The organism is Planktothrix pseudagardhii (assembly GCF_904830925.1).
Lineage (GTDB): Bacteria > Cyanobacteriota > Cyanobacteriia > Cyanobacteriales > Microcoleaceae > Planktothrix > Planktothrix tepida.
The window spans coordinates 3,460,286-3,517,956 of the sequence record NZ_LR882967.1 but is presented as its reverse complement, the minus strand read 5'-3'; the positions used below and the strand labels follow the sequence as shown (position 1 = coordinate 3,517,956).

The following is a 57,671-nucleotide window of genomic DNA, read 5'->3' as shown; positions in this document are numbered from 1 at the left end:
GGATGTTTGACAAGTGCCACCCCGTCCAGGGCCATCACAAGGGAAGGTAAAACCGAAGTCTTTTTTATCAGGCATCAGTTTAGTACCACGAGCATCTAACGCACCTTTCACACAAATTAATGTGGTGGTATGCAGACCCAGGGCGATGGCATGGTGAACGAGGAAATCACCAGGGCCAATGGTTAAAAACAATGAATTCTTACCGGAATTAATCGCTGCTAACCAACCCGGCAACCAAACGTTCCCATTATTCGGCCAAGCGGTATGGGCAATACTGTCAGGGTTCGCCAGTAACACATCCATTGCATAGAGGGCTTTACCGTGAGCCGCTTGAATGAACTGAGCAAATACAGGTTCAATCAAGATTTGCTTTTCCGGTGTCCCAAAGGCGACAACCACATCATTGTGAACGTATATACCCAGGGTATGGAATCCCAAAAACAGAGACACCCAACTTAAATGAGAAATAATCGCTTCTTTGTGATTCAAAACCCGATCTAAAACGTTGCCTTTGTTTTGGTCGGGGTCATAGTCCCGTACCCAGAAGATGGCAGCATGGGCAAAGGCTCCGACCATGAGGAACCCAGCAATATATTGATGATGGGTATACAGCGCCGCTTGGGTTGTATAATCCCTGGCGATAAACGCATAGGGTGGCATCGAATACATATGCTGCGCCACCAGCGATGTCACCACACCCAACGCAGCCAGGTGAATTCCTAACTGGAAGTGCAGGGAGTTGTTGTAGGTATCATACAAACCTTGGTGGGGTAAGTTGAACTGTCCTTCGGTGGGAACCCCAAACAACGGATCTTTCGAGTTCAACATCTCTTTAATACTGTGGCCAATACCGAAGTTGGTTCGGTACATATGACCCGCAATAATAAAGATGACTGCGATCGCTAAATGGTGATGGGCAATATCCGTCAACCATAACGATTCAGTTTGGGGATGAAACCCACCCAAAAACGTTAAAATCGCCGTTCCTGCCCCGTCCGATGAGCCAAAAACGTGCCGTGCTGTATCAGGATTTTGGGCATAAACCCCCCAATTTGCAGTAAAGAAGGGTTTGAGTCCGGCTGGATGGGGTAACGTGGTCAAGAAGTTATCCCATCCGACGTGCTGGCCACGGGATTCAGGGATGGCAACATGAACTAAATGGCCTGTCCACGCTAGACAACTGACCCCAAATAAACCCGCTAAGTGGTGGTTTAAGCGAGACTCCGCATTCTTAAACCAAGACAAACTCGGACGATACTTGGGTTGAAGGTGTAACCAGCCCGCAAACAAAAACAATGCCGCCAAAAGCAGGAGGAACACAGCGCCTTGATAAAGCTCGGCGTTAGTTCTCATCCCAATGGTATACCACCAATGATAAACGCCCGAATAGGCAATATTAACGGGGTTTATAGCTCCGGCTTGGGAGAAGGCTTCCACCGCCGGTTTGCCAAATTGAGGATCCCAAATGGCATGGGCAATGGGACGAATGTGCAGGGGATCTCGAATCCACTGTTCAAAATTTCCTTGCCAAGCGACATGGAACAGGTTGCCGGATGTCCATAAAAAGATAATTGCCAAATGACCAAAATGGGAGGCAAAAATCTTTTGATAGAGATTTTCCTCGTTCATGCCATCATGGCTTTCAAAATCATGGGCCGTGGCAATCCCGTACCAAATTCGGCGAGTGGTTGGGTCTTGAGCCAGACCTTGATCAAATTTTGGGAATTTCGCTGCCATGTATTTACTGACTCCATCAGAGCGAATCCAAGTTGCTAAAGATGAGCCAGTGCATCCGGGTTAATATTAAAAAAAACCCATTCATTAATCACAGAAAGGGATAGAAAAAAATCAAACCCGACTGCACTAGCAACACCCAACTTTGGAGAAATTGTGTTTCAGCGTTGAAACGAAACGCTACAATTCATCACCAACTTTATCGATAAAGATGGCAATCTCAACCCTCAAAAGAGGACATTTTTTACTTAAAAATCCCATTAAATAATCCAAAAAGGAGTTAAGGGATATTTAGCAATATGAATCCAGAAAATTTCAATTCCCAAGCTTAACTTCATAGAGAAGTAATCAATACTTTACCGATTTCTGATCAATTCATTTTCTAACTTAAGGTAGAGATTTTGTTAATTTCGCTTGTAATCAATGATGAGACTTCTTCAATGGATGAGTTTTATCGCTTAATTTACAAACCGAATTCACAAACAGATCATGCTGAAGTTAGATGAGGGGAAACAGTCATCCCTTCAGAATAGATGAGTATTAGCTTTAGCTTACCTCTTTGTTATTCCTAACTGCCATGTCTCAAATTTTATATATTTTTAATCAAGTTTCACCGATGCTATTGCAGATTGTTTGCTTTAGTGTTGCTTGGTTATTCGTTTTTTCGTTAATCTGGAGTACCTATAGAACACTGACACAAGGAATAACCAGCGTTAAAGAATTACATAAAATTCCTTGTTCAACCTGTAAATTTTTTACCGGAAATTATCAATTAAAGTGTACCATTAATCCCAAAATTGCGTTAACGGAACAAGCCATTAACTGTTCAGATTTTTCGGATTATCAAACTTTAACTTCTTACCTGGGTGAACAAGGTAGAAGTTAGCTTCTCAATCCCAGTTGAGTTAGACGTTAAAACTGAATCCCAGAACAAATAATATGCCTAATAGCGTTACACTGAAAATGAACAAACGTTGGTTTGTGCGTTGGTTTTGATGCCAAATTTCTTGATAACTGAGTTGATAATCTTGAATCATCAAAAATGCAGGAGGGCTGAAAAAGAAAGGCAAAAACCGATTCAGAAGCAGTCCGATTAAAAAGTTGATATCCCATAACTTTCGACGGAACCAATTTTGGTTATATTGCCAAGGAAATGTTGTTTGAGCTAAATGAATTAACGCTTCAATATCTCCAGAACGTCGAGCTTCATATAGGGGTAAAGCCAATAACAGATCATCCTGGGTTTCTTCGAGAACTTGCTGTAAAATATAAACATCTTCTAACGCTGAGTTGACCCCTTGACCAATATCGGGGGGAAAACAATGGACTGCATCTCCTAATAAGAGGATGGCAGAGAAAGTTTGATCAGATTTCAATAAAAAGTGTAATCCCGAACAAAATTGAGGAACAGGAAAAACACCGCCTTGACTGTTGACAAATCGTGTAATTTCAGACTCGGAAATAATATCACGAATGGATAATTGAGGGAAAGATTGTTCTAAAAAACGATATAATTCTTCATTGGTTTTAAAAGTCCAAATTTTATGATTAGGATAAGTAATAATATTAGCGGTTCGAGGTTCATCGGGATTTTTCATCGGTAATAAACCCAAAGAAATCTTTTTCTGACCTTCTACAGCTTTACCCCGAATTGCATAAGCCATTGTACAGACAGATTGATCATCTAGCTGGTTTGAAAGCGGAAATTGAGGCGGTAAGGTTAATACTTGATAGCGCAGTCCTGAACTAGGCGAGGGAAAATATTGCATTTCAAAGCGATGATTATCAGGTTTTTCCCAGTCGTGTAGGGTTTGACGAACAATAGAATTTAAACCATCACAACCAACTACAAAAGCAGGTGTAAAACTCCTTAATTTGCCATTTCTTGATTCAACAATTACCTCTAATTGTTCCTGTTTATGATTTAGTTCAATACATTTAGTTTCAAATAAAACGGTAATTTGCTGTTGGCAATTGCGTTCAATTTCTTCATAGAGTAGAGAGACAAAAGCTCTTCGAGGCAACCAATAAGCTGTTTTTCGATTAGGATTAATAAAGGGTAATTTTATCGTTTTTCGCTTTCCATTAAGTTGAATTACCGTTAAGTAAAATTCTTGGCTGGAAACACTCATTCCTGCTAAGTTTGGGGTTAATCCCAGCCAATCCAATATTTTTTGACCTCGACCATCAATTTGATAGTTAAACGCTTTATCCGGTTCGTAATAGTCAGCCGTTTTTCTTTTTTCTAAAACAGTAATTTCTGTCCAGCCACGTTTTGCTAACATTAAAGCGATCGCCAGTCCCGATGGGCCGCCTCCAACAATCACAACATTTCGACATCCAGATTTATTAGTTAACATCGGTAGAACTTGAATTCAATTGTTGTTATAATAATCATCCATTATCGTTGGAGACTCCGAGGATCAAGGGCATCTCTTAACCCATCTCCTAATAAATTAAAAGCTAAGACCGTTAAAATAATTAAAATAGCGGGCGGCCAAATTAACCAAGGTTGTAACACTAAAATTGAGGCGTTTGTTGCTGAAGAGAGTAAATTTCCCCAAGAGGGATCGGGTTGTTGAATGCCTAAGCCAATCAAACTTAAAACCGATTCTGCAATAATAAAACCGGGAATTGATAATGTTGCTGAAATAATCAGATAGGTTGCGGTTTGGGGTAGAACATGACGAGCAATAATATATAAAGAATTAGCTCCAATAGCCCGTGAAGCTTGAACAAATTGTTGTTCTTTAATGGATAAAACTTGTCCTCGAATCACTCGTGCTAACCCAGCCCAACTAATAAAAGAAATAATCACCACAATCAATAGAAAACGCTGGCTACTGGTTATTTGTGGGGGTAATACGGCGGCTAAAGCTACTAATAAATATAATCCTGGAATCGTCATTAATACTTCAACAATTCGCATGGTAAAAGTATCTAACCATCCGCCAAAATAACCGGAAATTCCTCCAATAATCATTCCTAACGGGAACGAAATTAGAATTCCCACTAATCCAATACTGAGACTAATTCGACCTCCAAAAACAATCCGGCTAAATTGATCTCTGGCTTGTTCATCGGTTCCCAGTAAATTAATTTGTCCGGCTCCGATTGTTCCAAATAAATGACGATCAAACGGGATAATTCCTAATATTTTATAGGGTTCTCCCTGAACGAAAAATCGGACAGGACTTGGCTGAGTTTTATCAACATTAAGTTTACGAATTCCAGTTTCAATATCCACCGGGCCTTGAGTTGTGGGGTAAACATGGGGGCCAATCCATTGCCCTTTTTGGTTATACCAATAAATTTGAGTCGGTGGCAATAATGAAGCGTTCAGTTGCGATTCATAAGGACTATAAGGCGCAACAAAATCTGCTGCAATGACGATCACATAAAATAACAATAAAATTCCGGCTCCAAATTGAGCTAAAGGATTAGTTTTAAGTCGTTGCCACCATTTCATAAGTCAGATTTTGCACTCAAAGAATTGTTGAAAAACTTGTAGAATTGTGTCTCTATTTTTTTATTTTACACCTTCAAGCGTTCCTGTTCAGCTAGAGATAAAGTTTCCGTTGGCGTTAAGTCAATTTTTGAATCTAAAGGATTATAAAAGAAGGAACCGGTTTGAGGAGGTAAAGTGGGATCAACAACCACTTCAATAATACTTTTAATCACCCCTGCCATGGGAATCGCCAGAATAAATCCTAATAATCCTCCTATTTTTCCCCCTAATAATAAAGCACTAAAAATAATCACAGGGCTTAATCCGGTTAAATCTCCCATAATTCGAGGAGCAACAATATTATCCTTAACTTGTTGAATTGCAACGGCAACGGCTAACACTTGTAATGCCAGCCACCAATCAATAAAAGCCACAATAATAGTGACAGTTCCAATCCCTAATGTGGCTCCCACAAAGGGGATAATTTCCAATAATCCAATCACAACGGCAAATAATAGGAAATAGGGAACTTTTAACATTAAAAAGGCAACGGTTAAGGTGACAGCCATAAAAATTCCCTGCAAGGTTTGTCCTAAGACAAATTTTTTCAAATTCCGCTCTAAGGAAAAGGTTAAAACCTCTCGAATTTGGGGGGATAAAATAGTGATCAGGAGGTTCCACAACCGTTCCCCATCTAATAACATATAAAAGGCAATGACCAAAATAAAAATTAAGTCAAAAAACCAATTAAAGGTTCCTAGCACTAAACCTAAACTTCCGGTGAGAATCGGTTCAATGGTTCCTTGAATTCGAGACAAAAGTTGCTGTTGTAAAATTCCGACATCAAAGGGTAAATTTCGGTCAGCACTCCAAACTTGAAATTCCGCTAACTGTTGCCGTCCTGATTCTATTAATTCGGGTAATCGAGTAATTAATTGTCGTCCTTGATTAAAGACAGGCGGGACAAGAGTTAAGGCAATAATTACAAAGGTTACAATCGCAATTAAATACACTAAAGCGGCGGCAATTCCTCGCGGAATAAAGCGTTCTAATTTTGCCACAGCGTAGTTCAGAAGAAAGGCAATTAATCCAGAGGTAACTAATATACTGATTAATTCGCCAACATAACCTAAAAATTGAAAGCTTAACCAACTCACGACTAAAATCAGTAAACCCGTGAGTAAACGACTTTGTAAAGGCGAAAAAACAGAATTCGTCATGGAACTCATAGAAAATTTAAAATATAAAGTAGTTTACCCTATTTTGGGATAGATGACCTGATGGAACATTAAAATTTTATCCTTCAACGATTAAACAGATTAAACCATGACGACCTCCTTGATGGTTTCCTCATGTTCAACCAGGAAGACATTGGCGTGCAGGTTAGCAATAATTTGTTGGCCTTGCTGAGTTAAAGATAAGTACCGTAGACTATCTTTAATATAGGGATACACTTTATGCCAATAAAATTGAGGGTAATTTCTTCGCAACTCTCCGGCATTATGATAGCCTGCTTTTTGATTAAATCCTGTTTCTTCAAACTCATAAAATAAGGCACTAATTTTTTGAAGATATCGAGGATCACTCAATTGACCAATTAAATCCGCCGCCCGCACTAAACCGGGATAATGTATTGTATCTTGATGATCGGATTTTTGAGGAACCGGAAATCGTGTCAGTTCAATATTAGATTGAATCACATCTGACTTAATTAAAGGATGTCCCCCAAATCGTTCTCGAATAAACAATTTAGCTCGATCAACATGATAAGGCATTAAACTCGCATCTGTACATCCAAAGGGCAAAAGTACCCTGTTTTCATCACATCCTGTAGCATAATATCCCTCTCGATCTTGGCGACAAACCCCTTTAACATAACCAATATCATGACAAACTAGAGAGAGCATAAAATGTAGCCAATCTTCGCTAGAAACCCCACCTTCGCGGATATGTTTTCCGCGTAAAATTTCTTGACCGACTAATGTAACGATAATTGTATGTTCAACATCATGATAGAGGGCATCGCTATTGGCAATATTTTCTAAAGCCATCCCTCCAGCCCAAGCGACAATATCCCCATAATGGGCATTAAATCCCCCATAGGTATGATGATATCCTGAGCGAAGTTGTTCAACAAAGTTATCAATTAAAAGTTGAGTTGCATTGAAAAACATAGGACATTTCCTGGCACAAATCGAGGTTTTGAGTTACAGAGAAAGCAGTGGTCAGCTTTTTCTTCTCTTGTTCATTTTTCTAGCATAGTTTATCGGAATCTGCCATTTTTCTTAAGAATTTCAATTTTGCCTGATCCTTGGTAGAATTTCTCTAATTGTAAATTAAAGTTGATTTTTAATTGAATTGTAAATAAAGGCGTGAAAGAACAACCCATGAATTCTCAGAAGGTGCTAACTCAACTTTTTGCTAAATCACAAGATTTTTTAACTAAAATTGCCAATGTTTGTCAATCTAATGGGATTATTTTTGCCTTAACAATGGGGATACTGAGTCGCAGCATTATTCTGTTGACGTTTTTTGCAATTGCTTTCTTTTCTCCTGTTTCTTCTCAGTGGGGTTGGGAGGTTTTTTCAGCTTGGGATAGTCCCCTCTACCAAATTATTGCCACCTCTGGATATGAAGTCATTAATCAGACAGAACCGGGCGGAAATGTGGCATTTTTTCCATTATTTCCGTTATTAATTCGAGGATTAATGAATTTAGGTTTATCCTTTGAAGTAGCAGGCATTTTAATTAATAATTTAGCTTTTTTGGGAGCTTTAATTTTACTGTATCAATGGGTGGAAATCACCAATAATTCTCAGGCTGCCCGTTGGGCAACGGCTATATTAGCTTGGTGTCCTTTATCGATTTTTGGCACTGTTATTTATACGGAAGGTTTATTTTTATTTTTGAGTATTGCTGCCTTAAAAGCCTTTGATTTAGAAAAATATCCTCAAGTGATTTTATGGGGGAGTTTAGCCACAGCAACGCGCATTACTGGAATCGCTTTAATTCCAGCTTTTCTAATTACAGCTTGGCAAAAACGAAAACCTGTGATCGCTTATTTGTCGGGTTTATTAAGTGGCTGTGGTTTATTATTTTATAGCCTCTATTGTTGGCTAAAATTTAATAATCCCATTGCCTTTATTACTGTTCAACACACCCAATGGCAACGCCAAACCGGATTTGATAGTCAAGGCTGGTTGAAAATGGTGATGCAAATTTTAATCGGTTCTCAAAATTGGAAAAAAGGTGCAATTGTTGATCCTTGGCATCCACTTTTAGTTATAATTATTGCTATAATAGGTTATTTACTTTGGCGATATCGTGATCAATTAGGAGAGGTAAAATTTGATTATAGTTTCTGTTTTTTACTGTTTATTTTATGGTTAATTGCAGGTGATCCCTTACTCAATACATCGATTATTTTAGGGGGTGGTTATTTACTGTGGTATTTACGCCATGAACTTAGTTTATTAGCAGTGAACTATGGTTTTTGTGCCTTGGGTTTATTATTAGCGTCTGGCGGTACAATTTCCCTCAGTCGTTTAGCTTATGGGATTGTTTCTGTTAGTTTAGCTTTAGGAGTAATGCTATCCCATCATCGCCGTTGGGGTTATGTGACCTTGGGATTTTTCACCCTGTTACTGATTAGTTTTTCACTTCGCTTTGCTCAACATCTTTGGGTAGCTTAAGGGTTTATGGTATGAAAAAATAATGATATAGCACTTCCAAATGAGTTATAATAAATGTAAGGTTAGCAATAATCCTCCAAAGCTGGCAACGGAAAATGAATCTAATCAACGAAATAGACAATTTTATCAATCAGACAAAAGATCCTAGAGAAATTAAAAGAGCGATCGCTGTCAAACTCAAATTACAAGGGAAAGCCTACCGGGAAATTCAAGACTTATTACAAGTTATAAAGGATTTATTAGCCAGTGGAAAAATCGGGTTCTTGTGGAAGGAGTAGAGAGTTTAAAACTCCAATATAAAGGAAGAAAAGGCTATCTAAGTCCCGAAGATAAACAGAAAGTTATTGAAGAATTAAGGGAAAGAGATTGGTTAAGATTGTCTGATTTACAAGTTTTGTTAGAAAGGGAGTATGGAGTCGTGTTTCAATCCCATCAAAGTTATTATAGCTTGCTGGAAGAGGCTGGCATCAGTTGGAAAAAAAGCCAAAAGAAGAATCCGGCTAAGAATGAGCAGTTAGTCCAAGAGAAAAAGGAAGAAATTGAAAAAAAGTTAGCGAGTTGGAAAGAAGAAATAGAGGCGGGAAAGCTGACGGTGTTTATGATTGATGAATGTCATCTTCTCTGGGGAGATATTTTAGGGTATGTGTGGGGAAGAACAGATAGAAGAATAGAAATTCCGATCAAAAATCAAAAAGAAAGGCAAACTTATTATGGAGCTTTAGATTACCAAACGAAAGAATTTATTATCAAAGGTTATGCGGCGGGAAATACAGAAAATACCGTAGACTTTATCCAGTATTTACAGCAGCAAAATCCGGGGAAAAGGTTAGCTATAGTCTGGGATAATGCCACTTATCATTGTTCTCAAAAGTTTAGAGATTATTTAACTGAAGTTAATCAAAATTTATCGGAAGAAGAATGGCGGATTACTTGTCTAAATTTTGCCCCCAATGCACCTGAACAAAATCCTGTAGAAGATATTTGGTTACAAACCAAAAATTTCGTGAGAAAATTTTATCATTTATGCCCATCTTTTAAAGTAATTAAGTGGCTATTCGAGTTTTTCGCTCAGGGTCAAATTTTTGATTTCCCCAAAATTTTTATGTATGGGATTTTGCCACAACCTATTTAGGATTGCTATATAATATCAATTTGAGCAAATTACAATGGAAAAAGATGATCAGCACCCAAAATCAACAAAAAAGTCCATTTCTTGTCCGTTTATTCCTAACGTCTACATTATTAACTCTAACATCAGCCCTTAATATTATTCCTCCCGTCCTCGCACAACGAGAAATAGATTTTGCTACCCAAGGTTGTCGTGGTGTTCCCCAGGAAGCGTATTTTATGACAGAGAATTATCACATTAATATTTGTCAAGGACAATCGGGTTTATTCATGGCGGTAAGTTATCGTAATGGACAACTATTTGATCGGTTTTCTGTACAACAACAGCGAGAAGGTTATGCAGGAAATTCTCAAAAAGCATCCTATCAAGTGAACTCCAGAAGCTTCACAATTCAACCGAATAATAATCAAAGACCAATTACAGAACGGGTACTCAGAACCCAAGGAAATCAAAGACCCCAAGAATCAAAAGTAACTGGAACAATCACTTACCGTCAACGCATTGCATTACCCTCAAATTCAACTGTTGTTGTTACATTACAAGATACAACCAGTCCAAATCGTGCGCCGAGAAATATTGCTCAACAAACCATTCCCTTACGCGGTCAACAGGTTCCAATTCCTTTTTCTTTGATTTATAATCCCGCCCAAATTCAACAGAATGGGATTTATAGAATTCGGGCAGAAATTTATGTTGATGGTCGATTAACTTGGGCAAATATGGGTCAAGATCGGGTGATTACGGGGGGAAATCCGAATAATATAGAAGTCATTGTACAACAGCTTAATTAGATTTTTTAGGGTGTTATGAGGAAGTATATTCTCCTAAATTTTGATGTAGAAGAATTTGATGCTCCCCTGAAATATGGAGAAAAAATAAAACCTTCTGTCCAGTTTGATATCTCGTTAATGGGATTAAGAAATATTCTGTCTTTACTGGAACATTTGAAGATTCGGGCGACATTTTTTGTAACGGCAAATTTTGCCTTACACCATCCTGAATTAATTGAAGCGATCGCTAGAACCCATGAAATCGCCTCTCACGGTTTCTATCATTCCCAATTCTCCCCGGAAGATTTGTGGAAATCCAAACAAGTGTTAGAAGAAATTTCGGGACAAATGGTTTCTGGGTTCCGTATGGGGGAACAGCAAATTATTAATGAACAAGCGATTTTAGCATCAGGATATCAATACCATTCTTCCTTCAATTCTAATTATTATCAGGGTAAACGTCGCACAGTTCATTATTGTGATCATTTACTCAATCTTCCCATCTCCGTAACACCCTTTGTCCGCTTTCCCCTCTTCGGGTTAAGTTTCAAAAATCTTCCCTTTCCTTTAATTCAGTTCGCCTCTCAAATTACCCTCGATAGCGATCGCTATCTCAATCTCAATTTTCATCCTTGGGAATTTACCGATATTTCTAAATTTAAACTTCCCAATTCCGTGAAACGTTTATCAGGAATTCATTTATTAAATCGACTAGAAAAGTATTTAATTTGGCTAAAAAAGCAAGCCGAATTTTCAACAATTTCCGACTGGATGAACAAAATTAAACCATAATAATATGAATATTTTATTTAAAACAATTAAAATTCATCCAGTCATAACAGCAATCATTATTAATAGCTTCCTTTTATTTGCTTTTAGCAGTTTACGTCATGCTTTATTTCAATCCAATGCTTATGATTTAGGAATTTTTGATAATGGTATTTACTTAATTAGCCAAGGAAAAGAACCCTTTGTCTCTTTTCGAGGATTACATATTTTAGGGGATCATGCTGCTTATATTTTGTATATTATTGCCTTATTTTATAAACTTTATCCTGATGTTCATTGGTTATTTGCGATTCAAGCTTTTTCCCTGTCCCTGGGTGCGTTACCGACTTATCAGCTATCGTTACAAGCAAGTTTAAAGGAAACCAAAGCTCAAACCTTAGCTTTTGTGTATTTATTATATCCATTAATTTTTAATGTTAATTTATTTGATTTTCACCCCGAAGTGATTGCTTTACCTGCAATTTTATATGCAGTTTTATTTGCTAGAAGCAATAAGATTTTAGGATTTATTTTCACAATTTTTATTATTTTAGGTTGCAAAGAAGTTTTATCTTTATTATTAATCGCAATGGGAGTTTGGTTATTCATCTTTGAGAAAAAAACCCGTTATGCTATTGTCTCAATCATTTTAGGACTCTTCTGGTTTTTCCTATCTACAGAATTCATTATCCCCCACTTTTCCCAAGCCCCTCCTATCGCCGTTGGCGTTTATAGTTTCCTCGGTAATTCTCTCGGAGAAATTACTTTAAATATTATCTTAAAACCGGGATTAGTATTAAGTAAAATTTTCACCTTAGCCAATTTAGAATACTTAATTTTACTTCTAATTCCCCTAATTTGGGGCCTATGGGGACGACATTTAACCCCCCTAATTTCTGCCACACCAATTTTATTTTTAAATCTGTTAGCTGAAAATCTGCAAATGAAGAACTTAACGCAACAATATTCCTTGGCGATTTTACCCTTTCTGATGTTAGCAGTTATTGAGAATTTGGCGCACAGTGAAGGATGGTTTAAACAGAAAAAATGGATAATTTTATGGTCTTTAATTGCCTTTTTTGCTTTAGCAAAATATGGTTATTTTACCTCTAAATATTTAACAACCCTGGATAATTGGCAAGCAACACGGGAAGCCCTCGGCTATATTAAAACGAAGGATAATATCTTAACAACCGATAAAATTGCCCCCCATCTCACCCATCGTCCCCATTTAGAACTCGCTATTCAAGGACGAGAAAAACTTGATTTAGAACCCTTTCAATACGTCTTATTAAACCAACGTCACCCCGGATGGCCGAGTTCTCCTGAATTAATCATTGGGTTAGTAAAACGTTTGCAAAATAACCCTAATTTTCAATTAAAATATTATCGAGATGAGGTTTTGTTGTTTGAAAAATTTTCTAGGGAATAAACAAATTGAATAACGACCACAGATGGTGGCTTTCAAAAATTAAAGCTACTGCCCAAATTAAAATACTGATGCCAACAGCAGCAGCAGAAATGTCTTTGATAGCGCGAATTCTCTCATCATACTGTTGTTCCAAAAAATCACATAAACCTTCAATGCTACTATTGAATAATTCAGCGATTAACATTAGGCCTGTAGCTAGAAAAATCAACATTAGATCCTGCCATTGACTAAAAATCACAGCAATGACTAAGACGACGACAGATACAATGACTTTGTAAGCAACACTAAACTCCGTTGCGATCGCAATATGAAGACCTGCTAAGATTACTTTTAGCTTGCGAATCGGATGATAACCAGATTGGCGGAACTTGCTAGCCATAAATTTTATCTGTAGCGCCCCTTTAAGGATTTCATCTTCAATTTTCGTAGAATTTTCACAGAAAATGTTATCATTAATCATTAAGGGCGAGTGTTCCCGCCCCTATATTCTCGCTTCTAATTATTTAGATTGAGCTTGGGTTCCTTGTTTTGTTTTAGCAATTTCACCCTTGAGAATTTCTAACCCTTTAACATATTGAGGATCATCCGTTGTTCCTACTTTTGTCCGATCTTTTCTTAACTCATCTCGTTGGGCTTCGGTGAGTTCAACTTTAATATCTGGTTGAATTCCTTCATGGTTAATATCTCGACCACTGGGAGTAAAATATTTCGCAATGGTTACGGCTAAACCTGAACCATTTCCCACCCCTCGGACAGATTGAACTAACCCTTTCCCAAAGGTTTTTGTTCCCACTAAAACCGCCCGTTTGTTATCTTGTAAAGCACCGGATAAAATTTCACTGGCGCTGGCTGAACCTCCATCTACTAAAACCACTAAAGGTTTATTGGTTAAAGCGCGATTATTTGCTTTTTGACGGTCTGTTTCCCCTTGACGATCAACCGTAGAAACAATATCGCCTTGATTTAACCACATCCGAGCAATTTCAATGCTAGAATACAGTAATCCCCCTGGATTTGAACGTAAATCAAGGATATAACCCGCCACATTTTGTTTCTCTAAATCATTAATGGCTTCGCGCATTTCTTCGGCGGCATTAGCGCTAAAAGTATTTAAGCGAATATAACCAATTTCTCCCGCCGAACTGGGATTTTTAGACGAACGAACCGGATGAATTTCAATGCGATCGCGAGTAATATTAAAATCTAAAGGTTTATCTCCCCGTAATATTTTAATATTAACTTTTGTTCCCACCGGCCCCCGAATTAAACTCACCGCTTCATTAATATCCATTCCCTCAGTGGTGCGACCATCAATTTCACTAATAATATCTTGAGCTTGAACTCCGGCGGTAAAGGCGGGAGAACCTTCAATGGGAGAAATCACCACTAACTTTTTCGTCTTTTCATCTTGGGTTAATTGAATGCCGACCCCGGTTAATTCCCCAGAAGTATCAATTTGCATATTTTTGAATTCTTCGGGGTTCATGAAGCGCGTGTAGGGGTCGTCGAGCTTCTTCAACATTTCCCGAATAGCGGTGTAGGCTTGTTCGTCGCTGGTGTAGTTGCGGTTTAAATATTCAGTGCGAACAGCCGTCCAGTCCACTTGATTAAAGGTTCCATCGACATAACTTTTATGGATCACCTGCCAAACTTCGTCAATTAACTCCTTGGGACTTTCCCGAAAGGATGCTTGACTCGAAAGATGAATTCCCGCCCCTGCAACCGCTACAGCCGTTAACATCACTGCCGTTGCACCAAGAACAAGCCCACTTCTTGAAATAACCATCTGTTTGTTGAACCAGAAAATATAAATTTCAATATCAATACGCCCAATGTAGCACAGGTTTCAGTTGACTGTTGACCGTTATAGCGCGTAGAGCTAGGGAACTGTGAACTGGGAACAGGATTTAGTAGAGACGTGCCAAAAGCCTACGGCATGGCTGGGCCCAGGCGCGTCTCTACATGAATTAAATTGTCTCTACATGAATTAAATTAAGGATCAACCCAACGGCCATCCGCTTTAATTAAGTTAATTAATTCTTCTACCCCTTGGGTTTCAGGGACTTTTTTAATCTCTTCTCGACCGCGATAAAGAGAAATAAAACCGGGTTGTTTACCCACATAACCATAGTCTGCATCGGCCATTTCTCCGGGGCCATTGACAATACATCCCATCACCGCAATATCTAACCCGGTTAAATGTTTTGTGGCTTCGCGGACTTGATGTAAAACTTCTTCTAAGTTAAATAAAGTGCGACCGCAGGACGGACAAGCGACATATTCCACCATCGTTTTCCGCAGCCCTAACGCTTGCAGAATACTATAACAAACGGGAATTTCTTTTTCAGGTGCTTCGGTTAAAGAAACCCGAATGGTATCGCCAATTCCTCCAGCTAATAATGTACCAATTCCAGCCGTTGATTTAATCCGACCATATTCTCCATCTCCGGCTTCTGTCACCCCTAAATGTAAGGGATAATCCATCCCTAATTCATCCATCCGTTTGACCATTAAACGGTTCGCTGCGACCATCACCGGAACCCGTGACGCCTTGAGGGAAATCACAATATTTTGAAAATCCAAAGATTCACATATTTTAATAAATTCTAACGCCGATTCCACCATGCCTTCGGGAGTATCGCCATAAGTAAATAACATTCGTTCTGCTAAAGAACCATGATTCACACCAATTCGCATGGCTTTTCCTTGATCACGCAAAGAAACCACTAAAGGTTCTAAGGTTTGCCTAATTTTATCGCCAATTTCATCAAATTCAGATTGAGTATATTCGGTGCGATCGCTTTTCGGTTTTTCAAACACATATAACCCTGGATTAATTCGCACTTTATCGACATATTTTGCCACTTCCAGGGCGATTTTCATGCCATTGTGATGAACATCCGCCACTAAGGGAACAGGTTGATATGTTTCGGCTAATTTCTGTTTAATTTTGCCAACAGCCGTCGCATGACCCACACTCGGAACCGTCACCCGCACAATTTCACACCCAATTTCATGCAAACGACGTACCGCCGCCGTCGCCCCATCAATATCCATCGTATCTTCATTAATCATCGATTGGACAACAACGGGATAACCCCCACCAATGGTCACCGTCCCCACCTGGACAGGACGAGTCTTGCGACGGTGAATCATCGTATCCACCGGAGTTTGATCGGATGTCGGTTGAGTTGGAACAGGTAAAGTTTGCATAGTTAATAATAGATTTCTGTCAATCAGCGATCAGAATTGTGTCTCCTATTAACTAATAGATTGCCATAAAAGGGGCATTTGGGGAATGACCCGGGCGGATACTGAAGGGGTTAGGGAGGAAAGACAGAATTTATTTTACAATTTAAACTACGCTTAACTTTATTTTTTATTTATAACCTTAATCAATTAAAATCACACTAGGGATTGCACCAATTCAAAAGGAATCACAAGACCTATGTACATGAATGATTATCTTAAAGACAAACAAGCTGAGTTTATTCATCGCCTCAAAAATGGATTAAATAGTTTACTCTTTTATGAAAGACCGGGAATTTATGGAGAGATTAAAACCCTTTCGGGTCAGGACTTAAACCCCATTCGTCAACACGCTTGGGATATGGTTAGAAAATATCGCAAAGCTGACCCTCAAGTGGTTTTCAGAAATACGATGATGGGAAAACTGGGAGAAGAAATCGTTAAGAAATATTTAGGAGATTTTGTCGGTAATATTAACTATGAAATTATCCCAGAAACTGGCGATGGTCTGATCGATCTCCGTATTAGTACGGATTATTCGATTGGAATTCAAGTGAAAACTCGCTATAGTTCTCCAACAATGGCGCAATGGTGGGTGAGTTGGGAAGAAATTACTAAAAATCAAGCTATTGTTTGTATCTTAATTTATTCTAATTCTCAGACTATTGTTAAATTTGATGAGTTTAAATCCGAATATTCTGCTATTATTGCTGGGTTTCTTCCCGCTCGTTTACTTCAGAAGCGCATTGAACAAAAAGAAATCAGTTTAGAATATTATCAAAATCACAGTATTGTTAAATTGCAGATTAATGACTTACATTATGGCGACGGTCTAAGGAATTTCTTAAAAGGCTTAACCAATAATCCTGATTTTTACCTAGAATCTGGGTTAAATTGTGCTGAACAACAGGGAGATTATCAAACCGCCATTAAAAATTATACGAAAGCATTACAACTACAACCTACTTATGCAGATGCCTATCGTTATCGCGGAATAGCTTATTTTAAAATAGGTCAAAAACAGGCAGCCATTGATAATTTATTAGATGCTTCCGATTTATATTCTAAACAAGGGAATATTAAGGCAGTTCAAGAAATTAATTTCATGATTCGAGATGTTCAAAAAATCAATGAACCTCTCTCAACAGTCGAAAAATGGAATTGTATCCAAACTCTAAAACTCCATTCCGCTAATATTTTTTGCTGTACTATCAGCACCAACGGTCAAATTTTAGTCACCGGAAGTAAAGATAAAACCGTTAAGGTTTTAAATCCTCAAACTGGAGAACTATTGCACAGTTTTATCGGACATCACGATCATATTTATGCCGTTGCTATTAGTCCCAATTCTTCTATAATTGCCAGTGGGAGTTGTGATAATACTATAAAACTCTGGAATTTACAAACCGGAGCATTAATCAAAACTATTAAGCTTAATTCCCATTATATTACCAGTTTAAAATTTACTCCCGATGGCGAAAACTTAATTAGTGGCTGTTGGGATTATAGCGTGCAGTTATGGAAAGTCGCCACTGGAGAAAACCTCAGAACCCTTTATAAACATTCTGGGGGTGTTGATTGTGTCGATATGACTTCCAATTGGGATTTTATTGTTAGTGGGGGAAGGGATAGAAAAGTGATTATTTGGGACTTGAGAAATATGAAAATTTGCCGAACTTTAATTCAACGATTTTATATTCGATCTTTAGCTATTAGTCCCGATAATCAATTTATTGTCACCAGTAGCGATGACGGTAAACTCTTTATTTGGAATCTGCAAAAAGGTCAACTTATTCGCACGTTAAATCATCATAAAAATTGGGTTTATACCGTTGCAATTAGTCCCGATGGCAATAGAATTGTCAGTGGTAGCGCTGATCAAACCCTGAATATCTGGAATCTACACACTGGAGAATTAATCGAGAGTTTAAACCCTCAAGGCGGTGCAATTTATTCCGTTACTTTTATTACCCCCGATGGTCATACTTTCGCTAGTAGTCATGGAGATGGAAGCATTAAAATTTGGAAACAGAGTTAGAGAATAGCTAGAGATTTCGTTATTATGATTAAAAGACAACCTTAAATCGCAGCACCCACCATTGCAATTTTCCGGTATTCTTCGGCTGCATTTTGGCAAGCTGTAGCACAGCTTTGACAGTGAGTATTATTGTGTTTTTGACATTCTTTAGCGCAAGCTTCACAAATTTCTAAACAAGTCCGACACAGAGGCGCAATAAAGCGGGAACCACGACTCATAAACCCTGCAATTGTCCAACATAGTTGTCCAATAGAAATAAACATTACTAAAACTACTATAGCAATCCTATTTGAGTTGTATCCAAAATTTCTGCTCAAAAGGGAACAGGGAACAGGGAACAGGGGTAATACTTCTAGCTGTTTCATATCAGTTTTAAATTATCACAACCTATTTGGGATTGCTATATTATCAAAAAAAATATTGTTCTCCTCTTTCTTCAGGAATAGATTATGACAAATATCGAGATATTTTTCCATCAGGAGGTATAAACTTAATCCGGTTCTCTACCTAAATATAGATACAACAGTTTGAGCCAATTTCATACAATATCCTAAACCCAGACTGAGGATAATTTGAGTGAGTCAGAAAGACAATGGTTTAGGAGAACAAGCTTTAAGCAAACTAGCAGAAATGACTCTAGCTAGTCAATTAGATGAAGTTGAAGAACTGGATGTCAATGTTAATACTGATCCGATTAAGTTAGTTCAGGGTCAAGTTGACTCAGCCACAATTTCAGGAACGGGAATGGTGATGAAAAGCGACTTGAGAATGGAAAAAATGGAGATGAAAACTTCTGCAATTTCTATTAATCCCTTGAGTGTTGCTTTCGGACAAATTGAACTTAAACATCCGACCCAAGCAACGGCTGAAGTTGTGTTAACAGAAGTTGATATTAATCGCGCTTTTAATTCTGATTATATTCTCAAAAAACTGCAAGGTTTAGAAATAGCAGTTGAGGGAAATCAGAACACCATTGATACTCAAGCTGTTGAATTCAAACTCCCTGGAGATGGTCGATTTTTTCTCCAAGCTTATCTGATTTCACGCCCCAAGGGAGAATCCTCAAAAATTGCATTTACAGCTTTACCGGAGGTCAGTTTAGATCGCAAAACGATTCAACTTAAGGATATTCAATATTCTCAAGGAGAGAAGGTTTCTCCTGAATTAACTCAGGCGTTAATTGAGGAATCTAGCGAACTCTTAAATTTAGATAATTTTAACTTGAAAGGGGTAAATCTTCGCATTCAACGCTTAAATTTAGAGCATCAAAAAATCACCTTGTTAGCAGAAGCCGATGTTGAGTCTTTTCCATCCGCTAGTTAGTTTTGGTTGAAGTTTCTGCTCAACCTCAGACATTTACCTACATTTTCAATTGGAGATCAACTCATGACCCGCATTACTCATTTAGAACCTTTAATTGAAGGCAACGAACGGGAATATTATGATAGTGGAATTCCTAGCACTGTGGCGATTTTAGGACATCCTCTGCATCCTCTTATTGTCACCTTTCCCGTTGCATTTTTAACAACAGCTTTATTGACAGATATTCTATTTTTATTCACCCATTCCTCATTTTGGGCAACCGCATCATTTTGGTTAATTGTAGGTGGCATTATAACCGGGCTTTTAGCCGGATTAACAGGAATGTTAGATTTCTTTAAAATTCATCGAGTCCGAGAACATAAAGCAGGATGGATTCACATGGTCGGTAATATTGCTGCTTTAGTATTATCAGGAATTAGTTTATTTTTACGGTGGGATAATGTTATTGATAGTATTGCTCCTTGGGGAATTATTCTGTCTTTAGTTGTAGCTGGACTTTTAGGAATTACAGGATGGTATGGAGGTGAATTAGTCTATCGCCATAAAATTGCTGTTATTGGGGATGGAAATCCTCACCAAGCTTAAATATTTTTTCGGACTAGGGGTGCATTTTTTTAGAGTCTTAATGCCCCCCTATAATTCTATCAAAAAACTTCAACACAAAGATATTAATCATGGAAACTTACGACGTTATTATTATTGGAGCAGGTCACAACGGTTTAACTTGTGCTTCCTATCTTTTAAAAGCAGGATACAGTGTTTTATTACTCGAAAAACGTTCTGTTCCTGGGGGAGCAGCTACCACAGAAGAAGCCCTTCCCCAAGAAGCTCCAGGGTTTAAATTTAATCTGTGTGCGATTGATCATGAATTTATTCATTTAGGGCCAGTAGTGGAGGAATTAGAACTGCATAAATATGGCTTAGAATATTTATTTTGTGATCCGATTGTATTTTGTCCTCATCCTGATGGCAAATACTTTTTAGCTCATAAATCCATTGAAGAAACCTGTGCTGAAATTGGACGATATAACTCCAGAGATGCCGCTAAATATCGAGATTTTGTCGGATTTTGGCAACGGTTTATTAATGCTGCGATTCCAATTTTTAGCGCTCCTCCTCAATCTGTTATTGATATTGCTGGAAATTACAATATTAGTAAACTGAAAGATTTGTTTTCTGTTCTGGGTTCTCCCGAAAAAGCTCTGGATTTTGCTCGAACCATGTTAACCAGTGCTGAGGACTTATTAAATGAATGGTTTGATGAGGAATTTCTCAAAGCACCTTTAGCTCGGTTAGCCTCAGAATTAGGAACGCCTCCTTCACAAAAAAATCTCGCCGTCGGTGCGATGATGATGACCATGCGACACCATCCAGGAATGGCAAGACCCAAAGGCGGAACAGGAGCATTAGTTCAAGCCTTATTAAATTTAATTCAAGCTCATGGCGGTATGATTTTAACGGATCAACACGTTGAAAAAGTATTAGTTGATGATGGAAAAGCGATAGGAGTTAGAGTCGCCAATGGCAAAGAATATCGAGCGAATAAAGGGGTAATTTCTAATATTGATGCTAAACGCTTGTTTTTGAATTTAATGGATGCTGCGGATGTCGATGATGCAGATTCTGAATTGCGAGAACGGTTAGAACGGCGGATTGTTAATAATAATGAAACTATTCTTAAAATTGATTGTGCATTATCGGAACCTTTGCGTTTTGAACATCATGATCATCGAGACGAATATTTGATAGGTTCTGTATTAATTGCAGACTCCGTTAAACAGGTGGAAATTGCTCACCATGATACTACTTTAGGCAAAATTCCTGATGCTGATCCTTCGATGTATGTTGTGGTTCCAACAATGCTTGATCCAACGATGGCTCCTGAAGGAAAACATACCCTTTGGATTGAATTTTTTGCCCCTTATAAAATTGAGGGAGCCGAAGGAACGGGATTAAAAGGAACAGGTTGGACAGATGAATTAAAGAATAAAGTGGCGGATCGAGTTTTAGATAAATTAGCGGACTATTCTCCGAATTTAAAACAATCAATTATTGCTCGTCGAGTTGAAAGTCCGGCAGAATTAGGAGAAAGATTAGGAGCTTTTAATGGCAATTATTATCACATTGATATGACTTTAGAACAAATGATGTTCTTCCGCCCTTTACCCGAAATCGCTAATTATCACACTCCCATTAAAGGGCTATTTTTAACCGGAGCAGGAACCCATCCAGGTGGTTCAATTTCTGGCTTACCGGGTCGCAATTGTGCCAGAGTATTTTTACACCATCAACAACCCGTTTCTCAAACTTTGACAGAAGCTTATCAATCGCTTAAATCCATTACAAATTCGGTATTAGGAAGTTAAAGTTTGTGAGAGTCTATTAATTATAAAAACCCGGTTTCTTGAAGAAATCGGGTTTTTGATTTTCACGTTTGATCTCCAAACCTCAATTTTTGCTCAATAATTGTAGAACTTGTTTAGGTTATTCCTAGGGAAAGATGAAGGTTAGAGGTAGGACTAATTAAAGTATAAATAGGTTTAAAAATTATATAAGGAGATTTAAAATGAATCGTGATTCTGAACCTAGAGCGAATTTAAAAGAATTTGAACAACCGATGAATGCTCAGGAAGTTGATCCTCAACAAAAACGTTGGCAAAAGGAAGAGTTAGAAAAAAATGGAAAAACACTCACAGCTAATCCTGGAGACCGGATTGATGAGTCTAAAACCTTAGCTGAAAAAGCTAAACAAGTTGCGGTGGATGCTCCAGATATTACCGGAGATCATATTGTTGTTCCGACTTATTTTATGGTTGAATATCCTGATGGAGAAAGAAAAGCTCTTCATCATGTTAGAGATGCGGAAGAAATTTCTGATGTTATTCGTCAAGCTAGGATGGATGAAAATGGAAATCGAATTTGGTGGTAAATAGTGTTTATTTTAGGAAGAGAAGGGGGAATTAATGCCCTATCAAAGTTTAGAAGAATTACCTGATGCCATCAAATCTCATTTTACCAAGTTCGCATCTTCTCGATCTCACGGGTTTGACTGTCTTTGATGAATTGGGCAAGGGTAAGGATTTCGGGATGCTGCGATCGCTGAAGTGCTAGGTCTGCCATTGCGATCGCTCCTTCGTGATGGGGAATCATCATCACGGTGAAGTGTTGATCCGGTTGCCCCATCATCCCCCCCATCCCAGGAACGGCTTGAGGAAATTGAGTCGATGGAGAAGGAATCGGTGAGGCTTGAGAAGTCTGAGAAAAGGTCTTAAAGGCGAGGACTAAGGCTAAAGTTGTGGCAGTACCACCCGTTAGAAGTTCAATCATCAATGTGTAGAAAATAGACTTACGATTCATAATTTCACCTCACAACGTTCTCTGATGTAGAGCTTTCATTGGCTCAACATTATTGACCTAGACGTTAGTTTAATTATAACTAATTCCTATCAATGTAATTGATTGACCTAAGCAGCTTAGAATGAGAATCATTTTTATTAGAAAAAAACGGCTCAGATCTTTCAAGAATTTGACTACAATGCTGATCATTACGATTAATTCAGCAAACGAGCAATGACTCAAACTCCTTCGGTGAAAACTCAACAGATGCAGGTCGGTGGTATGGATTGCGGTAGCTGTGCAGCCAAGATCGAGGCAGGTGTACAGAAAATACCGGGTGTGGCACATATATCTGTGAGTGTGGCGACGGAACGTTTAAGTGTGACCTATGACCCAAAGCAGGTGAGTGAACAGGAAATCCGTGATCGCGTCATCTCTCTAGGCTTCACCATCATCAGCCCAGAGGCTCATGACCATAACCATAACCATGACCATGACCACAGCCATCATCACGGCTCAGGGGAGTTTAACCTGAAACAAGAACTGATTCCCGTGTTCGGAGTAGTTGTCCTGCTTGTGCTAGGAATAGTCTTTGAACAGCCACTTCACCATACACCCTACAGCATTGCTGAGTATGCCGTGTTCATTCCCGCTTATTTGATCAGTGGCTCAACAGTATTAAAAGCGGCGGGACGGAACATTCTCCGGGGACAGGTGTTTGATGAGAACTTTTTGATGACCATTGCGACGGTCGGGGCGATCGCCATTCATCAACTTCCTGAAGCCGTCGCCGTTATGCTGTTTTTCCGCATCGGAGAATTGTTTCAAGAATACGCAGTGGGTCGTTCTCGTCGTTCTATCAAATCTGTGCTGGAAGTTCGCCCCGACACGGCTAATCTGAAACTCAATGGCACTCTCAAAGCAGTCTCCCCAGAAATTGTTAATGTGGGGGATATTATTATTGTCAAACCTGGAGAAAAGATTCCCTTAGATGGTGAAATTCTCGAAGGCTATTCTCAAATCGATACTTCAGCATTAACCGGAGAATCCGTTCCCCGGACAGTGAAGGTCGGAGAAGTCGTTCTTGCAGGAATGATTAATCAAACGGGTGTGCTGACTGTACAAGTCACCAAACCCTTTGGGGAATCTTCCATTGCTAAAATTCTCGATTTAGTTGAAAACGCGACTAGCAAAAAAGCAGAAACTGAGAAATTTATTACCCAATTTGCTCGTTATTACACCCCCGTTGTCGTTGTTCTGTCCCTAGCTGTAGCCCTTCTACCGCCACTCTTCATTCCCAGTGCAACTCACACGGAATGGGTTTACCGCGCCCTAATTCTGCTGGTAATTTCCTGCCCCTGCGGACTCGTTATTAGTATTCCTTTGGGTTACTTTGGTGGTATTGGAGGCGCTGCTAAACGAGGAATTTTAGTTAAAGGTTCGATATTTCTGGATATTCTAACAGCAGTTAAAACCGTTGTTTTTGATAAAACTGGAACCTTAACTAAAGGTGTGTTTAAAGTGGCGAAAATTGTAACTCAAAACAATTTTTCCGAATTAGAACTGCTGAAGATAGCGGCTCAAACTGAATCCCATTCTAGCCACCCAATTGCAGAATCAATTCGAGAAGCTTATGGTCAACCCATTGATGATGCCGATGTCACGAACTATGAAGAAATTGCGGGTTATGGCATTCGGGCGACGGTGAACAATCAAGTTGTTCTCGCCGGAAATGATCGGCTTTTGCATCGAGAAAACATTGACCACGATACCTGCAATGTTGAGGGTACTGTTGTTCATCTCGCTGTTGAGGGACGCTATGCAGGCTATATTTTAATTGCCGATGAAATTAAGGACGATGCCGTTAAAGCAATTCAAGACCTTAAAGCTGTTGGTGTTGAACATACAGTGATGCTGACGGGTGACAACGGCATTGTTGCTAAAAGCATTGCAGAGCAGTTGGGTGTAGATTCCTATAAGGCTGAATTGTTACCCGAAGGAAAAGTAGAGGCAATTGAGGCTTTGCTGAGTCGATCTGGAAACAGCAAAGTTGCGTTTGTCGGGGATGGCATCAACGATACGCCTGTGATTGCTAGGGCGGATATCGGTATGGCGATGGGAGGATTGGGATCAGATGCAGCAATTGAAACGGCGGATGTGGTGATTATGACGGATGCTCCGTCTAAAGTAGCGGAGGCGATTCAAGTTGCTAAAAATACTCGCCAGATTGTGGTGCAGAATATTGTACTGGCAATGGGAATTAAAGGGTTGTTTATCGGTTTGGGTGTGATTGGGATAGCAACCTTGTGGGAGGCAGTATTTGCTGATGTGGGAGTGGCACTACTGGCAATCTTTAATGCAACCAGAGTGCTCAAGTAACAAGGGAAGGGGTAATGGGCAGTTATTAGTTATCTGTTGGGAAATTACGAAATATTGAAGGATTTTATCTGAAAATCTGATTTCGGTTGTTATTTAAAACAAACTGAACAATCCATTTGTAAAAACTTGAACATTAGATCTGCCTTATGGATGAGGAATTCCTTTTTTTTCTATGCAAAATTAGAATCTATGAAAATGAAATTTAGAAGTTTGGAGAACACAACATGGTAACGACTTTAACGGATGCAAAACGGGAAGCAATTGGTCAAAAACTGGCAACCATGAAATCTGTCCAACAACTGTTAATCGAAACAGAACAGATGTTTATTCGGGAGTGTAATGTTCCTGAAATTCGTCAACAATTCCAAGAAATGTTAGATGATGACAACAAAAATATTGGCATCATTGATACCGTTATTACCCAATATGGCATTCAATCTCAACCGAAAGAACAAGCCACGAAAATGATTGATCTCGCCAAAGAGATGATGAACAAATCTGACTTAACTTTCTATGAAAAAGTGGCTCAACATGAACTGCTGAAGCATGGACAAGTCATGTCTGGTTTATTGGTTCATAAAGCGGCTCAAGTGGTCGGTGCTGATGTGGAAGCTGCTATTACACCTTTAAATACAGTTAACTTTGAAAACCGCGCTCATCAAGAAAAACTCAAAGGAATTTTAGAATATTTAGGAACCCAAGAATTAACGGGTCAAGCTCCTGATCAAAGTATTTGGGGACGAGTTCAAGATGCGATTGCAGCCTTATCTGGGGTGATGGGAAGTGCTGTTACCCAAAGTTCTGATAAGTCCGATATGAATATTCAAGATGTAATTCGGATGGATCATCAGAAGGCTAAAACGTTAATTGCTGAAATTGAAAATTGCAATGATTCTCAAAAAATTCAAGAATATTTCGGACAATTATACAAAGATTTAAGTGTCCATTCCGAAGCTGAAGAACAAGTCCTTTATCCTCAAGTTCGTTCTTTCTATGATGATACTCAAAATCTGTATAATGAACAAGCTGAGTTGAAAGTGGTTTTAGAAGAACTTAAATCTTTGAGTCCAACGTCCGCACTGTTCAAAGATAAAATTAAACAAGTCAAAGATATGGTAAATCACCATACTCGTGAGGAAGAAAATGATGTCTTTGCTGTAATTCGGCGCAATTTCTCAACCAGTGAACAAGAGCAGTTAGCGACTCAGTTCAAAGAAGCTAAAAAACAACTGCAAACTCAAATGGCTTCTCAAAAATAAACGCTTAAAATCCCAAGCTATTCAGGATTTTCATCTCATTTAACTCGCATTTTCACACAATAGGTTCTTGTAGAGACGCGCCAAAAGCCTACGGCATGGCTCCGCCCAGGCACGTCTCTACTTTATGTCTATTAACGCGAACCAAAATCACGAGTTCCAGGATATCCTGAAACCTCTGCTAACTTTTCTAAACTTTGGACTCCTGAATACATTTGACCCTTAACTTCCCAGGTCGGATAGCCTTGAATATTCTTAGATTTACACAAATCAGGCTGAGGATTTTTCCCTCCTTTCTCACATTCAATATAAGGCAATTTTTCCACCGCTTGTTTACCAAATAATTCTTTTTGTTCATGACAGTGACCGCACCAAAATGCCCCATACATTTTTGCTCCAGACTGCGTTAAATATTGAGCCAGTTCGATATTTGCCGGGTTAGAAGTGGTTGTGATATTAAAGGGACTTTTTTCAGCACGAGGGCTATTAATGGGGGAATAAACGGCTAAGGTTCCAATTAATGTGATCATTCCCACAACAACGGTAAGAAAAAAGAGTTGACCTCGATCTTCCCAATCTCGACCTAATAAAGCTAAAACGAATAAACTGATTGAACAAACAGCAGAAGCAATACAATAAATACATAAAGATTTAATGACAAATGCCATTAAATACATGAGATAGCCACTGAAAACCATCATGGCGGACGCTTGAGCAAATATCAACAGCCATGTCCAATCTTCGGTTTTTGTTCTTAAACTTTTGTGCGTTTCTGGGTTAATTAACCAAGGCGAAACAGCCATCCCAGCCATGATTGTATACGCTAAAAATCCAAACAAAGCTAGAGGTAAACCAAAGACAACCGCATAGGGACTTTCCAGAACTTTATCACAACCTGTGACGGGACAAGCCGCAGTTCCCCCTGTTAGTTTAACAAAGGTTAAATAGGCAGTAATTACTGCACCAAAGGCTCCGAGACTAGCAATGATAAATCTGGATTTTTGCTGAATCCAAGGGGTTGAACGTCGGCGAATCATAACACTATTCTTGTGGGTTATACTGGAAAAAATTTTATATCCTTTTAGGGATTGTAACCCATGAGAATTTTATTAGTGGAAGATGAGCCCGATTTAGGAGAAGCGATTAAACGCATATTAACCCAAAAAGCCTACGTTGTAGATTGGGTTCAGGATGGGATAGAAGCTTGGGATTATTTAGAAAATCAATGGACACAATACACTTTAGCGATTTTTGATTGGTTATTACCGGGGTTATCGGGAATTGAATTGTGTCAAAAAATTCGACACAAAGGTAGTTTTATTCCGATTTTAATTTTAACAGCAAAAGATACGGAATCGGATAAAATTATGGGGTTAGATGCTGGGGCGGATGATTATTTAGTGAAACCTTTTGGTATGGGAGAATTATTAGCGCGTTTACGCGCTTTACAACGGCGTTCTCCTCAACTTCAACCCCAAAAATTACAATTAAATCATTTTATCTTAGATTATCAATTTTATACATTTTCTGATCACAAAAATCCTGCTCATCCTTTAACCATTAGTTTAACGAATAAAGAATTTCAACTGTTAGACTATTTTATACGACATCCGAACCAAATTGTTACTCGTGATCAACTTTTGGGTCAACTTTGGGAAGTCGGATCTGAACCGGAAAGTAATGTTGTAGCGGCTCAAATTCGCTTACTAAGACGGAAACTTTCAGAAATCGGTTGTGATCATTTGATTGAAACGGTTTATGGTTTAGGATATCGGTTTTTAATTGATAATGATTCATGAATCAAAACTCACTGTTTAAACGGACAAAACTACGCTTAACTTGTTACTATGCTGGGGTGATGGGAGTGATTCTTAGTATTTGCGGTTTAGGAGTTTATGAAGCGATCGCCCATGCTCATTGGATTACCTTAGATCGAGAAATAGAATCCGTTGCTGGCGCATTACATGATAGTTTAGAAACGGTTTTAAAACAACCCGGACAGTTAGAACCGGATGTTTTAAGAATTATTCCCGATTTATGTTTTATAGACTCTAAAAAAAGTGATAATATTCAGTTTATTTTTACTTATTATCCCCATAATAAATCCAATAAAAATGATATTTTAACTTATCCAAACTCAGAAGTTAATTGCTTACCTATTCTTGATGAAAAGGGCAAAGAGTTTCATCGGTTAGCTCCCTATCATAATCATTATTATTTAATTCATTTATTTAATAATTCAGGGGATTTAGTCGCCTTTACCGGAACCCATCACCTCGATGTATCGCCCCATGTTAGGGGAGAAGTTTGGCAAACCTTTACAGATCAAAAAGGAATTCGCTATCGTCAATATTCGTTGATTTTACATACTCGAAATCAGCAAAATTGGGGAATTTTACAATTAGGGCGATCGCTACAAGATTTTGATCAATATATGAATGTTGTAACCTTAATTTTAGTCATAGGTTTACCTTTAGCGTTAATATTAGTAGGGTTTGCAAGTTTGAAATTAGCTGGAATAGCCATGCAACCTATCTATTCTTCTTACCAACAAATTCAACAATTTACCGCCGATGCAGCCCACGAATTAAGAACACCTTTAGCCGCTATTTGTGCGACCGTAGAATCCACAATCAAACTCGACCCTTTGACCGAAACCGAAGCCAAAGAAACGTTAAAAACCGTAGAACGGCAAAATCATCGATTATCTAAATTAGTTCAAGATCTTTTATTATTATCTCGGATGGATCAAGAAAACATATCCCTCTCTAAAAAATTATGCTGTTTAAATGATTTAATCAGTGATGCTCAAGAAGAACTTGCTGCAATGGTATTAAATGCAGACCTATCTTTAAAAATAGAAATTACTGATAAACAACCGATTTATAGTTTAGGAAATGAGGAACAACTTTATCGGGTTATTTTTAATTTAGCCATTAATGCGATTCAATATACTCCCTCTAAAGGGCAAATTATTTTCTGTTTATATTCTAGTCATCAACAAGCGATTATTCAAGTCAAAGATACAGGAATTGGTATTCCTTTAACCGAACAATCTCGAATATTTGATCGATTTTATCGGGTACATAGCGATCGCTCTCGCAAAACCGGAGGATCAGGCTTAGGATTAGCCATTGTTAAAGCTATTGTTAAAGCGCATCGTGGTAGTATTGAGGTGGAAAGCCAGCCCGGAATCGGTAGCACTTTTACGATTCGATTACCCCTGAAACCAACTGCAACTCTTGTCTGTTATTCTAAAGGAAAAGCATCAGGATAATTTTCCGGTTAGATTATAAACATTTGCTATTTTTTCTAAAGTTTTCCAAACTTGACTAGACTTTCTAGTTACTGGAGACTTTATACTAGAACTATTAATAGAAGTCTTAAATTAATCAGAGGAAATAGACTATGAAAATTAACCGATCTTATACTCAGATTAAAGGATTTGCGATCGCCACAGGTATTGCGTTGATTTTTCTGGGTTATTCCCATCCTTTATTTGCACAGCCGAACTTCAATTCTTCCCAGCAAAATCTTACAGAGGACAATGATGTTGATCCCCCCTGTCGCGAACTGATTGGGCAAAATCATCCCATGATGGGTCAAGGTTGGTGGGGAAATTCTTCCGGGGGAAAAGGTCAATATTCCCGTTCAATGTATGATCCAAGTCGTGTAGAAACAATTCAAGGAACCGTAATTGAAATACAAGGCGGAAATCGTGGAAATCGAATGCCTCACGGGATGTATTTACTCATTAAAACTAATACAGAAACCCTCGGAATTCATGTTGGGCCAGTGTGGTATTTAGAACAACAAAACTTTCAAATTAAACCCAATGATGTTTTAGAAGTGACAGGAACGCGAGTGAATTGGGGAGGACAACAAACTTTAATGGTCGGAGAAATTAAAAAAGGAAATCAAACCTTACAATTACGGGATGCAAAGGGTTATCCTCGATGGATAGGATGGCAACAACAAACCCCTAGAAGTAATCGTTAATTCCCAAATATTAATTTGATCCGGTATCTTTGATCTTGAAAGGTCAAGGATAGCCAGATTTTAACAGAATTGGTCTTATAATTACCCTTGCTAACTCGCCGTTAAAAATAGATAATCGGTGTAACCTTTCTCTAAATTCTGATCTCCTTTGCCGTAAAACGTTGCAAAATCAGGAGTATTAAAAGCAGCATCTGTTGCCAAACGTTCAGGTAAATCAGGGTTAGCAATGAATAATTTTCCAAAAGAAATCAATTTCTTTCTGAGAGCTACCACCGCTTTAAACCATTGGTTGGAAATTGCGATTGCTGATAATGGCATTAATATTTCTAAAGAGGTTCAGCATCAGATTTTTAATCCATATTTGCCTTTATATTTCCACCTTACTAAATCTCTATGTTAGCTGCTTTCTCCAAACGATTCGTTTCGCTAGTTGCCTCTTTGAGTAAATCATCCCAATTATCAGGAGGATAGCCACTGTCAAGCATTTTCTTAAAAACTCGATAAGCGTCTGTATTACTATCGTAAGCTCGTTTAGAGTTTTCATCGTTAACCCAAGCGTAGACAATTATTTTGCTTTCTTGATGAAATCGAAAGAACAACCGATATTGTTGAAAAAATTTTGCTCTAAACCAGTGTTTGTAATCATCTCCAAGGGTACTCCCTTGACGATACTCGCTACGGGTTGGATCTTGAGGAATAGTATCAAATGCTAACTTTGCGATCGCAGCTAGACGCTTTGTAGCATTTTTCTTTTTGTAGTCTTGAGGATACTTCTGGCGCAACTGTTCAACCTGGGTCAGAAGTTCTTCAAACTGGTTAAGAAATAGAGGATGAGCAAATAGATTCCACCCATTAATGACAAGCGGTTGATTGACAAACACACTTACTCATCCTCATCCAAAAGTGGTGCATCCAGATCCAGATCAACATCAGAAACCAACGACTGAACACGGTTGACTAAATCAGAGCTAAGTGTTTCTAAGTGCTGAGGATTGTTTTTAATATCTTGTGCTAGAAAATTCAGAAATTCTCCAAGTATTGGATCATTTTCTGTTGTGTCAGTACGAGAAATGACGACTTGACCGTCAGACTGGAGGGTGTAGCAAATTTTATCACGTTTATTCAAGCCCAGAGCTTTGCGAATCGGCTCAGGAATTGTAGTCTGATAACGATCTGTGAGAGTAGATTCTGAGCATGGGGCGGGTTTTACAGTCATAGCGACCTCTAAACCGATGGATTAAACTGTATTTCTAAGGTAATGCAATTACATTGTCTTGTCAAGATTGACATGATTGAGACTTAATAATGATTCAGTCTATAAGCTGTAATATAATAAATCTATATACCCAGACACAAGAGATATAGTATGTTTGAAGTAGAAAATTATTTATTCCCAAATTCTGATACAGTTGAAGGTCATCCAACACATGATGAATATATTAATTGCCCTGCAAGCGCATTTCTGAAGTTCTGTGTCAGTGCAAAAGACTCTATTGAATATTGTAAAAACAACTTCCCCAATAACTATAACAATCCTGCGAATTTGACTCGGGAGAGCAACATTAGAACGCAGCATATTATAAATTCTACACTAGCACTCTTAATGGGACACTTTGAAACGTATCAAAAGTATTTATTTGCTGGTATTTTTGAAAAAACTATATATTTACAAGATTTCAAGGCTGATCATTTTTTTAATCACTTAGGTTTTAAACAAGGAATATTAGAAATTAAGTCAATTCATTTACTTGGATATAGAGGAGAAAGTGCAGTTACAACAGGAATTATATTAGCTGATACGTTAAAAGATTGGCACAATCCTGAAATAGTCAATAAATATATGAAATCATTCGGATTTCAAACTGATTTTTTCTCAAATGACGATAAAAAAGATTTAGAATGTTTTTGGCAATTAAGACATTCAATTGTTCATACTGCTGCAACCCTCACTAAGCCAGATGCACAAAAAGTACAAAGGTTAAATGATTTTGCAGGAAAAAATATAATTTTCAAGAACAATTTTATTTATGAATTAGCAAAACGAATGCACAGAATGGTTAAAGAGGCAAACGCAAGGATAAGCAATCCTTTCATGGAGCGACTGAGAAGTGATTGTAATCAACAAGAACGAGACAGTATAAAATTATTTTTTGAAGTAAAAACTCTTGATCGTAAATGGAAAAATTTCAACTTTGAATAAAACTGACTCAATTCTCAGCTTATTCCTAAATCAACCCTCATCCTTTCCCCGAACAACGAACTGACCTGCTACCATAGTCATCAACTTGAACGACTCAAGACTCAATACCAGATTGTTTTAATTTTCCCAACATCAATGAGAACTTCAAAACTTTTATCTCGGACAAGCACTCAGTCAGCAAAATTTACCGTTTCCAGCTTAATTTTCTTTTCTTTACTCGTTTTTTCTCCCATTCCCACCCTCGCCCAAGACCCAGACCCCCAAGCTCAAAACACCAACCCAACGTTAAAAATCGGTGTAGTGCAACACTTTGGCAAAAAACCCACCGATCAACTCATTCTCAAAGCACAACCGGGAGATCACTTAACCCTAGAGTTTCAAACGCCCCAAGGAGACAAAGAACTGCATACGGAGACGGTGATCCTGAAAATCGGCGTTGAACCCCTCCCTGAACCTAAAGTTGAGGAAAGGGTGGTTTTGAGTACCCACCGCAGCTATGAAAATGCTGAAGAAGATGCTCAAAAATGGCGATCGCTCGGTTTAGAAGTAGAATTAGCTCAACCGGATCGCTGGCAAGTTTGGGCGAAACGTAGCGTCTATAATACCCCCCTGCTGCGACGTTGGTTAATCGATAGTTTACAAGCCCAAGGTCATAAAATCCCTAGTTTGGAAACTCAAGTTCTCACCCAAAAACGTACCCCCTATTGGACAACCGCAGGATATCGTTACAACCGTAATCAACTGGAGATTACAACCCCCCAGAATGTGATTCAAGTGAGTCAAAAACCGAATGATCCCCAACCTCTGGTTTATGGGGGAAGTTTACAACTGCAACCCGATGCTTACGGAACCTACACCCTGGTTAATAACGTGCCATTAGAGACTTATTTACGGGGTGTCGTGCCACATGAAATTGGAGCTTGGCCCCCGGAGGCGTCTATCGAAGCCCAAGCGGTTTTAGCGCGAACCTATGCGTTACGAAATCTGCGACGATTTGAAGCGGATAATTATCATCTCTGTGCTAATACGGACTGTCAAGTGTATAAAGGGTTAACGGAAGTTTATCCCAGTACGGATCAAGCGATTAATGTTACGAGTGGTTTAGTTTTAACCTATAACAATCAATTGACGGATGCGGTGTATTTTTCCACCAGTGGGGGAGTTACTGCTAATTATAATGATATTTGGAATGGGGAACCGCGACCTTATTTACAAGGAATTATTGATGCTCCGAATAAAATTTGGGATTTATCTCAACAAAATTTAGCGTCAGAACCGAATTTTCGACGGTTTATGAATTTGCAAAAGGGATTTAATGAAACCGGAGAATATGATTTTCGCTGGCGAGAAGAAACAACTTTAGAATCCATTGCAGAACAATTGCGGTATTACTTGAAACGGCGCAATCTGCCTGATGCCAATTTTAAAAAAGTTCAAAAAATTGAAATTGTAGAGCGATCGCAAACGGGACGAGTTTTGAAAATGACGGTAACGACAGATCAAGGCGTTTTGGAAATTTCTAAGGATGAAATCCAAAGTGCTTTTTTACCCCCGATTAGCACGTTATTTTATATTGATCCGGTTTACAACCCCAACAAAACCTTGAAAGGTTACGTCTTTGTTGGGGGTGGTTATGGACATGGGGTGGGTATGAGTCAAACGGGTTCTTATCACTTGGCTAAATTGGGATGGTCAAGCGAGGAAATTTTAAACTTTTACTTCCCTGGAACCCAACTACAACCGTTTAATACTGTGATGCAGTTGGGACAATAACAAAAACTCCAAGTTCAACGTTGAAAGATATCAATAACGCTGAACTTGGAATCAAAAACTCATCATTAATATAAATCGTCTTCTTTGTGAGTTTCGATGACGCAATCAGAAGTGGGGTAAGCAACGCAGGTTAAAACATATCCTGCTTTGATTTGGTCATCATCTAAGAAAGACTGATCAGATTGGTCAACTGTACCTGATTCGATCTTACCTGCACAGGTTGAACAAGCACCCGCACGGCAAGAAGACGGTAGTTCTAGCCCCTGTTCTTCTGCAGCTTCTAAAATGTACTCATCATCCGGGACTTCAATGGTTTGATCGCCTTCTGGAGTTTTCAGTGTGACTTTATAAACAGTAGCCATGTAGTGATCCTCTCATAAATTTCGATAAAATTTGAAAAATCTCTTAGGCTTCACCAAAGCGTTCACTCGCCTTTGTTGACATCACAGATTTTTTTCACCCTTTGATATTAAGAGAAAAAGTGAAAGATGTAAAACAGGATTAACCTAAATTGTGAATGGGATTTATTATAATTTTTTATAATTATATCTTAATTGCTTATAGTTCACCTGTTGATGATTGACCCTAGAATTATCTCAGATCAAGGCTCTGAGAAAGGCATGAAGTTAGGTCAGTGGCAGTCCAAACTCTCAATTTTTCTTCCCTAGACCTTGACTTCAGCCTTTCAATTCATTGAAGTCGTTTGCCCATTAGGAGATCAAAGCTTAATGTTGAGTCAGATGGGTCAACCTTAAACTCTGAACCCTAACCCAAGGATTACATTTCACCTTCTTGGTGAGTCAGGATCGTGCAATCAGAAGTCGGTTTAGCAACACAGGTTAAAACCCATCCTTCTTCAATTTGGTCATCATCTAAGAAAGACTGATCAGATTGATCAACTGTACCAGAGACAATCTTACCTGCACAGGTGGAGCAAGCACCAGCACGACAAGAATAGGGCAGATCTATTCCTTCGTCTTCTGCAATATCTAAAATGATTTCATCTTCGGGGACTTGAATCTCGCGGTCGCCATCTGGAGTTTTCAGAGTAACTTTGTAAGTAGCCATGTAGTGATCCTCTCGTGAATTTCGACAAAACTATAAAAATCACTTATGCAAATCAAAAGCGTTAATTAGCCTTCGTTTGCATCGCCGATTTATTTTACCTCTCGATATTAGAAGAAAAAGTGAAGAATGTAAAACCTTGTTAAGCGACCTTTTGAAAGGGATTTATTATAAATTTTTCTAATTACATCTTGATTACTTATATCTAGTCTTTGTGTCCCAGGGAGAAGAGCAGATTAGAGAAACCAGGGGAGAATGGGACAGATGGGGTTTTAGTTGCTGGTTAAGTGGGTGTAGGGTATTAAGTCGGATGAATATTTGAGATCAGGAGTTGGTGATCATGAGTCAATCTTTAGATTTATCTTGGGGTAAGGTTTCTCAACCCCTAGGAGTGGGTATTGTTGGGACAGGATATGCAGCAAAAATGCGAGCAACAGCCTTAAAGGCCGATGAGCGATCGCAACTTGTGGCCATTTCGGGTCATACCTCCGCTTCAACCCTTGCGTTGAGTCAAGAATTTGATGTGACAGTATCGGCATCTTGGACAGATTTAGTCCAACGACCGGATATCGATTTAGTCATGATTTGTACAATTAATCGAGATCATGGCCAGATTGCTCGTCACGCCTTAGAACACGGTAAACACGTCGTTGTCGAATATCCCCTGAGTTTAGATCCCCAGGAAGCAGAATCTTTAATTACCCTCGCCCAAGAGAAAAATAAACTCCTCCATGTTGAACATATTGAACTTTTGGGGGGACTGCACAACGCAATCAAAGCATCCCTAGCAGCTATTGGTCAAGTATTTTATGTTCGCTATGTCACGTTTAACCCCCAACATCCAGCCTCTCGGAAATGGACATATCAACCGTCTTTATTTGGGTTTCCCCTGAGTGGAGCTTTGTCCCGTTTGCATCGGTTTACGGATTTATTTGGAACCGTAGCCAGTGTTAACTGTCAAAATCAATATTGGGAGATTGAACCGGATCTGTACAAAGCTTGTTTATGTCATGCCCAGTTAACCTTTAATAATGGCATCCTGGGAGAATCGGTTTATGGTAAAGGGGAGGTTTTTTGGCAGTCGGAAAATACGTTTACCCTCTATGGAGAACAGGGAACATTAATTTTTACCCCCGAAAAGGGCCAACTGATTCAAAACGATACCATTCAAACCCTTGAAGTTGCTTCTCGTCGGGGATTATTTGTTAAAGATACCCAAATGGTTTTAGATTGTCTCTACCAAGGAACCCCCCTTTATGTAACACCAGAAGCCAGTTTATATAGTCTAAAAGTGGCTGAGGCGGCCCGACAGTCGAGTTTATCCGGGCAAAAATACAATCTAAATCCCTAGAAGATTTTCTCTGTTAGAAGCTGAAATTGATCGGGATATCCTCAAAAATCACATTAAAATCCGTAATTTTAGCTATTCTATCAAAGATGTTTTTCAAGAGTTATGCGATCGCTATTCGCCACAAACGAGGTTAACCGATATGTCCATTAAACCTAGCCAATTAATCATAGCAGGTGGAATCGGGGTGATTGCTGGGGTAACAATTGCTGTGATGGCGGTTCAGTCTCCCTCATCGAAATCGTCCCCAACCCCTCAAACCGAGCCTCCTCGACCTTCTGAACCCCCCATTACCTCCGTTCCTGCATCCGTTCCCAACACATCACCACCATCGGAAACACCTCCGATTGCTATTATTAAACCCCCTGTGGAGGGTTGCAAAATTAGCACAGCCGTTGTCAAAGATCCCGATGCACCGTTGAACGTTCGTTCAACACCGGAAGTAACAGAGGGTAATATTGTTGGTCAATTGAATAATAATACCTTTGTTTTTGTAATTGAAGAAAAAAACGGATGGTTTAAAATTAATAATCCTGTGAGTGGATGGATTGCAAAAAGTCGCACCGAGAGCAGTTGTTCGATAGTGGAAAAAAATATTGAGTTTTTACCCGGTGGGAATGCAGCCTTAGTTCAGGGAAAAATTATTGGGGGAGGAAGTCACAGTTATAAAATTACAGCGATCGCAGGTCAAACTTTAACGATTGAAAATTATAAATCTGTATTCCCAATGGTAATGAGTCCCAATGGTGAATTATTAACAGATAATCTAGGTATTACACCCGATACAAAAGTGTTTTCTAATAAACTTCCCTTAACCGGAGAATATACGTTACAACTAGATTCTAATTATAAAGGGTTTGAATATGAGTTTTTAGTTAAAGTTGAGTAATCTTAGTTATCAAATTCTAAGCAAAGCTCGATCGCTTCTTGAATTCTTTCCATCTTACTTTATTAAATCCAATTCTATTAGGCTTTCTTCCCTTCAACCCAACTCTATCATATCAATTTACAATTTTGTTACTTATAGTATTCAAAATGAGACTTATTGCCTGTAGACTTATTGCCTACAAAAGTTGATGATATTCACGTGAATATAAATTCAAAACAAAATATTAAATATCGCTTTGGTAAAGCCATAAGGCGACGTCGCCGAGAGTTAGACCTATCTCAAGAAGATCTAGCAGAACGCTCAGAACTTCATCGCACCTATATTTCGAGTATAGAGAGAGGTCAGCGAAACCCCTCTTTAGAAAATATTGAAAAGATAGCACAAGCTTTGAGGATTTCTATCTCTGATTTGTTTGCAAAATATAGTATAGAGGAAGAGAAGGAAACGGATGAGTAAGGAACATTGGTTTTTAAAACAAGAAACAGAGAAGGATACGAAATATACAATTAAAGGTAGTGAGGTTTACCAAACACTATATCCACAAATTAAAGATAAGATTGATAAAAATGAATCAGTTATTGATATTCTCACTTGGATAGAGGCAGAAGTAAAAACAGCTTATAATGAAGCTTATAAAGGTTCTGAAATCGAGCTAACCCAAGGTGCACTGAATAATTGTAGAGGTCAATGGAATGAATTCTTAATTACTAGCTTTTTAGCTGAAATTGCTATAGATTTCTATTCAACTCATAAACTCTATTTTGTACCTTTTCGCTTAGCACGTTCTGGGGAAACTAATAAAACTGTTAAGAAACCGAAATCACAAAAAAAGGGAACGAGTCAGGAAACTGTATCAACTGAGGAAACTGTATCATCAGAAGCAGCATCCAAGTTTTTAGCACTCTTTCATAAAGATGAATTTAAAGAGAACAAAGGCTTACACCATAAGCTGTTAAGCATCTAAATAGGGTATAATGAAAAACCAAGTTTAGAAAAATCAATCAAAAGATGCCTGCTAAAAATCATTTAAATGAAAAGCAAGTAGAGAAACTACAGAAAAGATTGAAAGAGGAAGAAAATGGACAAATCCGAGAAAGAATCTTGATTTTATTATTGCTAAATGATGGTAAAAAGCAAAGTGAAATTGCCAAGTTTTTGGGCTGCTCATTAAACAAAGTATGTTATTGGTGTGTACATGGAGACCCTGACAAATTAGAAAGCCTAAAAGATGAAAGAATGAAAGGAAATTATAGAAAAGCCACAGACAAATATATAGAGATATTATTAGAAACAGTAGAAAAAGAACCGGAAGAATTAGGATATGAATTTGGGAGATGGACAGGAGAAAGATTGGCAACTTATTTAGAACAAATCACAGGAATCAAATTAAGTAGTTCACAAGTGAGAAAGATATTAAAGGAAAAAAAGTATGTTTATTTGTGGGCAAAGTATAGCTTAGAAGAGAAAAGAGATCCAGAAAAAAGAAAATTATTTAAAGATAAAATAGAAGAATATTTGAAAATAGCAAAAGAAAGTCCAGAACAATTACAGGTATGGTTTTGGGATGAAAGTGGATTTAATTTAAGAGTGATAAAAAGAAAGAATTGGTGTAAAAAAGGGAAGAGGAAACAGATTAGAGGAGACAGGAGGAAAGGAAGAGTTAATGTGATGGGAGGATTGAGGTACTCGGATAAAAAAAGATTTGTAGAATTTCTGGATAAAGGAAATGCAGATAATTTTTATCAAGTGTTAAAAAGTTTTTATCAAGAGCTAATTTATGAATGGGTATTAGCGGGAAATCAAGCAGAAGAATTTGTAGAAAAAGGAGCTAAGATCCTGATTATTCTTGACAATGCAAGTTTTCACAAAAAAGAAGAGTACCTAGAAAAAATTAAAGCAGAAATGCCGAATGTCTATTTAGAATTTCTTCCAGCATATAGTCCAGATTATAATTTAATTGAATTAGTCTGGCATTCAGCTAAAGAATATATAGCTCATCGACTCTTTAAATCAGTTGATGAGCTAGAGTGTTTATTACATCAGCTTTTAAATGAAGGACAGTTATCTATTAAATGGGGACGTAAACTTAAAAACAAAGGTAATGCTATAATCACAGTTTAAATACACAACAGCTTAGGAACTTTATAGGTTAAATATTTTTGGCTTAGAAAATCTAAAATCGTTTCAGCGATACCTCTAGCTGCTAAATAAGGAACACCATTACCAATCGTTTTAAACATACTACTGAGACTCATTTTAGAAGGTAATACAAATTCTTTAGGTAAAGATTGTATTGCCAGTGCTTCTGCTGCTGAAATACGGCGAATTTTATAGGGATGGAGATGAACTTCATTATTACCATAACAAGCGGTTGGAGAATAACGCCATCGATGAAGACGTTTATAGGATTTTTTGCAATCATCTCCTTCAGGAATGATACTAAACTTAGCTAAACCTGCTCTGGGTTTAAAATAGTGTTCTGCGTTAGGATGAAAAACAACATTATTTTTTCTAAACCAATATTCAACCGTTAATTCTTCAGGAATACCCGGAGGACAATCTAAAACAGAATTTTCTACAAATGAATCTAATTTAGGCCAGGAATAAGAGAAAACCTGATCTCTAGGATAGATAATATGTGGTTTCCACGGGAATAAGCCATCAGGAATTACTGAACTATAACAGCTATCAAAACCTATATTATTGAGTAATGATTCTTGAAAACCAATTAAGATCAGTCGATCTCGATCTTGGGGAACTCCATATTCAATGGCATTAATTAAACGTTCGGTCAAACGATAATTATTGAACGTAAGTTTTCGCTTCATTTCTTCATAAAACATTCGGTGTTTTTTCGTAGACCATAACCCCTTAACATTCTCAAAAACAAAAAAATCGGGTCGCTGCTGACAAATTAACTCAACGTAACACGCTGTCAATTTTCCTTGATCACCATTTTTACCTCGATTTTTCCCCCCTACAGAAAAATCAGGACAGGGAGGGCCAGCAATAAAACCAATTAAATCTGAAGTTTGGCGAGTTTGTTTAACTAAAACTTGTAAATGCTCTTTTCGATTTCCTTCTGTTAAGTTAATAATATCATCCTCAAAATATCCATATTCGGGTTCAGGAATTCCTAAGATTTGTCGAGAGTAACAATAAGCCTCTAAAAATGGCGGGTAAATTTCATTAACAAAAGCAACATTAAAGCCACTATGTTCAAACCCTAAATCTAAAAAACCTGCGCCAGAAAAAAAAGAAAATAATTGAATATTCTTAGAATTCATTATATTTAATGTAAAATTTATTAAAGATATTAAACTTTTTATATGGAATTATATTTTGGTTCACTCCCACTGCATAAAAAGGGCGATCGCATTCAATCACCCCCTTCATTATACTAATCGATTGTCTAAAGCGATTAAACCTTTGCGTCTTCCTTAACTAACTTATCCCAACCTAAATCCTTGAGACTGTTATTGCGACGTAACGGACGAGTGACTAACTCCAGAATATCCCGTGCGTTCGTGAACCCGTGAGTTTGAGCAAAGGTAAACTCCACTGACCATTTCGTATTAATACCCCGTGCTTCTAAGGGGTTGGCGTGAGCCATTCCGGTAATGACTAAATCCGGTTTTAACTCATAAATTCGTTGAATTTGATTGTAATTATCCGGTTTTTCCACAATTCTCGGTAACGGAACACCCATCTCCTGACAGGTTTTTTCTAATAGTTTTAACTCCGCTTCTTGATAACGTTTATCCATGTAAGGAATCCCAATTTCTGGGCAAGTCATCCCGCAACGAATTAAAAATCTTGCTAAGGAAACTTCTAATAAATTATCCCCCATGAAAAACACAGATTTACCCCGAATTAACTGGATATAATCTTCTAACCCTGCCCAAATTTGCGCTTCTCGTTCCTCTAAACCCTTGGGTTGAATATTAAAAACAGAACAAATTTTTTCAATCCAAGCACGGGTTCCATCGGGGCCAATAGGGAACGGTGCACCAATTAATTTACACTTACGACGCCGCATTAAAGTGGTAGCCGTCCGAGATAAAAACGGATTAACACCAGCCACATAATACCCTTCTTCTAACACAGGTAATTCAGTATAACGTTTGGCAGGTAACCACCCCGAAACTTTAATCCCTTGTTTCTTCAATTCTAAGGTTAAATTGGTAACAACCGGATCAGGTAAAGACCCAAATAAAACTAAGGGTGGATGGTCAGCATATTCCGATTCTTCTTGAACCACATCTTCTTTTTTCTTGCCAAAATGCAATAACTTTTGAATTGCATTCCGTTCATGTTTTTCTGTTTCTGCCACTGGAGCTTTATCAGGACAACGGACTGCCATTGCGGCTAATACCGTATCTTCCCCTTGAGTAAAGGCATAATCTAAGCCATTAGCCCGTGCAACCACAATCGGAATTCCCAGTTCTGCTTCTAATTTCGGCGCTAATCCTTCCAAATCCATTTTAATAATTTCAGTGGTGCAAGTGCCGATCCAAACAATTACACTGGGATTGCGATCGCGTTTAATTTGTAAACACAACCGCTTTAATTCATCATAATCATTGAGTTTAGCGGAAATATCCCCTTCTTCTAATTCTGCCATGGCATAACGGGGTTCAGCAAAAATCATCACCCCCATTGCATTTTGCAGGAAATAGCCACAGGTTTTTGTGCCAATTACCAAAAAGAAACTATCTTCAATTTTTTGGTATAACCAAGCGACACAACTAATCGGACAAAAGGTGTGATAATTTCCAGTTTCACACTCAAAGGTTAACCCTTCCGGTTGTGGTTGAGCAACGGTCATAATTTTTTCCTCTTAATCGAATGTTAGTTAATCAAAATTAGACAAGAGTATCCATGACTTAAAATCCTGCGGATTCAAAGTCCAACCTCGATTAAGAATTAGGGAAACTAAACCAGGAAATTATTTAAAATCTGACAGGGAAATTTCGTCATCATCTGAAGAACCGGTTAATCCGTCGATATCAATATCGTCCATATCTCCAGTTGTTAAATCACCCATATCGTCGAGATTAAAATCCCCTAAATCATCGGATGAAAAATCATCATCCCCTAATCCTAAATCGTCTAAATTATCTCCGGTATCGAGATCCAGGCCATCGGAAGAGTTATCTTCCCCCAATCCTAAATCACCCAGATCATCATCCAGACTTGAATCTGTATCTCCTAATTCCAACCCTCCTAAATCATCAGAACCAAGGTCGTCAGCTTCTAGGCTGATTTCTCCATCCAAGTCATCTGCCGCCAAAACTTCCGACTCTAAGCTTAGATCGTCCATCCCATCTGAACCCAGATCATCGGAGGATTCCAAACCAAAATCGATATCATCGCTTGTCTCCGTGTCTTCACCCAGTTCCGTATTAACGTTGTCGTCCCAGACATCAGATTCGGTATCAATGTCTAATTCAGCCGATTCCGTTTGCGAATCTAAGCTCAAATCGAAATCATCGGATGTCATCTCATCGGAGTCTAAACCCATGTCTAGGTCATCAGCACCCATCTCATCGGAGTCTAAACCCATGTCCAGGTCATCAGCACCCATCTCATCGGAATCTAAGCCCATGTCTAGGTCATCAGCACCCATCTCATCGGAATCTAAACCCATGTCTAGGTCATCAGCACCCATCTCATCGGAATCTAAACCCATGTCCAGGTCATCAGCACCCATCTCATCGGAATCTAAGCCCATGTCTAGGTCATCAGCACCGACGGCTTCTGATTCATCCTCCAACCCTAGATCAAAGTCTTCCTCGGCTACGCTAGCCGTCTCTGTGTCGATATCTAAATCCAGATCCCCATCGACATCAGTGTCCTCCATTGCCTCTGCATCCAGATCATCCATTCCGAAATCATCATCCATGCCGGAATCATCCAGGCCCATCTCATCGATGGTGATTTCTTCTTCGGTATCAAGCTCGAGTTCATCGGAGTCATCCAGGGTATCGGCAATCACCGCAGCCCCTCCAACAACAGCGGCAGCACTGGCAACGGCCACGGCAGCACCCGCTATATTGGGTTGTTCTACCAGAGTCACTTCCTCCTCTAAATTCAGTGTCTCTGGAGGGGCCGGAGGAACCGGAGTTGGCGTTGGAACAACTACCGTTGGAGATTCTCCTGGGGTAGGCCTAATGCCCAACGCTATATCGGGATCAAAATTCAGCCCTAAAACATCAATCAGTTTTTCAGGATCTGGATTGAGTTTAGAAAAGGGCAACATGAGTTGGGCTGCCTCTGGGTCAAGCGCGTTGATCGTTCCCAAAATGAGGGAGGAGGCGGGTCTTCGACCCCCATCGGGGGTCGGTATTGAATTCAAATCCATTTGCAGTACCAGCCACTCTCGATTGGCTTGGTAATATTGCAACCACTTATCTTTAAGCGCGGTGGTAAAGTCTTTGAAGAAAGCCATAACCTCTATATCCTCATCCTGAGATAGCTAGACATATTAAACCATCATCAGGTCTAGCTCATCTTCCTGACTTTGAACAAGGGGTTGAGTCGGATTTAGATAAAAATCTGATAACAAGGTGAATAAATCCCGATCTGGCGCGTCTTGAGGAACTACTCCTTCGGGTTGTGACAGCAGTTGATCGGCAATATTCAGATAATAATCACAAACGTAGTTGAGGGATGGATCACTTTCGGCCATCTCAAACAAGGTTTTTCCTTTAACGCGGGACACCCGAATGTCCTCGATTAAGGGTAATACCTCTAAAACAGGCATGGGAACAGATTCAATATATTTTTCAATCAGATCCCGTTTAGAGGTGCGATTTCCGATTAATCCTGCTAATCGTAAAGGGTGAGTCCGGGATTTTTCGCGGACTGAGGCGGCGATGCGGTTGGCCGCAAATAGGGCATCAAAGCCATTATCGGTGACAATGACGCAATAGTCGGCATAGTTGAGGGGGGCAGCAAACCCACCACAAACCACGTCCCCTAAAACGTCAAACAGAATCACATCGTATTCGTCAAAGGCGTTGAGTTCTTTGAGGAGTTTGACGGTTTCTCCCACAACGTAACCGCCACATCCTGCGCCTGCTGGAGGGCCACCCGCTTCTACGCAATCGACACCCCCATAGCCTTTATAAATCACGTCTTCTGGCCAAATATCTTCGTAATGAAAGTCTTTTTCTTGCAAGGTATCAATAATCGTGGGGATTAAAAATCCTGTGAGGGTAAAGGTGCTGTCGTGTTTGGGATCGCAGCCAATTTGCAGGACTTTTTTACCTCGTTTGGCTAAAGCGGCTGAGATATTACAGCTTGTGGTTGATTTACCAATTCCGCCTTTACCGTAGACTGCTAATTTCACGCTGGCTTCTCCTTAATCGGTTTTTATTAAAAACTGTTGACGGTTGACTGCTGGAGCAGTGGGTTTTCTGGTTCGATACAGCCATTATTGGCATAACTACCCCAGAAAATAAAGGGGCAAGTTTAATGGATAGGGCTATAAACTCAAGCTTTCTAGTTTATTAAAGATTTATTTTAATTTAATCAACCCAGAATCAGCTTCAAGCTTTCTTTTAAAAAAAATTATTATTTTATATAACAATTTTTATAAAAATGGTTACAATAAGCAAAAAAATAAAATAGAAGTGTCTGCAACGGTAAAAAAGTTACCCCCACTGATCACCCCAGATCAAAGAGAGTTAGGAGTCTTGACCAAGGGTTTCCCTGGGTAAAATTTTGATGAATATTAAATCTTTCGGGTGTAATTGAGGAGTTTTTTCAAAAAAACACTAAGCAATTGTACGGATTATTTTCAGGAAAAACCCTTAAAAATCTTAGGATCAAAACCAACCGAGTTAAATATTAATTTTTGCAAAATTCTCTCAATCATAGTCAAAAGTGAAAAGTGAAAAGTGGAACGGGCGTCCCGCCCGTCAAAAGTCTTCAAAAGTCAAAAGTTTCAGGAAAACAGGCAAGATGCCTGTTCCACGAGATGAGCGATCGCCAATCAGTTAAAATTAAAATCAAGACTGATAATGCTGATAGCCATGAAGATTTTACAAGACTATACGATTGTTACCCGTCCTGATGATAACGGAACGTTTGTTGCTTATGTTCCAGCAATTTTGGGTTGTCATGCTTGGGGAAAAAGCTCACAAGAAGCTTTATCTGAATTAGTTTATGTTTTTGAAATGATTCAGGAAGAATATCAAGACAAAGGAGAGACATTACCGGAAGATGTTGAGTTGGTGGTTGCTAATGCCAGCTAAAGTTAAAGAGTTAGAAAAAGTTGCCCGAATATTAGGGTTTGAAAAAGTTAGACAGAAAGGAAGTCATGCTCGTTGGCAACATCCAGATGGACGAGCAACAACAATCCCGATTCATGGGAATGCTGAAATAGGTGGTTGGCTGTTGTCCCAAATTTTGAAGCAAATGGGAATTACTGAAACAGAATTTAATCAATTTAGAAAGTAGCTTAATCATCTGATAACTAAGTTAGGGCGGGAAAACCCCTCCCCTACTGGGATTAAGGGGTATAAGTAACACCAAAATAAATTCCATCATCTTGAATATTATTGCCTCGATCATCGATACCAATGAGGGGAAGACCATAATCAAGGCGGAGATTTAACCCGGAAACTGGTTGCCAAATTACGCCTAATCCTGCACCTGCTAAAAAGGTTTTACCAATAATCCGGTTGGGATTTCTGTCATTGTTCCAAACCCCACCAAAATCAATAAAGGGCGCTAGTTGAAATACAGGTTCAGAGTCTTGATTTCGATCTAGGGTAATTCGATCTTCGAGGGAAATCCGAAAGCCATTATCTCCAGCCCGGACGTTTTGACGATATCCTCTTAAAGATAAAGCTCCTCCAATCACAAATTGCTGGGAAGGAAATAACGGATCAGCCGATAGTTGAATATCGCCTTGAGCAATTAATAAATTATCTTCCCCTAGTCGTTGTACCCGTTGGACTTGACCTAACCAACTCAAAAAGGAAGCATTGGGTGTGCCGACATCCGTAGTGCCGAGAATATCTAAACCCAGGTTAAATTGCGATCGCAAAGCCCAAGCCCCTTCCGTATCTCGAATCACATAATCTTGTCCAAACTTCAAAACACTGGTGCGCGTATACCCATTACTATCTGGCCCGGATGCAAAAGGTTCTCCGTTATTATCTAAAAGGGTTTGACTATCTTGATACGCAAAGCCAAAAGATAAAGCTAATTCAGCGATGGGGTTACGGATAATTGGCTGACGATAACTGATTTCATAGCGTTGAGATTTTCCTTCAATATTCAACGCATCAAAGGGATCTTGAATAATGCGGTTTTGGTAAGGTTGGACTCGCAATTGTATAGTTCCGTTCATGGGGTTGATGGGAATGCTATACAAGGCGTCGATAATATCCGATTCACCATCCGCAATTAAACGAGTCGTATTGTAGGATAGTCCCAGAAAGTCTCCCCGACCTGTTAGGTTAAGATGACGCACACTAATTCCCATGCGTTCAGAACCGATGCTTGGGGGGGAATAGTTATCAATATTGAGACTCACCCCGAAAGGCGGTGCTTCTACCACTCGAACAATCAGAATACTTTGGCCTTCTTGGGTTCCCGCCCTTAAACTAGCTTCTACACTTTCAAATAAGGGATTAATGCGTAACAGTCGCAATTGATCTTCTAAGGAGGCCGTACTCAGGGGTTTTTCCGCGCCTAAACGAATGCGACTGGTGATATAGGACGGATGGAGGCGTTTGATTCCTTCAACTTCAATATTTTCTAAAGTTCCTTCAATGACCTGAATCTCGACAATGCCATTGTTAATCGTTTGTTCAGGAACAATTGCCCTAGAGGTAATGTAACCTCGTTCTAAATAAATCGCTGTAATTTTATCGGCGAGTTCCCGTAGTTCCGTCAGAGTCACAGAACGATTTTCTAGGGGGGTAACTAAGGTTTGAAGTTCCTCTGAAGTGAGAATTGTGCTACCTGTAACGTTAATTTTTTGAACGGGAATGGGGGTTTCATCTGTGGGTGGGTTCGGCGTTGGGCTAGGAGTGGGAGTGGGTTGTAACTCTGGGTTATTGGGGGGTTCCGGTTTAGGCGGAATAGGAGGTCGTGGTAAAAATCGATCTTTGTTGGGATCGGGTTGGGGAACTTGGGGCGGAATATTAATTGATCCGCCTTGGGCCAAAGTCGGACAATTTTGGCGATCGCACAACTCCCCAGTCGCAGCAAAGGAACGAGTTTGAGAAAGACCTTGACGAGAAAATAGGGATAAAACCAGCAATAGGGTACTGGTTAAAATCACTCCACACTGACGAAAATGAATCAGATTTTCACTCCTACCCATAAAATGCCTACTTTTGGTGAACGATGGGGTTGGTGGCTAACTAGGTTAAGTTTAGTTTAGATTAGAAAACAGGCAACAGTGAATAGGAGCGGAATTGAATACGGTCGAGATTAATGCAGACAACCCCCAAAAAATCGGGTTTCTGAAAAAAATATCTTGATTTTTCTCTCTAAAATTAGAGTCAAAAACTCGGTTTTTAGAGAGGGACTGAATTAATTGATTTGAATTTTTAAAATAGGCGCATCAAGAATTGTCTGAGCTTTATTTTTTTCATTTTGAGTTTCTTTTAAAGCCGGATCAAAACCAATAGATTGTAAGAGTTGATTCCATTGATTTTTAATCGCTACATCTCTGGATTGTTCTAATCGTAAGCTGGCTAAAGTTGCCATTGTTTCATACCAAAGCCCCTGTTGAACATAGATTTTAAGCTTTTCTAAGGGATCTTGAGTTTGTTCTAATTGACGTTTTTGCTCATTCGTTAAAGTGGCTGAATTAATCCATCCACTTACAAGAATATCTTTTGAAGAATCACTGACATCACATTTAATAGTCAGATACCAGCGATAATTTTTATCGTCTTCTAAAGTAATAAATTTAGAGTTAGGAGACCATTGAATTCCCACAATTCCAGGGCGATCAATATTGAGGGTAAAGGTGGTTTTATATAGGGTTTTATCGATTTCATCGGTAATTTCAAATTCAGTTACCTTTTGATCGAGTGTCCCTGGAATATAAAGAAAAAAGGCAGGTTGTTTTGACGCTGTGCGCCCCATTGTAGACTCTGGGATTAAGGCAGTCACTGGACTGGGACAATCTCCACCCCGAGTTCCGCCCCCTTCCCGACGCCCCGGTACACCCCGTTGAGGTGGGGTAAAGGCATTCCAATTCGTAAAGGGTGAATGACCCGTGGGCGAGGAGGGTTCAGAGTTCTGAGCCTTGTCCCCCTGTCTAGGAGTGATTCCCTGCTGTTCATCTCCCCCAAGAGGAGGTAAAGATGCTGAATGGGCGATGGGTACAATTAAACTATTGCCCAAAATGATTTGCAACAGTAACGTTAGTCCAAGTGTTGCACGGTGGAGGAAAAACATTGGCCTAGCCATAATCAATGAAGCTCACCGATTAGCAGAGTAGCATTTCTTGACAGAACTATTGTATCCAATGTTCCTGCGAAAGTTGTCAAAATCTGTGCTTAATCTTAAATGTTTGAGGCGAAATCGGATTTGAGGAAACGGTTGGTTTTGTTTCCGATGGTTAATCTGAAGTTTGACCTCATACACGCACTAAAGATCGTTATTTTATCACCATGACAATTTCTATGAATCTTAACTCACCAACTTTGGGGCAAAATACGGGTTTTAAACCCCGGACAATTCGACCGATGGGGGTTTCTGCTTTATATGGGTTAATTGGGGTAGGAAATTCCTTATTTGCCGTTGATACCTTACGCGGATTTTTACTTAAAATTGACCCCAAAACCGATAATGCAACGGTGGTTAATCCTGATTTAACGTTAGCATTTAGAGATGTTACAGGGTTAGCGGTCTGGGAAAATACCCTTTGGTTTACTCGCGGTCGAGAAGTTTATTATTGTCCCCAAGTGATTGCAGGGAATTCTATTGTTAATCTTGAGCCTCTATTGTTTCTGGAATTACCTTATGCTGTCACCGGAATTGCGGTTTGGGAATCTACCCTTTATTTAGCTTGTGATCGACTGGCTTCTATCTTAGTTTATAGTCGCAATACCCGACAGGAAATTACGCGCTTCCATTCCCCAGGAATTGGAGTAGAAAATCTCACGATTAAAAATGAGGAATTATGGGTTTGTGATCGAGAAGAACAAACGGTATATTGTTTAGAACGGGGAACGGGAGAAACGCGATTTAGTGTGTTAACACCGTTTGAATCTCCCACGGGATTAACCTTTTATACTGATCCTGAAACGGGTGAGGAAGTTCTTTATGTTGCCTATGCTGGGGATGAGCTTTATATTCGAGATAATCCCAGTTCCTATGAACAATTTCAATTAGCAAAACGCGATCGCACGTTTATCCATCCTCTCTATTTTCATTATAACGAATCCGAGCATTATGCTACATCTAATGGCTATTTGATCGAAATGTCTTATGTAGAAGAGTTAGAACCGTTAGATGCCGTTTACATTGAAGATTTAGAATGGCGAATTGCTTTACCGTCTAATACGAAACGGCAAAAAGTTGTGGAAGTGTCTTATATTGGGATTCCCTTTAGGGAAGAAATTGAAGAGGGGGAAAAAGTCGCGGTTTTCAGATTTAATCCGTTAACTTCAACAGAACGTTTAATTTTTGGTTGGAAAGCGTTGTTAGAAGTTAGAAGTATTAAATATCAAATTAATCCTCGTCAGGTGGAAAATATTCCTCGTTTGTCACCGGATTTTCCCCAAAAATATTTAGTTGATGATGATCATTTAGCCATGAATACGGCTATTGTTCAAGAAGCCGCCCAAGCTGCGATTCGCAATGAAACTAATTTTTTACGGCAACTTTTAAGTATTCGCAATTATGTTTATGATCAGTTATCCTATAGTCTGACTTCTAAGATTGAAAATCCTGATGTGGTTTTGAAGCGAGGGATTGGTTCCTGTGGGGAATATGTAGGAGTTTTATTAGCTTTAGCCCGATTAAATGGCATTGCTTGCCGCACCATTGGACGGTATAAATGTCCGCAGTTTGCTGACCGTCGAGGGGTTTCTTTAGAACCTGAATATAATCATGTTTGGTTGGAATTTTATATTCCGGGTTTCGGTTGGGTTCCCATGGAATCTAACCCGGATGATATTCAAGAAGGGGGGCCCTATCCGTTGCGGTTTTTTATGGGTTTAGCTTGGTATCATATTGAAATTGGCAAAGGAATCCGCTTTCAACGATTAACCAATCAAGGGGTTGATGTTGACCGAGAAAAAGTCTCTGTGGGTACTTTAGCAATTAATCATGTTCGGTTTACTATTTTAGATGAGTTACCTGCGGTTTAAACAGTACAAACTCGGTTTCTCGGTTGTAGAAGGGGTGATGATCAATGAATTGATGTCATCTCTCCTACCTTTTCAATTAAAATGGATAAAAACTGCTTTTTGAATTGACCTATGGAAGTTTTACAACAGTTGACAATTGTTGATATTTTGGTATTGGTTGCTTTCTCTCTGCTGATTATTTTTACGGGGGGTGTAATTTATTTAACTCTCGCAGAATGGCGCGATCGCAGACGCAGAGAAGAAGAAAAACGTCTACGGTAAGTCAGTTATCAGTAGAGACGTGCCATGGCACGTCTGTACCAGTTATCAGTTATCAGTTCTATATTTTAATGAAATAAATGAATATTAAAATACAAGATTGCTAAATAACTAATCAGCCAAGCCCCTAAACTTAATTTAATCGTAGTATCTTGAATTAAAATGCGGCTGGGTTCTTCTCCTTCAGCTAAAACTGTAACTAACCATTTATAGTGCATTACGGCATAATAAACAATCGGGACGGTAATGACTAAAGAAGGATTTTTACCCGATGTTATTGTAAATAAAGCATAACACATAATGGTCATTGTTGCTGTGCTATTGAGAAGAGAATCTAAATAAGGTAAGGTGTATTGAGAGAGAACTGGACGTTGTTGGTTTTTTCTTCCTCGTTGATAAAATAAGTGCAAATAAGAGCGTTCTAACGGTGCTGATTTTTCATGTTCTGGAGGTATATTTTCAGACTCTAAACTGTCTTGATGGTTTTGAAAATGCAAGAGAGATAAAAGTTCAGAACGTCGCTTAGAAAACCCTAAAAATAGAGTTAGAAAAAAGGTACATAAAACAATCCAAGCCGTTGGCATATCTCCTAACGCATAGATTCCTGCTAATAGCCTTAACACAAACCCAAAGGCAATGCAATTCACATCAAATAAAGCTATATTTTTAAGTCTGAGAGAATAAGCAATATTATTAATGGCGTAAAGTAAAACACAAATTAATGTGGGAATTCCTAACGAATAAGCACCTAAAAACGAAAGCGTTGCTAAACAAAATGCGATCGCTAACCCCAGTTTAACTGAAACTTGACCACTCGCAAGGGGACGATACTTTTTTTTCGGATGCAGGCGATCGCGTTCTCGATCTTGAATATCATTAAAAATATAAATGGCTGATGCCATTGCTGAGAAGAAAATTACCGTTAATCCTGATAGCAAAATGCTCTGGGGTTGTAATAGTCTACCACCAAACAAAAGTCCGGCTAAACAGAATAAATTTTTTGTCCATTGGTGGGGACGAAGAAGTTTGATTAGGGGGGGAAGGGTTTTAGATTGAGTCGATACAAATAAAGGATCAGTGGTATCAGAAATTGTCTCTAATACAGAAGTAGAATCACCTGAATAATAATCTTGATTTGCTGGTTTCATGAATCCTTTAACTCCTCACAGCTTACTTTAATGGTTTTTTATTTCAACGAGACATAATAACAATTCCAGCCACAATCAAGCTTAATCCTATCATTTGATTGATTCCAAACCGTTCTCCTAAAAATAAACTTCCCATGAATGCAACTAAGCTAAAACCAATAGCAGCAAAGACAGGATAAGCAATGGAAACGGGTAAGCGATCTAAGGCTTTAGCAAAGACAATTAAGTTAATTCCATAGACGAGGATTGCTGCAATAAACCAAGGAGATAATAATAGAGTCAGTAAACTTGGATCGGGGGCTTCTAGTCGGGATTTTTTTAGTAATAAATTGCCAATTCCCGTGTTCATAGCCGCAATTAAAACTAAACTCCATGAAATCCAATTAGCTGAGTTAATATTGTTCACGATTTGTTATTCAAATAGCTAAGTTAATCATTGTTAAAAATTAGTTTAGGAGAGTTGTTTTAACACCCAAAGTAATTTTTCTTTGACGGGGCGACGATGGGCTGAACCTGCTTTTTCCGCTTGCAGTTGATTATAGTTCTTTTGGAACCAATCATAACTTTCTCGGAACATTTCATCATTAGAATATTTGGGTTTCCAGCCGAGTTTTAGCAGAGGATCAACATCAAAATAAAATTCTTTGTGATAGGTTAAATAATGCCAAGGGGCGAGAGGACTTAACCCCATCCAGTCTAATAGTTGTAAAGTTCCAATTGTTAGTCCAGTGGGTAAACTTTTAACTTGAGATTTTGTTCCTGCATATTCAATTAAATGTTCTAATCCTTCTCGTAACGTGCCAAAACGATCGGTTCCGACATTATAGATTCCGGGTTGACCTAAATCAAGAGCAAGAAGATAGGCATCCATCAAATCATGAGCATGAACAAACTGAAATTTAACGTTACCACTTCCAATCACATAAACATTCTTTCCTTCTTGAATCCATTCAAATAATATCTGAAAAATCCCTAATCTTCCTTCGCCTAAAATAGTTCGGGGACGAATCACAATTAAGGGTAAACCACCTTGATCACAAATCTCTCTAACCGCTAATTCTCCAGCTAATTTTGCCCGTCCATAAATCTCAACAGCTTTTGTCGGGGTATCGTTGGTAATCGGACATTCAGCCTCTCCAAATAAAGCACTAGAACTCATGTGAATAAAACTTTTGACTCCGGCTTTTACGGCTTCTTCGGCGGCGATTTTGCTTCCTTCAACGTTGACCTCCCAGAATTTATTACCGGATTTTGTTAAGGGAACTAAAGCCACATTATGATGAACAATATCAATTCCTTCCATCGCTTTTGCAACCCCAGTGCGATCGCAAATATCACAGTTAATAAATTCAATTTCTGGGGGACGGGTCGGATCTTCCCAAATATCTAAAATTTTAACGTCTTCTCCCCGTTCATATAATCGACGCGCAATTAAATTTCCTAAAAACCCTGATCCCCCCGTAATTAAGTGCTTCATAAAGTTCTGTTTGTCCTCAACACCATTTGTTTTTTCGTATCATAAACGAAAGTTACCCATTCGTAAAGGTTAAACTCTAGGAACTTGATTAAAATAGTAAGTCGATACTAAGTTTATTTTTTTAGGTTGACAATTTAGAAGAAACCTTCCATACATAAAATCTAATTAAATCATACACTAAAGCCCCCCACTCGTAAACTAAATTAGCGGGCAAATAATGATAAAATAAAAGACGAAATGGCATTCTTCGATAGGCGAGTTCAGGATAAGAAGTAATAACTTCTTGGACGTTATAGCCACAGAGTTTAAACATTAACTGACTTCGTAAAGCATGGGGTTTATTACAATATAAAATAACATCATCTAATGGCCATTTTTCTTGCTGTTCTAACCATTTTCTTAATAATCTAGCATTATCAAAAGTATCCAAATAGGGACGATCTTTAACATTCTCAGGAACAATAACTTGGAGTTCAGGACGATAATGTAAAAGATATTTTGCAGCACACTGTTCTTCTGATTCAGGACAATCAAAGGAATTACCCGGAGAAATAAAGACTTTTTCCTCAACAGAAACCTGCTTTAAAACTTGTTGTAAAACTGCTTCAAAATAATTGGATAAAAAGTAGTATTGGGCGAAATCTTCCCGATAAACTAATCCTTCTGTTACGACAATATGGCTAACCATGATTAATCTAATCCTCCATAATTTTCAAAAATCCAGGTTAAGCTTCTTCGCATTCCTTCTTCTAAGGAAATTGTAGGGTGATACCCTAATTCTCGTTGAGCTTTAGCCACAGAACAAGCAATGGTTTTATTCATTTCTGAGAGAACATGAATTTTTTGATGATAGAATCCTAGAGCTTGTAATGTTCCATCTACCACGAAAGCAACTTCACTGGCTAATCCCGGTAATTTTAAGCGTTTATGGCTACAAGATTGGTTAAATTCTGTTTCTAATAATCGTTCAATGGTATCAATAATTTCATTCATAGAGTAGGGACGTTCATCGGCTATCCAATAAATTTCTCCATTGGCTTTTTCAGTAATTGCGGCTAATAATAATCCTTGACAAAGATTATCGACATAAGCCATTGACCGGAGATTATTCCCATCTCCAACAATCGGCCCTTTTCCATCTCGAATCATTTTAAAAAAGAGGGTTTGGCGTTGAGGTTGATGGAGGCCATAAAACCAAGGAGGACGGATAACAACGGTTTCAATTTCTCCCTGTTGCTGATAGTTTTTAACTTCTAATTCCATCAGCATTTTTGAACGTCCATAGTTCATATAGGGATGATAGGGAGAGATTTCATCGAATAAATGATCAGGATGGGGATTACAACCACAGGGAGAATTGGAAGAGACAATAATCGCTCGTTTTACACCTCTACAAATGGCAGAATTTAATAGATTTTTAGTTCCTTCTACATTAATTTGATAAAAGTCTGATACTTTTTGCGGGTGAATAATTCCAGCCGTATGAAATAAAATAGCATTTTCGGCATTTTCACAAAAGCGATCGCAATCTTGGGGGTTTCTTAAGTCCCCTTGATAAACTTCAATTTGATCTGAGATCTTTTGCAATAGGGTTATATCTTGATTGGGTAAAATTAAACACCGAATTTTCAAGTTATTTTGAGGTTGATTTAAGGGTTCAAAATCGGGTAATCCTTTAACCAAAGATTCGACTAAACGAATCCCTAACCATCCTAATGCACCTGTTACTAAAATAAGGTTAGTTTTTAATTCCATAACTTTATTATTCTTTATTATGGTTATAGTTTAGCATTAATTAGGGATATAAGAGCTAAAAAAAGTAATTTTTTCTAAATTTTATTTAAGAATTTTAGCGCATTTCGACGAGCGATCGCCATAATTGAACCTTGAGGATTGACCCCTGGTGCGGTACACAGTAAACTAGCATCAGCAATATATAAATTATTGAATCCATGAACTTTTCCAAAGGAATTAACGGCACATTTTTGTAAATTTTCTCCCATTGGACAGGAGGAAAAAACATGAACGGTCATTAGATTTGTTTGTTTTATCGGCAATTGTTCTGCTATTGTAGTTAAATCTTGGGGATGGGTCAAGGGAGAAGTATTAGAAATACTAGGATAGAGAATTTTAGCATCCGCTTCAAACAATAATAACGCTAATTTTTGTAAGGCTTCTGATAAATCTTTTAAATCTTGAGAAGTTAGTTTATAGCGAACTAAAGGATCATTATAAAAGGGAATATTTCTGACTGTCCCAAAACTTTCCCCAGTAATCATAGCATAATAAATTGCCATGTTTTGCCAATGTTTTTTAACGGTTTCTGTATATTGAGGATGGTCAGTCATTCCCACCGATAAATAAGGGGGAGAACTAATCGAACATCCGAAACTAAATCGAGGAAAAAATTCTTTGACTTGATGAACAGGAACCCCCATATCTAAGGCGTTAATTTCTTGATCAAATTGAGCAATTATTTTAACGGTTGGGTGCATTTTTAAGGAGTTTCCAATATTATTTTTAATTCCGCTTCGTCTTAATAACGCTGGAGTTTGAATTGCACCACAACAAACAAATACGGTTTCGGCTTGAATTTTAATCGGATTTTCTGGGATATTATTCCCTTGACGAGTTCCTGTTAAAATCCAAGTTTTATCTGTTTCTTTAAGGGTTTTAATCCGAGTGTTTGCTAAGAGTTTACAGCCAGCTTTTAAAGCTCTAGGAATAAAGGTTTTCGTCATAGATTGTCGAGTTCCTTTGGGAACGGAAGTTTCATCAGATTCTTCATAACGAAACCATCGAGGAACTTCTAAAGATTGCCAACCTAAACGCATCGCACCTTCGTGTAATTTTAAAGATGCGGTTGGAGCTTTCCCCGGTAAATAACAGACGTTAACCGCTTGTTCACAGGCTTCAAAATGAGGGATTAAATCAGCTTCTGTTAAAGCATCTACTTCAAATTCTGTGCGCCATTGTTCTAAAATATTCAAGGGTGTTCGATGATAAAGTCCGCTATTAATTTCACTTCCTCCTCCGACACATCGACCTTCAACATATTGAATTTTGGGTTGACCAAAGGCTGCGGTTAACCCCCCATTTCGGTATTTTTGTACCATTTCTTCAACGGAAAAGGGTTGACAGGATTCTAAGGGTAAATCGTCGCCTTCTTCTATTAATAAAACATCCCGTCCGGCTTCAGCTAATAAACAGGCGGTAATTGCTCCCCCAGGGCCAGAACCAATGATAGCAATTTCAACTTTTAAATCACATTCTGAAGCTTGAAGCATAATATTAATAATCAGTTACTTGATGAATGAATTGACTCAGATTGCCAATATAATACCACTAGACTTTCATAAAATCGCATCACATCTCGACAAATTTGGTAGGGTGAATTTTTCCAAGTTTCAACTTGAAGTTTACGAATAGATGGGGACTGACAATGAAAGAAGGAACCTCGACGAAGCAAACCCCAAAAATCAAAAATTAACGTTAATAAAAATAAGGGAAATTGTAGATAATCAGGCATTCGATTCTGTTGTTCTAAAACAAACTTAACAACAGAATTATGGGGAAATTTTAGGGGAGTACAATCGGCTGGAAAACGC

56 protein-coding genes (2 of these 56 running past the window's edge) are annotated in these 57,671 nt (G+C 38.6%); 27 read left to right on the top strand and 29 right to left on the bottom strand.

The genetic code is table 11. From position 1 onward, the window contains the following. On the bottom strand, positions 1–1,737 hold the 5' portion of the coding sequence (gene psaB / locus NMK36_RS14865; protein WP_254174066.1) for a photosystem I core protein PsaB. The gene continues 495 nt to the left of window position 1, outside the view; only the first 1,737 of its 2,232 coding nucleotides appear in the window; its start codon is at positions 1,735–1,737; the stop codon falls past the left edge of the window. A gap of 574 nt (positions 1,738–2,311) precedes the next feature. Here psaB and NMK36_RS14860 point away from each other — a divergent pair. Beyond that, positions 2,312–2,620: a hypothetical protein gene (locus tag NMK36_RS14860; protein WP_254174065.1), complete on the top strand. Its 309-nt coding sequence runs from the start codon at positions 2,312–2,314 to the stop codon at positions 2,618–2,620. Between the two features lie 19 nt (positions 2,621–2,639). Here the strand turns inward: NMK36_RS14860 and NMK36_RS14855 are convergent, their stop codons facing one another. The 4 genes from NMK36_RS14855 to NMK36_RS14840 all read right to left on the bottom strand — a co-directional run bounded on the left by NMK36_RS14855 (position 2,640) and on the right by NMK36_RS14840 (position 7,356). Then, positions 2,640–4,094: an FAD-dependent oxidoreductase gene (locus NMK36_RS14855; protein WP_254174064.1), complete on the bottom strand. Its 1,455-nt coding sequence runs from the start codon at positions 4,092–4,094 to the stop codon at positions 2,640–2,642. Between the two features lie 41 nt (positions 4,095–4,135). Further along, a complete protein-coding gene (locus NMK36_RS14850; RefSeq protein WP_254174063.1) occupies positions 4,136–5,203 on the bottom strand; it encodes an ABC transporter permease in 1,068 nt (355 codons plus the stop codon). Positions 5,204–5,268: 65 nt separating this feature from the next. Continuing rightward, positions 5,269–6,402, bottom strand: a complete 1,134-nt coding sequence (locus NMK36_RS14845; protein ID WP_254174062.1) for an AI-2E family transporter — start codon at positions 6,400–6,402, stop codon at positions 5,269–5,271. Between the two features lie 99 nt (positions 6,403–6,501). Further along, on the bottom strand, positions 6,502–7,356 hold the full coding sequence (locus NMK36_RS14840; protein WP_072719444.1) for an Npun_R2479 family HD domain-containing metalloprotein: 855 nt from the start codon (positions 7,354–7,356) through the stop codon (positions 6,502–6,504). Between the two features lie 198 nt (positions 7,357–7,554). On the opposite strand from NMK36_RS14840, the gene NMK36_RS14835 reads away from it, so the two are divergent. The 5 genes from NMK36_RS14835 (at position 7,555) to NMK36_RS14815 (ending at position 12,973) form a co-directional block, all read left to right on the top strand. Continuing rightward, positions 7,555–8,874, top strand: a complete 1,320-nt coding sequence (locus tag NMK36_RS14835) for a mannosyltransferase family protein (protein WP_254174061.1) — start codon at positions 7,555–7,557, stop codon at positions 8,872–8,874. Positions 8,875–8,969: 95 nt separating this feature from the next. Further along, positions 8,970–10,006 (top strand): IS630 family transposase gene (locus NMK36_RS14830; protein WP_139294985.1). Its coding sequence is split into 2 segments (ribosomal slippage): positions 8,970–9,102 and positions 9,102–10,006, totalling 1,038 coding nucleotides; the frame shifts between segments, so codons are not numbered across the junction. Positions 10,007–10,050: 44 nt separating this feature from the next. Beyond that, a complete protein-coding gene (locus NMK36_RS14825; protein WP_254174060.1) occupies positions 10,051–10,794 on the top strand; it encodes a YbaY family lipoprotein in 744 nt (247 codons plus the stop codon). 15 nt (positions 10,795–10,809) lie between these two features. After that, a complete protein-coding gene (locus NMK36_RS14820) occupies positions 10,810–11,565 on the top strand; it encodes a polysaccharide deacetylase family protein (RefSeq protein ID WP_254174059.1) in 756 nt (251 codons plus the stop codon). A 4-nt stretch (positions 11,566–11,569) separates the two neighbouring features. Further along, positions 11,570–12,973 (top strand): DUF2079 domain-containing protein, encoded by a 1,404-nt coding sequence (locus NMK36_RS14815; RefSeq protein ID WP_254174058.1) that lies wholly within the window; start codon positions 11,570–11,572, stop codon positions 12,971–12,973. On the opposite strand, the gene NMK36_RS14810 is transcribed toward NMK36_RS14815, so the two are convergent. From NMK36_RS14810 to ispG, 3 genes are all read right to left on the bottom strand, one after another. Further along, positions 12,963–13,352, bottom strand: a complete 390-nt coding sequence (locus NMK36_RS14810; protein WP_072719481.1) for a diacylglycerol kinase — start codon at positions 13,350–13,352, stop codon at positions 12,963–12,965. The genes NMK36_RS14815 and NMK36_RS14810 overlap by 11 nt on opposite strands. A 120-nt stretch (positions 13,353–13,472) precedes the next feature. Continuing rightward, entirely contained in the window at positions 13,473–14,759 is a 1,287-nt protein-coding gene (gene ctpC / locus NMK36_RS14805; RefSeq protein WP_072719447.1) for a carboxyl-terminal processing protease CtpC, read from the bottom strand. Positions 14,760–14,965: 206 nt separating this feature from the next. Further along, on the bottom strand, positions 14,966–16,186 hold the full coding sequence (ispG, locus tag NMK36_RS14800; protein WP_254174057.1) for a (E)-4-hydroxy-3-methylbut-2-enyl-diphosphate synthase: 1,221 nt from the start codon (positions 16,184–16,186) through the stop codon (positions 14,966–14,968). 235 nt (positions 16,187–16,421) lie between these two features. On the opposite strand from ispG, the gene NMK36_RS14795 reads away from it, so the two are divergent. Beyond that, positions 16,422–18,260 (top strand): tetratricopeptide repeat protein, encoded by a 1,839-nt coding sequence (locus tag NMK36_RS14795; RefSeq protein WP_083580019.1) that lies wholly within the window; start codon positions 16,422–16,424, stop codon positions 18,258–18,260. A gap of 41 nt (positions 18,261–18,301) precedes the next feature. Here the strand turns inward: NMK36_RS14795 and NMK36_RS14790 are convergent, their stop codons facing one another. Continuing rightward, positions 18,302–18,523: a hypothetical protein gene (locus NMK36_RS14790; protein WP_072719450.1), complete on the bottom strand. Its 222-nt coding sequence runs from the start codon at positions 18,521–18,523 to the stop codon at positions 18,302–18,304. A gap of 313 nt (positions 18,524–18,836) precedes the next feature. Here NMK36_RS14790 and NMK36_RS14785 point away from each other — a divergent pair, with 313 nt between their 5' ends. From NMK36_RS14785 to NMK36_RS14770, 4 genes are all read left to right on the top strand, one after another. After that, complete coding sequence (locus NMK36_RS14785; protein ID WP_254174056.1) at positions 18,837–19,583, top strand: LmeA family phospholipid-binding protein; 747 nt, start codon at positions 18,837–18,839, stop codon at positions 19,581–19,583. A 63-nt stretch (positions 19,584–19,646) separates the two neighbouring features. Then, the gene (locus NMK36_RS14780) at positions 19,647–20,168 is read left to right on the top strand and encodes a DUF2231 domain-containing protein (protein WP_072716833.1); all 522 of its coding nucleotides are present in this window, start codon (positions 19,647–19,649) and stop codon (positions 20,166–20,168) included. 53 nt (positions 20,169–20,221) lie between these two features. Beyond that, the gene (crtO, locus tag NMK36_RS14775) at positions 20,222–21,949 is read left to right on the top strand and encodes a beta-carotene ketolase CrtO (RefSeq protein ID WP_281250283.1); all 1,728 of its coding nucleotides are present in this window, start codon (positions 20,222–20,224) and stop codon (positions 21,947–21,949) included. Between the two features lie 200 nt (positions 21,950–22,149). After that, complete coding sequence (locus tag NMK36_RS14770) at positions 22,150–22,512, top strand: hypothetical protein (RefSeq protein WP_072716831.1); 363 nt, start codon at positions 22,150–22,152, stop codon at positions 22,510–22,512. 83 nt (positions 22,513–22,595) lie between these two features. Here NMK36_RS14770 and NMK36_RS14765 read toward each other — a convergent pair whose 3' ends face one another. Continuing rightward, positions 22,596–22,940 carry a DUF305 domain-containing protein gene (locus tag NMK36_RS14765; protein ID WP_245824124.1) on the bottom strand — a complete coding sequence of 115 codons (345 nt, stop codon included), beginning with the start codon at positions 22,938–22,940 and terminating at the stop codon, positions 22,596–22,598. A gap of 213 nt (positions 22,941–23,153) precedes the next feature. Between NMK36_RS14765 and NMK36_RS14760 the strand changes: the two genes are divergently transcribed. Beyond that, entirely contained in the window at positions 23,154–25,298 is a 2,145-nt protein-coding gene (locus NMK36_RS14760; RefSeq protein ID WP_254174055.1) for a heavy metal translocating P-type ATPase, read from the top strand. 224 nt (positions 25,299–25,522) lie between these two features. Beyond that, on the top strand, positions 25,523–26,557 hold the full coding sequence (locus NMK36_RS14755; protein WP_072716828.1) for a hemerythrin domain-containing protein: 1,035 nt from the start codon (positions 25,523–25,525) through the stop codon (positions 26,555–26,557). A 131-nt stretch (positions 26,558–26,688) separates the two neighbouring features. Here the strand turns inward: NMK36_RS14755 and NMK36_RS14750 are convergent, their stop codons facing one another. After that, positions 26,689–27,591, bottom strand: a complete 903-nt coding sequence (locus tag NMK36_RS14750; RefSeq protein ID WP_254174054.1) for a vitamin K epoxide reductase family protein — start codon at positions 27,589–27,591, stop codon at positions 26,689–26,691. 60 nt (positions 27,592–27,651) lie between these two features. Between NMK36_RS14750 and rppA the strand changes: the two genes are divergently transcribed. The 3 genes from rppA to NMK36_RS14735 all read left to right on the top strand — a co-directional run bounded on the left by rppA (position 27,652) and on the right by NMK36_RS14735 (position 30,553). Then, a complete protein-coding gene (rppA, locus tag NMK36_RS14745) occupies positions 27,652–28,353 on the top strand; it encodes a two-component system response regulator RppA (protein WP_254174053.1) in 702 nt (233 codons plus the stop codon). Then, entirely contained in the window at positions 28,350–29,831 is a 1,482-nt protein-coding gene (rppB, locus tag NMK36_RS14740) for a two-component system sensor histidine kinase RppB (RefSeq protein ID WP_254174052.1), read from the top strand. Before rppA ends, rppB begins: the two co-directional genes overlap by 4 nt. Before the next feature lie 131 nt (positions 29,832–29,962). Then, the gene (locus tag NMK36_RS14735) at positions 29,963–30,553 is read left to right on the top strand and encodes a hypothetical protein (protein ID WP_083579834.1); all 591 of its coding nucleotides are present in this window, start codon (positions 29,963–29,965) and stop codon (positions 30,551–30,553) included. Between the two features lie 90 nt (positions 30,554–30,643). On the opposite strand, the gene NMK36_RS14730 is transcribed toward NMK36_RS14735, so the two are convergent. The 3 genes from NMK36_RS14730 to NMK36_RS14720 form a co-directional block, all read right to left on the bottom strand. After that, the gene (locus tag NMK36_RS14730) at positions 30,644–30,871 is read right to left on the bottom strand and encodes a hypothetical protein (protein ID WP_026786334.1); all 228 of its coding nucleotides are present in this window, start codon (positions 30,869–30,871) and stop codon (positions 30,644–30,646) included. Between the two features lie 65 nt (positions 30,872–30,936). Next, the gene (locus NMK36_RS14725; RefSeq protein WP_072716823.1) at positions 30,937–31,434 is read right to left on the bottom strand and encodes a type II toxin-antitoxin system YhaV family toxin; all 498 of its coding nucleotides are present in this window, start codon (positions 31,432–31,434) and stop codon (positions 30,937–30,939) included. Between the two features lie 2 nt (positions 31,435–31,436). Next, on the bottom strand, positions 31,437–31,769 hold the full coding sequence (locus NMK36_RS14720) for a type II toxin-antitoxin system PrlF family antitoxin (RefSeq protein WP_026786336.1): 333 nt from the start codon (positions 31,767–31,769) through the stop codon (positions 31,437–31,439). A gap of 150 nt (positions 31,770–31,919) precedes the next feature. Here NMK36_RS14720 and NMK36_RS14715 point away from each other — a divergent pair, with 150 nt between their 5' ends. Both NMK36_RS14715 and NMK36_RS14710 read left to right on the top strand, forming a co-directional pair. Beyond that, the gene (locus tag NMK36_RS14715) at positions 31,920–32,753 is read left to right on the top strand and encodes a hypothetical protein (protein ID WP_254174051.1); all 834 of its coding nucleotides are present in this window, start codon (positions 31,920–31,922) and stop codon (positions 32,751–32,753) included. Between the two features lie 135 nt (positions 32,754–32,888). After that, the gene (locus NMK36_RS14710; protein ID WP_254174050.1) at positions 32,889–34,526 is read left to right on the top strand and encodes a SpoIID/LytB domain-containing protein; all 1,638 of its coding nucleotides are present in this window, start codon (positions 32,889–32,891) and stop codon (positions 34,524–34,526) included. 65 nt (positions 34,527–34,591) lie between these two features. Here NMK36_RS14710 and NMK36_RS14705 read toward each other — a convergent pair whose 3' ends face one another. Both NMK36_RS14705 and NMK36_RS14700 read right to left on the bottom strand, forming a co-directional pair. Beyond that, the gene (locus NMK36_RS14705) at positions 34,592–34,888 is read right to left on the bottom strand and encodes a ferredoxin (protein ID WP_072716820.1); all 297 of its coding nucleotides are present in this window, start codon (positions 34,886–34,888) and stop codon (positions 34,592–34,594) included. 415 nt (positions 34,889–35,303) lie between these two features. Next, entirely contained in the window at positions 35,304–35,594 is a 291-nt protein-coding gene (locus NMK36_RS14700; RefSeq protein ID WP_072716819.1) for a ferredoxin, read from the bottom strand. Between the two features lie 337 nt (positions 35,595–35,931). Between NMK36_RS14700 and NMK36_RS14695 the strand changes: the two genes are divergently transcribed. The 5 genes from NMK36_RS14695 (at position 35,932) to NMK36_RS14675 (ending at position 39,949) form a co-directional block, all read left to right on the top strand. After that, positions 35,932–36,942: a Gfo/Idh/MocA family protein gene (locus NMK36_RS14695; RefSeq protein WP_254174049.1), complete on the top strand. Its 1,011-nt coding sequence runs from the start codon at positions 35,932–35,934 to the stop codon at positions 36,940–36,942. Between the two features lie 139 nt (positions 36,943–37,081). Then, on the top strand, positions 37,082–37,828 hold the full coding sequence (locus NMK36_RS14690; protein ID WP_254174048.1) for an SH3 domain-containing protein: 747 nt from the start codon (positions 37,082–37,084) through the stop codon (positions 37,826–37,828). A 156-nt stretch (positions 37,829–37,984) separates the two neighbouring features. Then, the gene (locus tag NMK36_RS14685; protein ID WP_367997187.1) at positions 37,985–38,284 is read left to right on the top strand and encodes a helix-turn-helix domain-containing protein; all 300 of its coding nucleotides are present in this window, start codon (positions 37,985–37,987) and stop codon (positions 38,282–38,284) included. Further along, on the top strand, positions 38,277–38,792 hold the full coding sequence (locus tag NMK36_RS14680; RefSeq protein ID WP_254174047.1) for a Cfr10I/Bse634I family restriction endonuclease: 516 nt from the start codon (positions 38,277–38,279) through the stop codon (positions 38,790–38,792). The genes NMK36_RS14685 and NMK36_RS14680 overlap by 8 nt, the downstream gene beginning before the upstream one ends. A 44-nt stretch (positions 38,793–38,836) precedes the next feature. After that, positions 38,837–39,949, top strand: coding sequence for an IS630 family transposase (locus tag NMK36_RS14675; protein ID WP_254172743.1), 1,113 nt, complete (start codon positions 38,837–38,839; stop codon positions 39,947–39,949). Here NMK36_RS14675 and NMK36_RS14670 read toward each other — a convergent pair. The 4 genes from NMK36_RS14670 to bchL all read right to left on the bottom strand — a co-directional run bounded on the left by NMK36_RS14670 (position 39,946) and on the right by bchL (position 45,182). Next, positions 39,946–41,115, bottom strand: coding sequence for a DNA cytosine methyltransferase (locus tag NMK36_RS14670; RefSeq protein ID WP_254174046.1), 1,170 nt, complete (start codon positions 41,113–41,115; stop codon positions 39,946–39,948). The genes NMK36_RS14675 and NMK36_RS14670 overlap by 4 nt on opposite strands. Positions 41,116–41,249: 134 nt before the next feature. After that, positions 41,250–42,656, bottom strand: coding sequence for a ferredoxin:protochlorophyllide reductase (ATP-dependent) subunit N (locus tag NMK36_RS14665; protein WP_254174045.1), 1,407 nt, complete (start codon positions 42,654–42,656; stop codon positions 41,250–41,252). Positions 42,657–42,776: 120 nt separating this feature from the next. Then, positions 42,777–44,279, bottom strand: a complete 1,503-nt coding sequence (locus tag NMK36_RS14660) for a DUF5331 domain-containing protein (protein ID WP_254174044.1) — start codon at positions 44,277–44,279, stop codon at positions 42,777–42,779. A 36-nt stretch (positions 44,280–44,315) separates the two neighbouring features. After that, on the bottom strand, positions 44,316–45,182 hold the full coding sequence (bchL, locus tag NMK36_RS14655) for a ferredoxin:protochlorophyllide reductase (ATP-dependent) iron-sulfur ATP-binding protein (protein ID WP_072720732.1): 867 nt from the start codon (positions 45,180–45,182) through the stop codon (positions 44,316–44,318). A gap of 673 nt (positions 45,183–45,855) precedes the next feature. Between bchL and NMK36_RS14650 the strand changes: the two genes are divergently transcribed. Both NMK36_RS14650 and NMK36_RS14645 read left to right on the top strand, forming a co-directional pair. Then, complete coding sequence (locus tag NMK36_RS14650; protein WP_245824325.1) at positions 45,856–46,089, top strand: type II toxin-antitoxin system HicB family antitoxin; 234 nt, start codon at positions 45,856–45,858, stop codon at positions 46,087–46,089. After that, entirely contained in the window at positions 46,079–46,294 is a 216-nt protein-coding gene (locus tag NMK36_RS14645) for a type II toxin-antitoxin system HicA family toxin (RefSeq protein ID WP_072720729.1), read from the top strand. The genes NMK36_RS14650 and NMK36_RS14645 overlap by 11 nt, the downstream gene beginning before the upstream one ends. A gap of 52 nt (positions 46,295–46,346) precedes the next feature. On the opposite strand, the gene NMK36_RS14640 is transcribed toward NMK36_RS14645, so the two are convergent. Both NMK36_RS14640 and NMK36_RS14635 read right to left on the bottom strand, forming a co-directional pair. Next, positions 46,347–48,173 carry a ShlB/FhaC/HecB family hemolysin secretion/activation protein gene (locus tag NMK36_RS14640; RefSeq protein ID WP_254174043.1) on the bottom strand — a complete coding sequence of 609 codons (1,827 nt, stop codon included), beginning with the start codon at positions 48,171–48,173 and terminating at the stop codon, positions 46,347–46,349. Positions 48,174–48,385: 212 nt separating this feature from the next. Beyond that, a complete protein-coding gene (locus NMK36_RS14635; RefSeq protein ID WP_254174042.1) occupies positions 48,386–49,273 on the bottom strand; it encodes a DUF928 domain-containing protein in 888 nt (295 codons plus the stop codon). Between the two features lie 215 nt (positions 49,274–49,488). Here NMK36_RS14635 and NMK36_RS14630 point away from each other — a divergent pair, with 215 nt between their 5' ends. After that, the gene (locus NMK36_RS14630; RefSeq protein ID WP_072720726.1) at positions 49,489–51,180 is read left to right on the top strand and encodes a transglutaminase-like domain-containing protein; all 1,692 of its coding nucleotides are present in this window, start codon (positions 49,489–49,491) and stop codon (positions 51,178–51,180) included. A 111-nt stretch (positions 51,181–51,291) separates the two neighbouring features. Beyond that, the gene (locus NMK36_RS14625; protein WP_186440431.1) at positions 51,292–51,441 is read left to right on the top strand and encodes a hypothetical protein; all 150 of its coding nucleotides are present in this window, start codon (positions 51,292–51,294) and stop codon (positions 51,439–51,441) included. Positions 51,442–51,506: 65 nt separating this feature from the next. Here NMK36_RS14625 and NMK36_RS14620 read toward each other — a convergent pair whose 3' ends face one another. The 7 genes from NMK36_RS14620 to NMK36_RS14590 form a co-directional block, all read right to left on the bottom strand. Further along, the gene (locus NMK36_RS14620) at positions 51,507–52,586 is read right to left on the bottom strand and encodes a UbiA prenyltransferase family protein (RefSeq protein ID WP_083580118.1); all 1,080 of its coding nucleotides are present in this window, start codon (positions 52,584–52,586) and stop codon (positions 51,507–51,509) included. Positions 52,587–52,629: 43 nt separating this feature from the next. Next, complete coding sequence (locus NMK36_RS14615; protein WP_245824323.1) at positions 52,630–52,992, bottom strand: DMT family transporter; 363 nt, start codon at positions 52,990–52,992, stop codon at positions 52,630–52,632. A 45-nt stretch (positions 52,993–53,037) separates the two neighbouring features. Continuing rightward, positions 53,038–54,063: an NAD-dependent epimerase/dehydratase family protein gene (locus NMK36_RS14610; RefSeq protein ID WP_072720725.1), complete on the bottom strand. Its 1,026-nt coding sequence runs from the start codon at positions 54,061–54,063 to the stop codon at positions 53,038–53,040. Between the two features lie 121 nt (positions 54,064–54,184). After that, positions 54,185–54,751, bottom strand: a complete 567-nt coding sequence (locus NMK36_RS14605) for an ElyC/SanA/YdcF family protein (protein WP_072720724.1) — start codon at positions 54,749–54,751, stop codon at positions 54,185–54,187. 2 nt (positions 54,752–54,753) lie between these two features. Then, entirely contained in the window at positions 54,754–55,818 is a 1,065-nt protein-coding gene (locus tag NMK36_RS14600; protein ID WP_072720723.1) for an NAD-dependent epimerase/dehydratase family protein, read from the bottom strand. 74 nt (positions 55,819–55,892) lie between these two features. Continuing rightward, entirely contained in the window at positions 55,893–57,350 is a 1,458-nt protein-coding gene (locus NMK36_RS14595; protein ID WP_072720722.1) for a GMC family oxidoreductase, read from the bottom strand. Positions 57,351–57,361: 11 nt separating this feature from the next. Further along, positions 57,362–57,671, bottom strand: partial view of a hypothetical protein gene (locus tag NMK36_RS14590; protein WP_072720721.1) — the 3' portion only. It continues 59 nt past the right edge of the window; 310 of the gene's 369 nt are visible here — the last part of the coding sequence; the start codon falls outside the window, past its right edge; its stop codon occupies positions 57,362–57,364.

Excerpts from the sequence above, each read along its gene's own strand:
- NMK36_RS14710 (WP_254174050.1), top strand. The coding sequence starts at position 32,889 with ATGAGAACTTCAAAACTTTTATCTCGGACAAGCACTCAGTCAGCAAAA.
- NMK36_RS14855 (WP_254174064.1), bottom strand. The coding sequence starts at position 4,094 with ATGTTAACTAATAAATCTGGATGTCGAAATGTTGTGATTGTTGGAGGC.
- NMK36_RS14600 (WP_072720723.1), bottom strand. The coding sequence starts at position 55,818 with ATGGAATTAAAAACTAACCTTATTTTAGTAACAGGTGCATTAGGATGG.
- NMK36_RS14790 (WP_072719450.1), bottom strand. The coding sequence starts at position 18,523 with ATGTTTATTTCTATTGGACAACTATGTTGGACAATTGCAGGGTTTATG.
- rppA (WP_254174053.1), top strand. The coding sequence starts at position 27,652 with ATGAGAATTTTATTAGTGGAAGATGAGCCCGATTTAGGAGAAGCGATT.
- NMK36_RS14675 (WP_254172743.1), top strand. The coding sequence starts at position 38,837 with ATGCCTGCTAAAAATCATTTAAATGAAAAGCAAGTAGAGAAACTACAG.
- NMK36_RS14845 (WP_254174062.1), bottom strand. The coding sequence starts at position 6,402 with ATGACGAATTCTGTTTTTTCGCCTTTACAAAGTCGTTTACTCACGGGT.
- ctpC (WP_072719447.1), bottom strand. The coding sequence starts at position 14,759 with ATGGTTATTTCAAGAAGTGGGCTTGTTCTTGGTGCAACGGCAGTGATG.
- NMK36_RS14640 (WP_254174043.1), bottom strand. The coding sequence starts at position 48,173 with ATGGGTAGGAGTGAAAATCTGATTCATTTTCGTCAGTGTGGAGTGATT.
- NMK36_RS14765 (WP_245824124.1), bottom strand. The coding sequence starts at position 22,940 with ATGAATCGTAAGTCTATTTTCTACACATTGATGATTGAACTTCTAACG.
- NMK36_RS14665 (WP_254174045.1), bottom strand. The coding sequence starts at position 42,656 with ATGACCGTTGCTCAACCACAACCGGAAGGGTTAACCTTTGAGTGTGAA.
- NMK36_RS14730 (WP_026786334.1), bottom strand. The coding sequence starts at position 30,871 with ATGCCATTATCAGCAATCGCAATTTCCAACCAATGGTTTAAAGCGGTG.
- NMK36_RS14810 (WP_072719481.1), bottom strand. The coding sequence starts at position 13,352 with ATGGCTAGCAAGTTCCGCCAATCTGGTTATCATCCGATTCGCAAGCTA.
- NMK36_RS14860 (WP_254174065.1), top strand. The coding sequence starts at position 2,312 with ATGTCTCAAATTTTATATATTTTTAATCAAGTTTCACCGATGCTATTG.
- NMK36_RS14645 (WP_072720729.1), top strand. The coding sequence starts at position 46,079 with ATGCCAGCTAAAGTTAAAGAGTTAGAAAAAGTTGCCCGAATATTAGGG.
- NMK36_RS14820 (WP_254174059.1), top strand. The coding sequence starts at position 10,810 with ATGAGGAAGTATATTCTCCTAAATTTTGATGTAGAAGAATTTGATGCT.
- NMK36_RS14625 (WP_186440431.1), top strand. The coding sequence starts at position 51,292 with ATGGAAGTTTTACAACAGTTGACAATTGTTGATATTTTGGTATTGGTT.
- NMK36_RS14630 (WP_072720726.1), top strand. The coding sequence starts at position 49,489 with ATGAATCTTAACTCACCAACTTTGGGGCAAAATACGGGTTTTAAACCC.
- NMK36_RS14755 (WP_072716828.1), top strand. The coding sequence starts at position 25,523 with ATGGTAACGACTTTAACGGATGCAAAACGGGAAGCAATTGGTCAAAAA.
- NMK36_RS14660 (WP_254174044.1), bottom strand. The coding sequence starts at position 44,279 with ATGGCTTTCTTCAAAGACTTTACCACCGCGCTTAAAGATAAGTGGTTG.
- NMK36_RS14850 (WP_254174063.1), bottom strand. The coding sequence starts at position 5,203 with ATGAAATGGTGGCAACGACTTAAAACTAATCCTTTAGCTCAATTTGGA.
- NMK36_RS14670 (WP_254174046.1), bottom strand. The coding sequence starts at position 41,115 with ATGAATTCTAAGAATATTCAATTATTTTCTTTTTTTTCTGGCGCAGGT.
- NMK36_RS14795 (WP_083580019.1), top strand. The coding sequence starts at position 16,422 with ATGTACATGAATGATTATCTTAAAGACAAACAAGCTGAGTTTATTCAT.
- NMK36_RS14840 (WP_072719444.1), bottom strand. The coding sequence starts at position 7,356 with ATGTTTTTCAATGCAACTCAACTTTTAATTGATAACTTTGTTGAACAA.
- NMK36_RS14635 (WP_254174042.1), bottom strand. The coding sequence starts at position 49,273 with ATGGCTAGGCCAATGTTTTTCCTCCACCGTGCAACACTTGGACTAACG.
- NMK36_RS14720 (WP_026786336.1), bottom strand. The coding sequence starts at position 31,769 with ATGACTGTAAAACCCGCCCCATGCTCAGAATCTACTCTCACAGATCGT.
- NMK36_RS14690 (WP_254174048.1), top strand. The coding sequence starts at position 37,082 with ATGTCCATTAAACCTAGCCAATTAATCATAGCAGGTGGAATCGGGGTG.
- NMK36_RS14650 (WP_245824325.1), top strand. The coding sequence starts at position 45,856 with ATGCTGATAGCCATGAAGATTTTACAAGACTATACGATTGTTACCCGT.
- NMK36_RS14815 (WP_254174058.1), top strand. The coding sequence starts at position 11,570 with ATGAATATTTTATTTAAAACAATTAAAATTCATCCAGTCATAACAGCA.
- NMK36_RS14770 (WP_072716831.1), top strand. The coding sequence starts at position 22,150 with ATGAATCGTGATTCTGAACCTAGAGCGAATTTAAAAGAATTTGAACAA.
- NMK36_RS14750 (WP_254174054.1), bottom strand. The coding sequence starts at position 27,591 with ATGATTCGCCGACGTTCAACCCCTTGGATTCAGCAAAAATCCAGATTT.
- NMK36_RS14760 (WP_254174055.1), top strand. The coding sequence starts at position 23,154 with ATGACTCAAACTCCTTCGGTGAAAACTCAACAGATGCAGGTCGGTGGT.
- NMK36_RS14605 (WP_072720724.1), bottom strand. The coding sequence starts at position 54,751 with ATGGTTAGCCATATTGTCGTAACAGAAGGATTAGTTTATCGGGAAGAT.
- ispG (WP_254174057.1), bottom strand. The coding sequence starts at position 16,186 with ATGCAAACTTTACCTGTTCCAACTCAACCGACATCCGATCAAACTCCG.
- NMK36_RS14825 (WP_254174060.1), top strand. The coding sequence starts at position 10,051 with ATGATCAGCACCCAAAATCAACAAAAAAGTCCATTTCTTGTCCGTTTA.
- NMK36_RS14735 (WP_083579834.1), top strand. The coding sequence starts at position 29,963 with ATGAAAATTAACCGATCTTATACTCAGATTAAAGGATTTGCGATCGCC.
- NMK36_RS14595 (WP_072720722.1), bottom strand. The coding sequence starts at position 57,350 with ATGCTTCAAGCTTCAGAATGTGATTTAAAAGTTGAAATTGCTATCATT.
- NMK36_RS14695 (WP_254174049.1), top strand. The coding sequence starts at position 35,932 with ATGAGTCAATCTTTAGATTTATCTTGGGGTAAGGTTTCTCAACCCCTA.
- NMK36_RS14620 (WP_083580118.1), bottom strand. The coding sequence starts at position 52,586 with ATGAAACCAGCAAATCAAGATTATTATTCAGGTGATTCTACTTCTGTA.
- NMK36_RS14715 (WP_254174051.1), top strand. The coding sequence starts at position 31,920 with ATGTTTGAAGTAGAAAATTATTTATTCCCAAATTCTGATACAGTTGAA.
- NMK36_RS14700 (WP_072716819.1), bottom strand. The coding sequence starts at position 35,594 with ATGGCTACTTACAAAGTTACTCTGAAAACTCCAGATGGCGACCGCGAG.
- NMK36_RS14705 (WP_072716820.1), bottom strand. The coding sequence starts at position 34,888 with ATGGCTACTGTTTATAAAGTCACACTGAAAACTCCAGAAGGCGATCAA.
- NMK36_RS14610 (WP_072720725.1), bottom strand. The coding sequence starts at position 54,063 with ATGAAGCACTTAATTACGGGGGGATCAGGGTTTTTAGGAAATTTAATT.
- NMK36_RS14680 (WP_254174047.1), top strand. The coding sequence starts at position 38,277 with ATGAGTAAGGAACATTGGTTTTTAAAACAAGAAACAGAGAAGGATACG.
- rppB (WP_254174052.1), top strand. The coding sequence starts at position 28,350 with ATGAATCAAAACTCACTGTTTAAACGGACAAAACTACGCTTAACTTGT.
- NMK36_RS14780 (WP_072716833.1), top strand. The coding sequence starts at position 19,647 with ATGACCCGCATTACTCATTTAGAACCTTTAATTGAAGGCAACGAACGG.